This window comes from Pantoea sp. DY-17 (assembly GCF_019795975.1).
GTDB lineage: Bacteria > Pseudomonadota > Gammaproteobacteria > Enterobacterales > Enterobacteriaceae > Pantoea > Pantoea leporis.
This window is the reverse complement of sequence record NZ_JAIMIG010000004.1, coordinates 1-57,387: the sequence shown is the minus strand read 5'-3', so window position 1 is coordinate 57,387 and position 57,387 is coordinate 1. Positions and strand designations below refer to the sequence as shown.

General features: G+C 53.4%; 55 protein-coding genes, 5 tRNA genes and 1 other annotated feature (1 of these 61 only partly in view). Of the genes, 49 read left to right on the top strand and 11 right to left on the bottom strand.

The window, feature by feature from the left end; translation table 11 throughout:
- The 4 genes from mazG to queE form a co-directional block, all read left to right on the top strand.
- Positions 1-422, top strand: partial view of a nucleoside triphosphate pyrophosphohydrolase gene (gene mazG / locus K5Y33_RS17240; protein ID WP_222234651.1) — the 3' portion only. Its footprint begins 370 nt before the window's first position; the window shows 422 of its 792 coding nt (coding positions 371-792); its start codon lies off the left edge, out of view; it ends in the stop codon at positions 420-422.
- A 241-nt stretch (positions 423-663) separates the two neighbouring features.
- Positions 664-2,301, top strand: a complete 1,638-nt coding sequence (gene pyrG / locus K5Y33_RS17235) for a glutamine hydrolyzing CTP synthase (protein WP_007891723.1) — start codon at positions 664-666, stop codon at positions 2,299-2,301.
- Positions 2,302-2,376: 75 nt separating this feature from the next.
- Positions 2,377-3,675 carry a phosphopyruvate hydratase gene (gene eno, locus K5Y33_RS17230; protein ID WP_101762594.1) on the top strand — a complete coding sequence of 433 codons (1,299 nt, stop codon included), beginning with the start codon at positions 2,377-2,379 and terminating at the stop codon, positions 3,673-3,675.
- 149 nt (positions 3,676-3,824) lie between these two features.
- Positions 3,825-4,496 (top strand): 7-carboxy-7-deazaguanine synthase QueE, encoded by a 672-nt coding sequence (queE, locus tag K5Y33_RS17225; RefSeq protein ID WP_110868307.1) that lies wholly within the window; start codon positions 3,825-3,827, stop codon positions 4,494-4,496.
- A gap of 54 nt (positions 4,497-4,550) precedes the next feature.
- On the opposite strand, the gene queD is transcribed toward queE, so the two are convergent.
- Positions 4,551-4,910, bottom strand: coding sequence for a 6-carboxytetrahydropterin synthase QueD (gene queD / locus K5Y33_RS17220; RefSeq protein ID WP_167391191.1), 360 nt, complete (start codon positions 4,908-4,910; stop codon positions 4,551-4,553).
- A 297-nt stretch (positions 4,911-5,207) separates the two neighbouring features.
- Between queD and cysJ the strand changes: the two genes are divergently transcribed.
- The 3 genes from cysJ to K5Y33_RS17205 are packed head-to-tail and all read left to right on the top strand — an operon-like array spanning position 5,208 to position 9,465.
- Entirely contained in the window at positions 5,208-7,010 is a 1,803-nt protein-coding gene (cysJ, locus tag K5Y33_RS17215; RefSeq protein WP_222234649.1) for an NADPH-dependent assimilatory sulfite reductase flavoprotein subunit, read from the top strand.
- Positions 7,010-8,734: an assimilatory sulfite reductase (NADPH) hemoprotein subunit gene (gene cysI, locus K5Y33_RS17210; protein ID WP_101762597.1), complete on the top strand. Its 1,725-nt coding sequence runs from the start codon at positions 7,010-7,012 to the stop codon at positions 8,732-8,734. The genes cysJ and cysI overlap by 1 nt, the downstream gene beginning before the upstream one ends.
- A complete protein-coding gene (locus K5Y33_RS17205; protein WP_101762598.1) occupies positions 8,731-9,465 on the top strand; it encodes a phosphoadenylyl-sulfate reductase in 735 nt (244 codons plus the stop codon). The genes cysI and K5Y33_RS17205 overlap by 4 nt, the downstream gene beginning before the upstream one ends.
- 260 nt (positions 9,466-9,725) lie before the next feature.
- Here the strand turns inward: K5Y33_RS17205 and K5Y33_RS17200 are convergent, their stop codons facing one another.
- Both K5Y33_RS17200 and K5Y33_RS17195 read right to left on the bottom strand, forming a co-directional pair.
- On the bottom strand, positions 9,726-10,010 hold the full coding sequence (locus tag K5Y33_RS17200; RefSeq protein WP_222234647.1) for a YciI family protein: 285 nt from the start codon (positions 10,008-10,010) through the stop codon (positions 9,726-9,728).
- A 9-nt stretch (positions 10,011-10,019) separates the two neighbouring features.
- Positions 10,020-11,042 (bottom strand): aminopeptidase, encoded by a 1,023-nt coding sequence (locus K5Y33_RS17195; protein ID WP_222234646.1) that lies wholly within the window; start codon positions 11,040-11,042, stop codon positions 10,020-10,022.
- Between the two features lie 248 nt (positions 11,043-11,290).
- Between K5Y33_RS17195 and cysG the strand changes: the two genes are divergently transcribed.
- The 15 genes from cysG (at position 11,291) to K5Y33_RS17120 (ending at position 24,922) form a co-directional block, all read left to right on the top strand.
- The gene (gene cysG, locus K5Y33_RS17190) at positions 11,291-12,706 is read left to right on the top strand and encodes a siroheme synthase CysG (RefSeq protein ID WP_222234645.1); all 1,416 of its coding nucleotides are present in this window, start codon (positions 11,291-11,293) and stop codon (positions 12,704-12,706) included.
- 9 nt (positions 12,707-12,715) lie between these two features.
- Positions 12,716-13,624, top strand: a complete 909-nt coding sequence (gene cysD, locus K5Y33_RS17185; RefSeq protein WP_007893231.1) for a sulfate adenylyltransferase subunit CysD — start codon at positions 12,716-12,718, stop codon at positions 13,622-13,624.
- A gap of 10 nt (positions 13,625-13,634) precedes the next feature.
- On the top strand, positions 13,635-15,062 hold the full coding sequence (gene cysN, locus K5Y33_RS17180; RefSeq protein WP_222234643.1) for a sulfate adenylyltransferase subunit CysN: 1,428 nt from the start codon (positions 13,635-13,637) through the stop codon (positions 15,060-15,062).
- A complete protein-coding gene (gene cysC / locus K5Y33_RS17175; RefSeq protein ID WP_222234641.1) occupies positions 15,062-15,667 on the top strand; it encodes an adenylyl-sulfate kinase in 606 nt (201 codons plus the stop codon). The genes cysN and cysC overlap by 1 nt, the downstream gene beginning before the upstream one ends.
- Before the next feature lie 55 nt (positions 15,668-15,722).
- Positions 15,723-16,043: a DUF3561 family protein gene (locus tag K5Y33_RS17170; protein ID WP_101762603.1), complete on the top strand. Its 321-nt coding sequence runs from the start codon at positions 15,723-15,725 to the stop codon at positions 16,041-16,043.
- 171 nt (positions 16,044-16,214) lie between these two features.
- A complete protein-coding gene (gene ftsB, locus K5Y33_RS17165; protein ID WP_101762604.1) occupies positions 16,215-16,532 on the top strand; it encodes a cell division protein FtsB in 318 nt (105 codons plus the stop codon).
- Between the two features lie 3 nt (positions 16,533-16,535).
- A complete protein-coding gene (gene ispD, locus K5Y33_RS17160; RefSeq protein ID WP_222234640.1) occupies positions 16,536-17,252 on the top strand; it encodes a 2-C-methyl-D-erythritol 4-phosphate cytidylyltransferase in 717 nt (238 codons plus the stop codon).
- Positions 17,252-17,734 carry a 2-C-methyl-D-erythritol 2,4-cyclodiphosphate synthase gene (gene ispF / locus K5Y33_RS17155; RefSeq protein WP_061719965.1) on the top strand — a complete coding sequence of 161 codons (483 nt, stop codon included), beginning with the start codon at positions 17,252-17,254 and terminating at the stop codon, positions 17,732-17,734. Before ispD ends, ispF begins: the two co-directional genes overlap by 1 nt.
- Complete coding sequence (gene truD / locus K5Y33_RS17150) at positions 17,731-18,774, top strand: tRNA pseudouridine(13) synthase TruD (protein WP_222234638.1); 1,044 nt, start codon at positions 17,731-17,733, stop codon at positions 18,772-18,774. Before ispF ends, truD begins: the two co-directional genes overlap by 4 nt.
- Positions 18,755-19,516, top strand: coding sequence for a 5'/3'-nucleotidase SurE (gene surE / locus K5Y33_RS17145; RefSeq protein WP_222185583.1), 762 nt, complete (start codon positions 18,755-18,757; stop codon positions 19,514-19,516). Before truD ends, surE begins: the two co-directional genes overlap by 20 nt.
- Positions 19,510-20,136, top strand: a complete 627-nt coding sequence (locus K5Y33_RS17140) for a protein-L-isoaspartate(D-aspartate) O-methyltransferase (RefSeq protein WP_008104533.1) — start codon at positions 19,510-19,512, stop codon at positions 20,134-20,136. The genes surE and K5Y33_RS17140 overlap by 7 nt, the downstream gene beginning before the upstream one ends.
- A gap of 172 nt (positions 20,137-20,308) precedes the next feature.
- Positions 20,309-21,424, top strand: coding sequence for a murein hydrolase activator NlpD (gene nlpD / locus K5Y33_RS17135; RefSeq protein WP_222234936.1), 1,116 nt, complete (start codon positions 20,309-20,311; stop codon positions 21,422-21,424).
- A 48-nt stretch (positions 21,425-21,472) separates the two neighbouring features.
- Complete coding sequence (gene rpoS, locus K5Y33_RS17130; RefSeq protein ID WP_007893257.1) at positions 21,473-22,471, top strand: RNA polymerase sigma factor RpoS; 999 nt, start codon at positions 21,473-21,475, stop codon at positions 22,469-22,471.
- A 370-nt stretch (positions 22,472-22,841) separates the two neighbouring features.
- Positions 22,842-24,149, top strand: coding sequence for an MFS transporter (locus tag K5Y33_RS17125; protein ID WP_222234637.1), 1,308 nt, complete (start codon positions 22,842-22,844; stop codon positions 24,147-24,149).
- Between the two features lie 26 nt (positions 24,150-24,175).
- A complete protein-coding gene (locus K5Y33_RS17120) occupies positions 24,176-24,922 on the top strand; it encodes a GolD/DthD family dehydrogenase (RefSeq protein ID WP_222234636.1) in 747 nt (248 codons plus the stop codon).
- 108 nt (positions 24,923-25,030) lie between these two features.
- Here the strand turns inward: K5Y33_RS17120 and mutS are convergent, their stop codons facing one another.
- On the bottom strand, positions 25,031-27,574 hold the full coding sequence (gene mutS / locus K5Y33_RS17115) for a DNA mismatch repair protein MutS (protein ID WP_222234635.1): 2,544 nt from the start codon (positions 27,572-27,574) through the stop codon (positions 25,031-25,033).
- Between the two features lie 366 nt (positions 27,575-27,940).
- On the opposite strand from mutS, the gene mltB reads away from it, so the two are divergent.
- Together mltB and K5Y33_RS17105 are read left to right on the top strand one after the other, a co-directional pair.
- Positions 27,941-29,023: a lytic murein transglycosylase B gene (gene mltB, locus K5Y33_RS17110; protein ID WP_222234634.1), complete on the top strand. Its 1,083-nt coding sequence runs from the start codon at positions 27,941-27,943 to the stop codon at positions 29,021-29,023.
- 85 nt (positions 29,024-29,108) lie between these two features.
- The gene (locus K5Y33_RS17105; protein WP_192236517.1) at positions 29,109-29,444 is read left to right on the top strand and encodes a zinc ribbon domain-containing protein YjdM; all 336 of its coding nucleotides are present in this window, start codon (positions 29,109-29,111) and stop codon (positions 29,442-29,444) included.
- A gap of 32 nt (positions 29,445-29,476) precedes the next feature.
- Here the strand turns inward: K5Y33_RS17105 and K5Y33_RS17100 are convergent, their stop codons facing one another.
- On the bottom strand, positions 29,477-30,364 hold the full coding sequence (locus K5Y33_RS17100) for a dihydrodipicolinate synthase family protein (RefSeq protein WP_222234632.1): 888 nt from the start codon (positions 30,362-30,364) through the stop codon (positions 29,477-29,479).
- A gap of 166 nt (positions 30,365-30,530) precedes the next feature.
- Here K5Y33_RS17100 and tam point away from each other — a divergent pair, with 166 nt between their 5' ends.
- The 15 genes from tam (at position 30,531) to luxS (ending at position 41,315) form a co-directional block, all read left to right on the top strand.
- Complete coding sequence (gene tam / locus K5Y33_RS17095) at positions 30,531-31,307, top strand: trans-aconitate 2-methyltransferase (RefSeq protein WP_222234630.1); 777 nt, start codon at positions 30,531-30,533, stop codon at positions 31,305-31,307.
- Between the two features lie 102 nt (positions 31,308-31,409).
- A complete protein-coding gene (gene pncC, locus K5Y33_RS17090; protein WP_222234629.1) occupies positions 31,410-31,904 on the top strand; it encodes a nicotinamide-nucleotide amidase in 495 nt (164 codons plus the stop codon).
- 93 nt (positions 31,905-31,997) lie between these two features.
- Positions 31,998-33,068: a recombinase RecA gene (gene recA, locus K5Y33_RS17085; protein WP_101762617.1), complete on the top strand. Its 1,071-nt coding sequence runs from the start codon at positions 31,998-32,000 to the stop codon at positions 33,066-33,068.
- 115 nt (positions 33,069-33,183) lie between these two features.
- Positions 33,184-33,699 (top strand): regulatory protein RecX, encoded by a 516-nt coding sequence (locus tag K5Y33_RS17080; RefSeq protein WP_222234628.1) that lies wholly within the window; start codon positions 33,184-33,186, stop codon positions 33,697-33,699.
- A 135-nt stretch (positions 33,700-33,834) separates the two neighbouring features.
- Entirely contained in the window at positions 33,835-36,462 is a 2,628-nt protein-coding gene (gene alaS, locus K5Y33_RS17075) for an alanine--tRNA ligase (RefSeq protein WP_110868326.1), read from the top strand.
- Positions 36,463-36,711: 249 nt separating this feature from the next.
- Entirely contained in the window at positions 36,712-36,897 is a 186-nt protein-coding gene (csrA, locus tag K5Y33_RS17070) for a carbon storage regulator CsrA (RefSeq protein WP_008104508.1), read from the top strand.
- A gap of 304 nt (positions 36,898-37,201) precedes the next feature.
- Positions 37,202-37,294, top strand: a tRNA-Ser gene (locus tag K5Y33_RS17065).
- Between the two features lie 8 nt (positions 37,295-37,302).
- Positions 37,303-37,379 (top strand) — tRNA-Arg (locus tag K5Y33_RS17060).
- 85 nt (positions 37,380-37,464) lie between these two features.
- Positions 37,465-37,541, top strand: a tRNA-Arg gene (locus K5Y33_RS17055).
- 55 nt (positions 37,542-37,596) lie between these two features.
- A tRNA-Arg gene (locus tag K5Y33_RS17050) sits at positions 37,597-37,673 on the top strand.
- Between the two features lie 44 nt (positions 37,674-37,717).
- Positions 37,718-37,794: transfer RNA gene (locus tag K5Y33_RS17045), tRNA-Arg, on the top strand.
- Between the two features lie 227 nt (positions 37,795-38,021).
- Complete coding sequence (yqaB, locus tag K5Y33_RS17040) at positions 38,022-38,588, top strand: fructose-1-phosphate/6-phosphogluconate phosphatase (protein WP_008108985.1); 567 nt, start codon at positions 38,022-38,024, stop codon at positions 38,586-38,588.
- The gene (locus K5Y33_RS17035) at positions 38,585-39,013 is read left to right on the top strand and encodes a YqaA family protein (RefSeq protein ID WP_176973520.1); all 429 of its coding nucleotides are present in this window, start codon (positions 38,585-38,587) and stop codon (positions 39,011-39,013) included. The genes yqaB and K5Y33_RS17035 overlap by 4 nt, the downstream gene beginning before the upstream one ends.
- Before the next feature lie 31 nt (positions 39,014-39,044).
- Positions 39,045-40,649: a glutamate--cysteine ligase gene (gshA, locus tag K5Y33_RS17030; protein ID WP_176973519.1), complete on the top strand. Its 1,605-nt coding sequence runs from the start codon at positions 39,045-39,047 to the stop codon at positions 40,647-40,649.
- 150 nt (positions 40,650-40,799) lie between these two features.
- On the top strand, positions 40,800-41,315 hold the full coding sequence (luxS, locus tag K5Y33_RS17025) for an S-ribosylhomocysteine lyase (RefSeq protein ID WP_007893307.1): 516 nt from the start codon (positions 40,800-40,802) through the stop codon (positions 41,313-41,315).
- Positions 41,316-41,368: 53 nt separating this feature from the next.
- Here luxS and K5Y33_RS17020 read toward each other — a convergent pair whose 3' ends face one another.
- Both K5Y33_RS17020 and K5Y33_RS17015 read right to left on the bottom strand, forming a co-directional pair.
- Positions 41,369-42,655 (bottom strand): HlyC/CorC family transporter, encoded by a 1,287-nt coding sequence (locus tag K5Y33_RS17020; RefSeq protein WP_176973518.1) that lies wholly within the window; start codon positions 42,653-42,655, stop codon positions 41,369-41,371.
- Positions 42,656-42,665: 10 nt separating this feature from the next.
- Positions 42,666-43,460, bottom strand: a complete 795-nt coding sequence (locus tag K5Y33_RS17015) for an inner membrane protein YpjD (protein WP_008108993.1) — start codon at positions 43,458-43,460, stop codon at positions 42,666-42,668.
- A gap of 167 nt (positions 43,461-43,627) precedes the next feature.
- Between K5Y33_RS17015 and ffh the strand changes: the two genes are divergently transcribed.
- The 7 genes from ffh to tyrA all read left to right on the top strand — a co-directional run bounded on the left by ffh (position 43,628) and on the right by tyrA (position 49,735).
- Positions 43,628-44,989, top strand: coding sequence for a signal recognition particle protein (gene ffh, locus K5Y33_RS17010; protein WP_101762624.1), 1,362 nt, complete (start codon positions 43,628-43,630; stop codon positions 44,987-44,989).
- A gap of 142 nt (positions 44,990-45,131) precedes the next feature.
- Entirely contained in the window at positions 45,132-45,380 is a 249-nt protein-coding gene (gene rpsP, locus K5Y33_RS17005) for a 30S ribosomal protein S16 (protein WP_007893313.1), read from the top strand.
- 18 nt (positions 45,381-45,398) lie between these two features.
- Positions 45,399-45,947, top strand: coding sequence for a ribosome maturation factor RimM (gene rimM, locus K5Y33_RS17000; RefSeq protein ID WP_008108998.1), 549 nt, complete (start codon positions 45,399-45,401; stop codon positions 45,945-45,947).
- A gap of 35 nt (positions 45,948-45,982) precedes the next feature.
- Positions 45,983-46,747 (top strand): tRNA (guanosine(37)-N1)-methyltransferase TrmD, encoded by a 765-nt coding sequence (gene trmD, locus K5Y33_RS16995; RefSeq protein WP_192236546.1) that lies wholly within the window; start codon positions 45,983-45,985, stop codon positions 46,745-46,747.
- Positions 46,748-46,789: 42 nt separating this feature from the next.
- Positions 46,790-47,140, top strand: coding sequence for a 50S ribosomal protein L19 (rplS, locus tag K5Y33_RS16990; protein ID WP_007893316.1), 351 nt, complete (start codon positions 46,790-46,792; stop codon positions 47,138-47,140).
- A gap of 387 nt (positions 47,141-47,527) precedes the next feature.
- Positions 47,528-48,607, top strand: a complete 1,080-nt coding sequence (locus K5Y33_RS16985) for a 3-deoxy-7-phosphoheptulonate synthase (protein ID WP_192236524.1) — start codon at positions 47,528-47,530, stop codon at positions 48,605-48,607.
- Between the two features lie 6 nt (positions 48,608-48,613).
- Positions 48,614-49,735 (top strand): bifunctional chorismate mutase/prephenate dehydrogenase, encoded by a 1,122-nt coding sequence (gene tyrA / locus K5Y33_RS16980; RefSeq protein ID WP_061719956.1) that lies wholly within the window; start codon positions 48,614-48,616, stop codon positions 49,733-49,735.
- 34 nt (positions 49,736-49,769) lie between these two features.
- Here the strand turns inward: tyrA and pheA are convergent, their stop codons facing one another.
- The 4 genes from pheA to bamD all read right to left on the bottom strand — a co-directional run bounded on the left by pheA (position 49,770) and on the right by bamD (position 52,520).
- Positions 49,770-50,933 (bottom strand): bifunctional chorismate mutase/prephenate dehydratase, encoded by a 1,164-nt coding sequence (pheA, locus tag K5Y33_RS16975; protein ID WP_222234627.1) that lies wholly within the window; start codon positions 50,931-50,933, stop codon positions 49,770-49,772.
- Between the two features lie 23 nt (positions 50,934-50,956).
- Positions 50,957-51,081 (bottom strand) — a sequence feature (Phe leader region).
- Positions 51,033-51,080 (bottom strand): pheA operon leader peptide PheL, encoded by a 48-nt coding sequence (gene pheL / locus K5Y33_RS16970; RefSeq protein WP_100703679.1) that lies wholly within the window; start codon positions 51,078-51,080, stop codon positions 51,033-51,035. Its footprint overlaps the feature before it by 48 nt.
- Positions 51,082-51,177: 96 nt before the next feature.
- Complete coding sequence (gene raiA, locus K5Y33_RS16965) at positions 51,178-51,504, bottom strand: ribosome-associated translation inhibitor RaiA (RefSeq protein ID WP_008109009.1); 327 nt, start codon at positions 51,502-51,504, stop codon at positions 51,178-51,180.
- 275 nt (positions 51,505-51,779) lie between these two features.
- Positions 51,780-52,520, bottom strand: coding sequence for an outer membrane protein assembly factor BamD (bamD, locus tag K5Y33_RS16960; RefSeq protein WP_008109011.1), 741 nt, complete (start codon positions 52,518-52,520; stop codon positions 51,780-51,782).
- Positions 52,521-52,650: 130 nt separating this feature from the next.
- Here bamD and rluD point away from each other — a divergent pair, with 130 nt between their 5' ends.
- The 3 genes from rluD (at position 52,651) to clpB (ending at position 57,056) form a co-directional block, all read left to right on the top strand.
- Positions 52,651-53,631 carry a 23S rRNA pseudouridine(1911/1915/1917) synthase RluD gene (gene rluD / locus K5Y33_RS16955; RefSeq protein ID WP_110868333.1) on the top strand — a complete coding sequence of 327 codons (981 nt, stop codon included), beginning with the start codon at positions 52,651-52,653 and terminating at the stop codon, positions 53,629-53,631.
- The gene (yfiH, locus tag K5Y33_RS16950; protein WP_222234626.1) at positions 53,628-54,356 is read left to right on the top strand and encodes a purine nucleoside phosphorylase YfiH; all 729 of its coding nucleotides are present in this window, start codon (positions 53,628-53,630) and stop codon (positions 54,354-54,356) included. The genes rluD and yfiH overlap by 4 nt, the downstream gene beginning before the upstream one ends.
- A gap of 126 nt (positions 54,357-54,482) precedes the next feature.
- Positions 54,483-57,056 (top strand): ATP-dependent chaperone ClpB, encoded by a 2,574-nt coding sequence (clpB, locus tag K5Y33_RS16945; protein ID WP_222234625.1) that lies wholly within the window; start codon positions 54,483-54,485, stop codon positions 57,054-57,056.
- Positions 57,057-57,387: the final 331 nt, after the last annotated feature.

Below are 57,387 nucleotides of genomic sequence, written 5' to 3'. Positions count from 1 at the left end.
CAGAAAAATCGCAGCACTCGGCGCTGGACGACATTCCTAAAGCGCTGCCGGCATTGATGCGCGCGCACAAAATTCAGAAGCGTTGCAGCTCGGTGGGCTTCGACTGGAACAATCTCGGCCCGGTGCTGGATAAAGTGCATGAAGAGATCGATGAGGTGATGCACGAAGCGCAGCAAGCGGTGGTGGATAACGCGAAGCTGGAAGAGGAAATCGGTGATCTGCTGTTCGCGACCGTCAATTTGTCGCGCCATTTAGGCAGCAAAGCAGAAGTCGCGTTGCAAAAAGCCAACGATAAATTTGAGCGCCGCTTCCGCGAAGTTGAAGCCATCATCGCCTCACAAGGGTTAGCCATGAGCGATGCGACCCTGGATCAAATGGAAGCCGCCTGGCAGCAGGTGAAAGTGAGCGAGAACAAACAGTAAGCGAATCTGGCGATTATTCCAGCGCTGCGCATAAATTCGCCGCTTGAGCTTACTCGATTCAGCCTTGCGGCGACTTTGTGACGTACATCAACATTTCGCACCATGCTATCCGCTATGTTACCGGCTTACCTGTGGAGGACGATGGTGTGATTCATCAATTGTGGCTTAAGACGACTTCAAGTATACTATTTTCCCGTCTTGGTTATTCCACCGTCTTTAAACCTAAACTCTCAGGTTCAGCATGACAACGAATTATATTTTTGTGACCGGCGGGGTCGTTTCCTCTCTGGGCAAAGGCATTGCCGCAGCCTCCCTCGCAGCCATCCTTGAAGCACGTGGTCTTAATGTGACCATCATGAAACTCGATCCGTACATCAACGTCGATCCGGGTACCATGAGCCCAACGCAGCACGGTGAAGTATTTGTTACCGATGATGGGGCCGAAACCGATCTGGATTTAGGTCACTACGAGCGCTTCATCCGCACTAAAATGTCGCGCCGTAACAACTTTACTACCGGTCGTATCTACTCAGAAGTGCTGCGCAAAGAGCGTCGCGGTGACTATCTGGGCGCCACGATTCAGGTTATTCCACACATCACCAACGCCATCAAAGAACGCATTATTGAAGGCGGCGAAGGTCATGACGTGGTTCTGGTCGAGATCGGCGGTACCGTGGGTGATATCGAATCTCTGCCGTTCCTCGAAGCGATTCGCCAGATGGCGGTCGATGTCGGTCGTGAACACACCATGTATATGCACCTGACGCTGGTGCCATATATGGCGGCCGCAGGCGAAGTGAAAACCAAGCCAACCCAGCATTCAGTAAAAGAGCTGCTGTCGATCGGGATTCAGCCAGACGTGCTGATCTGCCGCTCTGACCGCGCGGTGCCGGCGAACGAACGCGCTAAAATCGCGCTGTTCTGTAACGTGCCAGAAAAAGCGGTTATTTCCCTGAAAGATGTGGATTCCATCTACAAGATTCCAGGCATGCTGAAATCGCAAGGTCTGGATGATTACATCTGCAAGCGTTTCAATCTGAACGCGCCGGAAGCGAACCTGGCCGAATGGGAACAGGTTATTTACGAAGAAGCCAATCCGGGCGGCGAAGTGACCATCGGTATGGTCGGCAAATATGTCGAACTGCCGGATGCGTACAAGTCAGTGATTGAGGCCTTGAAACACGGTGGCCTGAAAAATCGCGTTACCGTGAATATCAAATTGATCGACTCGCAGGATGTTGAAACGCGCGGTGTCGAATTACTGAAAGATCTGGATGCTATTCTGATCCCTGGCGGCTTCGGCTACCGCGGTGTGGAAGGCAAAATGATGACGGCGCAATACGCCCGTGAGAACAACGTGCCTTACCTGGGAATTTGCCTGGGCATGCAGGTTGCGCTGATGGAATTCGCCCGCAACGTTGCCGGTATGGAAGGCGCGAACTCTACGGAATTTGTGCCAGACTGTAAGTATCCGGTGGTTGCGCTTATCACCGAATGGCGTGACGAAGAGGGCAACGTTGAACAGCGTACTGAGCAGAGCGATCTGGGCGGCACCATGCGTCTGGGCAGCCAGCAGTGCCAGTTGACGCCGGAAAGCAAAGTGCGTCAGTTGTACGGTTCTGAAATCATTACCGAACGCCACCGTCATCGTTACGAAGTAAACAATATGTTGCTGAAGCCGATTGAAGCGGCGGGTCTGCATATTGCCGGTCGTTCTGGCGACGATCAGCTGGTTGAGATCATTGAGATCCCGAACCACCCGTGGTTTGTTGCCTGTCAGTTCCACCCGGAATTCACGTCGACCCCACGCGATGGTCATCCGCTGTTCGCTGGCTTTGTGAAAGCCGCGCAGGAACACCAGAAGCGTTTAGCGAAGTAAGTTTCACGAACAACGCGCGAACTTTTCGCGCGTTGTTTGTCTTAGGATTGACTAACTTGTACTGAGGAAAATCGAATGTCCAAAATCGTAAAAGTCATCGGTCGCGAAATCATCGACTCCCGTGGCAACCCAACTGTAGAAGCAGAAGTGCATCTGGAAGGCGGTTTCGTTGGTCTGGCTGCTGCGCCATCAGGTGCATCAACCGGTTCTCGCGAAGCTCTGGAGCTGCGTGACGGTGACAAATCTCGTTTCCTGGGCAAAGGCGTAACCAAAGCGGTTGCGGCTGTTAACGGTCCAATCGCTAACGCGGTAACCGGTAAAGATGCCAAAGACCAGGCGAACATCGATAAGATCATGATCGAGCTGGACGGTACTGAGAACAAATCAAACTTCGGTGCTAACGCCATTCTGGCGGTTTCACTGGCTGCTGCTAAAGCTGCTGCTGCCTCTAAAGGCCTGCCGCTGTACGCACACATCGCTGAACTGAACGGCACCCCAGGCAAATACTCTATGCCGCTGCCAATGATGAACATCATCAACGGTGGTGAGCACGCCGACAACAACGTCGACATCCAGGAATTCATGATTCAGCCGGTTGGCGCGCCAACCCTGAAAGAAGCGATTCGCATGGGTTCTGAAGTCTTCCATCACCTGGCAAAAGTGCTGAAGTCTAAAGGCATGAGCACTGCAGTTGGTGATGAAGGTGGCTACGCGCCAAACCTGGGTTCTAACGCCGAAGCGCTGGCTGTTATCGCTGAAGCGGTAAAAGCAGCAGGCTACGAACTGGGCAAAGACATCACCCTGGCGATGGACTGCGCAGCATCTGAATTCTACAAAGACGGCAAATATGTGCTGGCTGGCGAAGGCAACAAAGCCTTCTCTTCAGAAGAGTTCACCCACTTCCTGGAAGACCTGACCAAACAGTACCCAATCGTTTCTATCGAAGACGGTCTGGATGAATCTGACTGGACTGGTTTCGCCTACCAGACCAAAGTGCTGGGCGACAAAATCCAGCTGGTAGGTGACGATCTGTTCGTAACCAACACCAAGATCCTGAAAGAAGGTATCGATAAAGGCATCGCTAACTCCATCCTGATCAAATTCAACCAGATCGGTTCACTGACCGAAACTCTGGCTGCAATCAAGATGGCGAAAGATGCGGGTTATACCGCGGTGATTTCACACCGTTCAGGTGAAACCGAAGATGCAACCATCGCTGACCTGGCGGTAGGTACGGCGGCTGGCCAGATCAAAACCGGTTCTATGAGCCGTTCTGACCGTGTAGCTAAGTACAACCAGCTGATTCGTATCGAAGAAGCGCTGGGCAGCAAAGCACCGTTCAACGGTCTGAAAGAAGTTAAAGGCCAGGCGTAATCGCCTGAGTATGCTGCCTGCGCGCAGCATCGTCTGAATGAAGCCCCGCCTTGTGCGGGGCTTTTGCTTTTATTTGGCACGAAGCAGCTGTGACCTGGCGCATAAGATCTGCCATAATCTGCGCCTCAAATTTTAGACGTGAGTAAATAATGTTCTACCCGATTAACGAAATGTTCCAGACGCTGCAGGGCGAAGGTTTTTACACCGGTGTTCCGGCGCTGTTCATCCGCTTACAAGGATGTCCGGTGGGCTGTAGCTGGTGTGATACCAAACATACCTGGGAAAAGCGGGCGGATCGGGAGACCTCGCTGGGTGATATTCTGGTCAAAACCGTGGAAAGCGATGCGTGGGGCAGCGCCGATGCGGCCATGTTGATCGACACCATCCAACGTCAGGGCTGGACCGCACGTCATGTGGTGATCACCGGCGGCGAACCGGCGATTTTTGATCTGCGCCCTTTGACGGAACAATTAGAAGCGGCGGGTTTTGCCTGCCAGATCGAAACCAGCGGCACGCACGACGTGCAGTGTTCCGACGCAACATGGGTGACGGTTTCACCCAAGGTGAACATGCGCGGTGGCTATGATGTTTTGCCGCAGGCACTGCAGCGTGCCGATGAGATTAAACATCCGGTGGCGCGTGAGCGTGATGTGGAAGCGTTAGATGCGTTGCTGGCAGGTTTACACGACGATAAAAAGCGCATTGTGGCACTGCAACCGATCAGCCGTGGTGATGCGGCAACGAAACTCTGTATTGAAACCTGTATCGCCCGCAACTGGCGGCTTTCGATGCAGACGCACAAATACCTGAATATTGCCTGAGTTCTAAGGTCGCCATGCATGGCGACCTCACTCACGGTTACGGCTTCACTGACCTCAACCGCGATAAACGCAACCGGCGGTGCAGGTCTCTTTAATCATTACCGCACTCAATTCCGGCAGAATCGGCTTCATCTGATCCCAAATCCATTTCGCCAGCACTTCACTGGTAGGATTCTCCAGACCCGGAATGTCATTCAGATAGTGATGATCGAGGCGTTCATACAGCGGCTTAAACTTCGCCTTCAGTTCGGCAAAATCCATCACCCAACCGGTATGCGCATCCACTTCGCCGGTAATTTCTAATCGCACCAGGAATGAATGGCCGTGCAAACGCCCACATTTATGGCCTTCCGGCACGTGAGGTAAGCGGTGGGCAGATTCAAACTGGAACTCTTTAAATAACGTGGTAGACATAATGGCTCTCAGACTTAAAAACCGCTGAAGTCTACCTGAATTGCAGATTTTTCGCACCCGCTGGCAAAGAAAAGGGCATTTTGCGCCATGCCGACAGCAAAACGCCTAATTAACTCATTGAATCATATCGCCTTCATTTACCACTTTTGCTGGTTAACTTTACCCGAAAAACCACTTAGTCATTTTGGTTATTTAATATGTCGAAGGCGTATTTAATCGTTACTATACAGCCCGGTAACCTACGCACTCTTTCGCAACATATTGATCCGGACTTCTGACACTGGAATTTTTAACGCAATGACGACTCAGGCACCAGGTTCACTGCTTCCGTTATCACCGGAGCAACTCGCGCGCTTACAGGCGGCGACCACGGATTTCAACACCACTCAGATGGCCTGGCTCTCCGGCTATTTCTGGGGCATGGTCAATCAGACGCCGGGTGCGGCTGCCGCGCCAGCGCCTGTGCAGGCAGAAACCCCGACCATCACGCTGATCTCCGCCTCGCAGACCGGTAACGCGCGTCGCCTGGCTGAGCAACTGCGAGATGACCTGCTGGCTGCCAAGCTGAGCGTCAATCTGGTTAACGCCGGCGATTATAAATTCAAGCAGATCGGCCAGGAAAAGCTGCTGGTGGTGGTGACTTCCACGCAAGGCGAGGGCGAGCCGCCGGAAGAGGCCGTGGCGCTGCATAAATTCCTGCTGTCGAAGAAAGCGCCGAAGTTTGCAGGCACAGCGTTTGCGGTGTTCGGTCTCGGCGATACCTCTTATGAGTTTTTCAGCAAAGCCGGTAAAGACTTCGATGAACGTCTGGCTGAGCTGGGTGCAGAACGTCTGCTGGATCGTGTGGATGCCGATGTTGAATACAAAGAGCAGGCGAACGCCTGGCGTCAGCAGATCACCGAGATTCTGAAAGCGCGTGTGCCGAGCGAATCGCCAGCACAGGCCGCCATCACCGCGGCGGGCAGCGTTAACCTGGTCGACAGCAGCCCGTACACCAAAGAAGAGCCGCTGGTGGCCAGCCTGGCGGCCAACCAGAAGATTACCGGACGCGATTCGGATAAAGATGTGCGTCACATTGAGATCGACCTTGACGATTCTGGCCTGCGCTACCAGCCGGGCGACGCACTCGGCGTGTGGTTTGAAAACGATGACGAGCTGGTGCAGGAACTGCTGCAACTAGTGTGGCTGAAAGGTGACGAGCAGGTAGACGTGCAGGGCAAAACCCTGCCGCTGGCCGAAGCGCTGAAAACCCATTTCGAACTGACGGTCAACACGCCACAAATCGTCGAACAGTATGCGGCGCTGTCCCGCAATGACGCGCTGCTAGCGCTGGCCGGTGATAAGCCGAAGCTGCAGAGTTATGCGCAGAGCTTCCCGATTGTCGATATGGTGCGTCAGGCACCGACCGAACTGAATGCCGAACAATTAACCGGCCTGCTGCGTCCGCTGACGCCGCGCCTCTACTCCATCGCCTCATCGCAGGCGGAGAACGAAACCGAAGTGCACATCACCGTAGGTGCGGTGCGCTTTGAAATCGACGGTCGCCAGCGCGGCGGCGGCGCCTCAACCTGGTTAGCGGATCGTATCGAAGAGGATGGCGAAATTCGCGTCTTCATCGAGCACAACGATAACTTCCGTTTACCGGCTAATCCGGAAACGCCAGTGATCATGATTGGTCCGGGCACCGGCATCGCGCCGTTCCGCGCCTTTATGCAGCAGCGCGATAACGATGGCGCTGGCGGTAAAAACTGGCTGTTCTTCGGTAACCCGCATTTCACCGATGATTTCCTCTATCAGGTGGAGTGGCAGAAGTATGTCAAAGATGGCCTGCTGACCCATATTGATCTGGCATGGTCGCGCGATCAGGCCGAGAAGGTTTACGTACAAGATAAGATCCGCGCCAAAGGTGCGGAGGTGTGGAGCTGGTTACAGGAAGGCGCACACCTTTACGTCTGCGGCGACGCCAATCGTATGGCGAAAGACGTTGAGCAGGCATTACTGGATGTGGTGGTCGAACACGGCGGCATGGATCGTGAAACGGCTGACGAATTTTTAAGTGAGCTGCGCATTGAGCGCCGTTATCAGCGAGACGTTTACTAATGAGCGAAAAACATCCTGGACCGCTGGTCGTTGAAGGCAAGCTGGTCGACGCTGAGCGTCTGAAAAAACAGAGCAACTACCTGCGCGGCACCATCCTCGACGATCTCGACGATGGCCTGACCGGCGGCTTCACCGGCGACAACTTCCTGCTGATCCGTTTCCACGGTATGTACCAGCAGGATGACCGCGACATTCGTGCCGAGCGTGTAGCGCAGAAACTCGAACCGCGTCACGCCATGATGCTGCGTTGCCGTCTGCCGGGCGGCATCATCACGCCAACGCAGTGGCTGGCAATTGATAAATTCGCCACCGATAAAACCATTTATGGCAGCATCCGGTTGACCAACCGCCAGACCTTCCAGTTTCACGGCATTCTGAAGAAGAACGTCAAGCCGACGCACCAGATGCTGCACGAAGTTGGGCTGGATGCGCTGGCGACCGCCAACGACGTGAACCGTAACGTGCTTTGCACCTCGAATCCGGTGGAATCAGAGCTGCATCAGGAAGCGTACGAATGGGCGAAAAAGCTGTCAGAGCATCTGCTGCCGCAAACCCGCGCTTACGCGGAAATCTGGTGGGACAAAGAGAAGGTCGCCACCACCGATAAAGAGCCGATTCTTGGCGAAACCTATCTGCCGCGTAAATTCAAAACCACGGTGGTGGTGCCGCCGCATAACGATGTCGATCTGCACGCCAATGACCTGAACTTCATCGCCATCGCCGAGCAGGGCAAGCTGATTGGCTTTAACCTGCTGGTGGGCGGTGGCTTGTCGATTGATCACGGCAACAAAGCAACGTATGCGCGCACCGCAAGCGAATTCGGCTTTCTGCCGGTCGAGAAGATCCTCGACGTGGCGGCTGCGGTGGTCACCACGCAGCGCGATTGGGGGAATCGTACCGATCGTAAAAATGCCAAGACCAAATACACGCTGGAACGCGTCGGCGTTGAAACCTTCAAAGCGGAAGTGGAAAAGCGTGCCGGTCTGACCTTCGAACCGATTCGTCCGTATGCGTTCACCTCGCGCGGCGATCGCGTTGGCTGGGTGAAAGGCATCGATGAGAAATGGCACCTGACGCTGTTCATTGAGAACGGCCGTCTGCTGGATTATCCTGGCCGTCCGCTGAAGCGCGGCATCGCCGAAATTGCCAAAATCCATCAGGGCGATTTCCGTCTGACGGCTAACCAGAACCTGATTGTGGCTGGCGTGCCGGAGAAGCAAAAAGCGCAGATCGAAGCCATCGCCCGTGAACACGGTTTGATGGAAGCGGTCACGCCGCAGCGTGAGAACTCGATGGCGTGTGTGGCGTTCCCGACCTGTCCGCTGGCGATGGCAGAAGCCGAGCGCTTCCTGCCGTCGTTCGTGACCAAAGTGGAAGAGATCATGCATAAGCATGGTGTCGGCGAAGAGCACATAGTGTTACGCGTTACCGGTTGCCCAAATGGTTGTGGCCGTGCTTTGCTGGCGGAGTTAGGTCTGGTGGGCAAAGCGCCGGGCCGTTACAACTTACACATTGGCGGCAACCGCGAAGGTACGCGCATTCCACGCATGTACCGCGAGAACATCAACGAAGGCGAAATCCTCGCCAGCATTGATGAGCTGGTGGCGCGCTGGGCAACCGAGCGTCAGGCCAACGAAGGCTTCGGCGACTTCGTGATTCGCACCGGCATTATTAAAGCCGTGGTTGATCCCGCCCGTGATTTCTGGGACTCGGAGGCAGTATGACGGTACTCGATCTCGCAGCACTGAATGGTTCATCAAAAGTTGACCGCATCATGGCGCTGGCGGAAAGCAACGTGCAGCTGGAGAAACTCTCCGCTGAACAACGCGTGGGCTGGGCATTAGAACAGCTGCCAGGCGCATTTGTGTTGTCATCCAGCTTTGGTATTCAGGCGGCGGTTTTGCTGCATATGGTGACGCAGCAGAAGCCGGACATTCCGGTGATCCTGACCGATACCGGTTACCTGTTCCCGGAAACTTACCGCTTTATTGATGAGCTGACCGACAAGCTCAATCTCAACCTGCAAATCTTCCGTGCGGAAACTTCAGCGGCATGGCAGGAAGCGCGTTACGGCAAACTGTGGGAGCAGGGCGTCGAAGGGATTGAGCAGTATAACCAGATCAACAAAGTGGAACCGATGAACCGCGCGCTGGAAACGCTGGGCGCGCAAACCTGGTTTGCTGGCCTGCGCCGCGATCAGTCTGGCAGTCGCGCCAGTTTGCCGGTGCTGGCGGTGCAGCGCGGCGTGTTCAAGATTCTGCCGATCATTGATTGGGATAACCGTCAGGTGCATCAGTATCTGACCCAACACGGATTGAAATATCATCCGCTGTGGGATGAAGGTTATCTGTCAGTGGGCGATACGCATACCACCAAAAAGTGGGAACCGGGCATGGCAGAGGAAGAGACACGCTTCTTCGGCCTGAAGCGCGAGTGCGGGTTGCATGAAGGTTGATTGGTAGGTGCTGGCTGTACCCATCCTTGGTTTGTGCTCGCTTTCCCCCTCCTCGGTCCTCCCCCATGAATGGGGGAGGAAGATGCTGCCAGTTGGTGCTCGCTTTCCCCCTCCTCGGTCCTCCCCCATAAATGGGGGAGGAAGATGCTGCCATATGTGAGTTCTGAAGCTGCATGTGGCAGCGTCTCCTTCCCCCGCTAGCGGGGGAAGGCCGGGATGGGGGACAGCCAGCACAATCGAGTAGAGGACTGCCAGCACAATCAGACCCCCTGCAACCTCGCAAACTCTTCCGCCGCACGCGTCACATTCACTTTCGTCACTTCATAATGCGCCACCGCCACAAACGGATCTTCCGCCAGGATGGTATCTAATCGCGCACGATCAATATCCTTCACCAACAGCACGCCGCCGGTGCGTGGATCTTTGCGTCCCGCCGCGATAAACACGCCGTTAGCGAAATAGCGATCCAGCCAGCTAATGTGCGGTTCCAGTAACGCTTCGACTTCTTCTACCGGACGAAAATAGTTCAGATATACCACGTACATAGGGAATCCTCAGGTTGTCGGATTAGCAAGCTCGGTCAGCAGCGGCAGCAGAATCTTCACGCTGTCATGCGTGCGCTGGGTGATGCGGCCAGGCAGCCAGTGATCGAGGTAGTTGAGGTTATCGCGCTCGGTTTGATGGCGCACATTGCCTTCCGGGAAGTGGCTGGAACGCGCGCGCTGCTGCTGCCCATCTTTGTTGCCCAGCGTCCAGTTGGCGGCGGTGACATCCATCAGTGGCATGCCGGCTTTGTCGAACGGATTGACGCCGGGATAATCGCGTGCGGTCATCGCGTGGCTGGCGGCGGAGATACCGTAACGGTGCGCCAGCTGCACGGCACGCGCGCTGGTCTGTTTGCGCACTGCCGCTGGCGTATTGATGCCGCTGTTAAAGTAGAGATGATCGCCGACAATCAGGCTATTCAGATCGATCACCAGCAGCGTGTTCTTCTTCTCCTGCGCGCTCATGCGCGCCAGATAATCATCCATGCCGTGCAAACCCGCTTCACCGGCGCTCAGCGCCACAAAGCGCACGCCGTAGTGCAGCGGCGTTTTGCTTAGCGCCTGCGCCAGCTCCAGCATCACGCCAAGCCCGGAGGCATTGTCATCCACGCCCTGCAAACGCAGGCCGCCGAGATTGTTATCGGCTTCGTGGCGGCTGAGCGGCGTCCAGGTATCCAGATGCGTAACGATCAGGATCTCCTGCGGCACTTCACCGGCCCGCGCGGCAATCACCGACGTGGCCGTAACTTTGTGGGTGCGGCTCTCACCCTTTTTCTCCAGCCAGCTATAGCTGGTTTTAAACTGGCGGGTATTACTCTGATATCCCAGCTGGCTGAACTGCTGTTGCAGATAATCGGCAGTCAGCAACTCGGCGGGACTGCCGCTCATGCGGCCGGGGAAATAGGTGGCGATATGGCGAAGCTGCTGTTCGGCAAAATGTCCTGGCGTGCTGTTGCTCGCAGCCTGAACAAAGAAAGGCAAACCGCCCGCAAGCAGTGCAGCCAGCACAGTGCGGCGGAGAGTGGCAAACATAGTTAGCGTCCTTTTCTGACATCCGGTCATGCTAAAAAAATTCCGACTTAGTATGAAACTGTGACGACGCTTGCACAATTTGATTTGCTCCGAAACACCAGCAATATCATTTGTTAAGCACAAAATGTTATCAGCAATCCTGGGTCGTTATTCCATTCGGTAACTACTCATTCCAATTCGTAATTTCATCTGCTGGAAGGGCGGGACGTATAGTCGCGTTAACTTATTGTAAAACTAGCAAGGTTAACGTGGATTATCTGCCTCTCTTTGCCGATCTCAAAAGTCGTCCGGTGCTGGTTGTCGGCGGTGGCGACATCGCGGCGCGCAAAATAGAACTGCTGCGGCGTGCCGGTGCGCGCGTGCTGGTCGCCGCGCGCGAACTCGGTCATGAGCTGCAGGCGCTGCTGGAAATTGAGGCGATTGAATGGATCGCCCACCGCTTCGATCCGGCGCAGCTGGATGGCGTGTTCCTCGTGATTGCCGCTACCGATGACAACGCGCTTAACGCGCAGGTGTTCGATGCCGCCAATGCGCGCCACAAGCTGGTGAACGTGGTGGACGATCAGCCGAAGTGCAGCTTTATCTTCCCGTCGATTGTCGATCGTTCACCGCTGGTGGTGGCCATCTCCTCCAGCGGCACCGCGCCGGTGTTAGCGCGTCTGCTGCGTGAAAAAATTGAAGCGTTACTGCCGGCCAATCTCGGGCAGATGGCGGAAGTGGCCGGGCAGTGGCGCGACAAGGTGAAGCAGCGCTATCACCGCATGTCTGACCGCCGTCGCTTCTGGGAGCGCGCCTTTAACGGTCGGTTCGCCAGCCAGATGGCGGCGGGTAACGTCCATGAAGCGCGGCGCACGCTGGATCACGAACTGGAAAACGATAGCGACAATCAAGGCGAAATTACGCTGGTAGGCGCCGGTCCAGGCGACAGCGGTTTGCTGACGTTGCGTGGCTTGCAGGTGATGCAGCTGGCCGATGTGGTGCTGTATGACCATCTGGTCAGCGACGAAGTGCTTGAGCTGGTGCGGCGCGATGCCGACCGCATCTGCGTCGGTAAACGCGCTGGTGCGCATTCGGTGCCGCAGGAAGAGACCAATCAGATGCTGGTGACGCTGGCGCAACAGGGTAAACGCGTAGTGCGCCTGAAAGGCGGCGATCCGTTTATTTTTGGCCGCGGTGGCGAAGAGCTGCAGGCGGCGCAGGCCGCGGGCATTCCGTTCCAGGTGGTGCCGGGCATCACCGCTGCAGCAGGCGCAACCGCCTATGCCGGTATTCCACTGACCCATCGCGACCACGCGCAGAGCGTGCTGTTTATTACCGGTCACTGTCGCGCGGATGGCGACGGCATTGATTGGCCGTCGCTGGCGCGCGCACGTCAAACCTTAGCGATTTATATGGGCACGGTGAAAGCGGCGGAAATCGCTGCCGGGCTTATCGAACATGGCCGCGCCGCCTCCACGCCGGTGGCGGTGATTGGGCGCGGCACGCGTCAGGATCAGCAGGTGCTGACCGGCACATTGGATCAACTGGAGGCGCTGGCTGCGGCCGCGCCCACGCCAGCACTGTTAGTGATTGGCGAAGTCGTAAATTTGCACGGGCAATTGGCCTGGTTCCAACATTCGGCACAGCAGGGGGCTCGCGAGTCCGCCGTTGTCAATTTGGCTTGAGGAAAAATTATGGACCAAAATCGACTTACTCATCTGCGCCAGCTGGAGGCAGAGAGTATCCATATCATCCGCGAGGTGGCGGCCGAGTTCAGCAATCCGGTGATGATGTACTCCATCGGTAAAGACTCCTCGGTAATGCTGCATCTGGCGCGTAAAGCCTTCTATCCGGGCACGCTGCCGTTTCCGCTGCTGCATGTTGATACCGGCTGGAAATTCCGTGAAATGTACGAGTTCCGCGATCGCACCGTGAAAGCGATGGGCGCGGAGTTGCTGGTGCATCGCAACCCGGAAGGCGTGGCGATGGGCATCAACCCGTTTGTGCACGGCAGCGCCAAGCACACCGACATCATGAAAACCGAAGGCCTGAAGCAGGCGCTGAACAAATACGGTTTTGATGCGGCATTTGGCGGCGCACGTCGTGATGAAGAGAAGTCGCGCGCTAAAGAGCGTATCTACTCCTTCCGCGATCGCTTCCACCGCTGGGACCCGAAAAACCAGCGTCCTGAGCTGTGGCACAACTATAACGGCCAGATCAACAAAGGCGAAAGTATCCGCGTGTTCCCGCTCTCCAACTGGACCGAGCTGGATATCTGGCAGTACATCTTCCTCGAGAATATCGAGATCGTGCCGCTCTACCTCGCCGCGCCGCGTCCGGTGCTGGAGCGTGATGGCATGCTGATGATGATCGATGACGACCGTATCGATCTGCAGCCAGGTGAAGTGATCAAACAGCGCATGGTGCGTTTCCGCACGCTCGGCTGCTGGCCGTTGACCGGCGCGGTGGAATCAGAGGCGCAGACGCTGCCGGAAATTATTGAAGAGATGCTGGTCTCCACCACCAGTGAACGCCAGGGACGCGTGATTGACCGCGACCAGGCCGGTTCGATGGAAATGAAGAAACGTCAGGGTTATTTCTAAGGAGACGCAGATGAATACCGTTATTGCACAACAGATTGCCGATCAGGGCGGCGTGGAAGCCTGGCTGACCGCGCAACAACATAAAAGCCTGCTGCGTTTCCTGACCTGCGGTAGCGTCGACGACGGCAAAAGTACGCTGATTGGTCGCCTGCTGCACGACACGCGTCAAATTTATGAAGACCAGCTCTCCTCGCTGCACAACGACAGCAAACGTCACGGGACGCAGGGTGAGAAGCTGGATCTGGCGTTACTGGTTGATGGCTTGCAGGCCGAGCGCGAGCAGGGCATCACCATTGATGTGGCGTATCGCTATTTCTCCACTGAGAAGCGCAAATTTATTATTGCCGACACGCCGGGACACGAGCAGTACACCCGCAACATGGCGACCGGTGCATCGACCTGCGATTTGGCGATCCTGCTGATCGATGCGCGTAAAGGCGTGCTGGATCAGACGCGTCGTCACAGCTTTATCTCCACGCTGCTGGGCATCAAGCATCTGGTGGTCGCCATCAACAAGATGGATCTGGTGGAGTACAAGCAAGAGACCTTCGAGCAGATCAAACAGGATTACCTCGATTTCGCCGCGCAGCTGCCGGAAGACCTTGATATTCGCTTTGTGCCGATGTCGGCTCTGGAAGGCGATAACGTGGCAACGCCCAGCGTCACCATGCCGTGGTACAGCGGCCCAACGCTGCTCGACGTATTAGAAACCGTTGAATTGAACCGCGTGGTGGATCATCAGCCAATGCGTTTCCCGGTGCAGTATGTGAACCGTCCTAACCTCGATTTCCGTGGTTATGCCGGTACGCTGGCTTCGGGTGTGGTCAACGTCGGTCAGCGCGTGAAAGTGCTGCCATCGGGCGTGGAATCGACCATCTCGCGCATCGTCACCTTCGATGGCGATCTGCCTGAAGCGGGTGCCGGTGAAGCGATTACGCTGGTGCTGAAAGATGAGATCGACATCAGTCGTGGCGATCTGCTGGTGGATGCGGAAGCCGAGCTGCAAGCGGTGCAATCCGCCACCGTTGACGTGGTGTGGATGGCGGAACAGCCGCTGCAGCCCGGGCAAAGTTACGAAGTGAAGATCGCCGGTAAGAAAACTCGCGCGCGCGTTGAGAAAGTGATCCATCAGGTGGAGATCAACTCGCTGGAGAAGCGCACCGTGGACAGTCTGCCGCTTAACGGCATTGGCCTGGTCGAACTGACCTTTGACGAACCGATGGTGCTGGACGCGTATCGCCAGAATCCGGTGACTGGCGGCATGATCTTTATCGATCGTCTGAGCAACGTGACGGTGGGCGCGGGCATGATTAATCAGCCGCTGACCGATGTGCGTAAGCAAGCGGGTCAGTTCAGCGATTTCGAGCTGGAGCTGAACGCGCTGGTGCGTCGTCACTTCCCACACTGGAACGCGCGCGATCTGCTGGGTGGCAAGTAATGGCGCAACACGATGAAAACGTGGTGTGGCACGATCATCCGGTAACGCGCGAGGAGCGCGAACTGCAGCACGGCCATCAAGGCGTGGTGCTGTGGTTCACCGGGCTTTCCGGCTCGGGGAAATCCACCGTAGCCGGCGCGCTGGAGCAGGCGCTGTATCGGGCCGGTGTGAACACCTATCTGCTGGATGGCGACAACGTGCGTCACGGTTTGTGCCGTGACCTCGGCTTTAGCGATGACGATCGTAAAGAGAACATTCGTCGCGTCGGCGAAGTGGCGAAACTGATGGTCGATGCCGGTTTAGTAGTGCTGACCGCCTTTATCTCGCCGCATCGCGCAGAACGCAATATGGTGCGCGATCTGCTGGCTGAAGGGCAGTTTATCGAAGTGTTTGTCGATACGCCGTTGGCCGTGTGCGAAGCGCGCGATCCCAAAGGTTTGTACAAAAAAGCCCGTGCCGGTGAGCTGCGTAATTTCACCGGTATCGATAGCGTTTACGAGGCGCCAGACGCCCCGGAAATCCACCTTGATGGCGAACAATTGGTTACAAAACTCGCCGGCCAATTGTTAGACCTGCTGCGTCACCGCGATATCATCAGATCCTGAACCGACAGCGGCAAATCCCTTTGGGTTTGCCGCGCTTAGCGTCAACAGGATCTCTATGCAGAACGTAACGCCCATGCTAGCCCGTAAAGATGAACGCACCCCGGATGAGTCTCGCTCATCACTGCCGGGCGGCGTGTTTGGCTTTCTCTCGTACTGGTGCGCACTGGCGATTCCGTTCATGCTCTACGGCTCCAACACGCTGTTCTTCTTCCTCTACACCTGGCCATTCTTCCTCGCGCTGCTGCCGGTTTCGGTACTGATTGGTATCGTGCTCAGCCTGATGATCCGCACTCACTTATTCTGGAGCGGGATCGCCACGGCGATTGTGGTGGTGTGCTTGTTCTGGCTGCTGTTCTCATTTCTCTCCGGTTGGTAACGCCCAGCTGATGTGCAAACGCATCGGCAGGTTACAAAACTTTACCTGCCGTCTCGCCTCCCACTCTGGCATTATTTGCACGGCTAAACGCCCGTGCGCGGCATTTTCGCCGTCGCAGTGGAGTCCAGCGTCAAGTTATGGGATGATTGGGCCGTTTTTCAGGGGGCGGGGATGGGAAAACTGACGTTACTGCTACTCGTGCTGCTGGGATGGCTTCAATATTCCCTGTGGCTGGGTAAGAACGGTATTCATGACTATACGCGCGTCAACGAAGACGTCGCGACACAACAGGCGAATAACGCCAAGCTTAAAGCGCGTAACGATCAGCTATTCGCCGAAATTGACGATCTCAATGGCGGCTCTGAAGCGATCGAAGAACGCGCACGTAATGAACTGGGCATGATTAAGCCCGGTGAGACTTTCTATCGTCTGGTGCCAGACCAGAACAAACGTAACGCGCAACAAGCTGCGCAAAATCAACAACGATAAGCCATGAACAAGCGCCCGATCCTTGCGGATGTGATTGCTGTGGTGCCCGCCGCAGGTGTGGGCAGCCGAATGCAGGCTGCCTGCCCAAAACAGTATCTGACCATTGGTCAATTCACCCTTCTTGAACACAGCGTTGCACGTCTGCTGGCACATCCTGCGGTAAAACAGGTAATTGTGCCGGTCAGCAATGACGATGGCTGGTTCGATTCACTACCGCTGGCGCAGGATTCCCGTATTCTCCGCGTGACCGGTGGCGACACGCGCGCCGAATCAGTGCTGGCGGGCTTGAACGCCATTCACCACAGCGAATGGGTGCTGGTGCATGACGCCGCGCGTCCTTGCCTGCATCCGGACGATTTAGCACGTCTGCTGGCGGTACGTGAGTACAGCAAGGTTGGCGGAATTCTGGCGGCGCCGGTGCGCGACACCATGAAACGCGCCGAACCGGATAAAACCGCCATCGCCCACACCGTTGAACGCGAGGATTTATGGCACGCGTTAACGCCGCAATTTTTCCCGCATCAACTGCTCACCGCTTGCCTGACGCGCGCACTCCATGAAGGCGCTACCATTACCGATGAAGCGTCGGCGCTGGAGTATTGCGGTTATCACCCGGAATTGGTGAGTGGACGCAGCGACAATATTAAGGTGACGCGGCCAGAAGATCTGGCGCTGGCGGCCTTCTATCTTACCCAGATTCAGTTACAGGAGAGCGCATGATGCGTATCGGTCACGGTTTTGACGTTCACGCTTTTGGCGGCGAAGGTCCGTTAGTGATTGGCGGGGTGCGTATTCCCTTCGAACACGGTTTTATTGCCCATTCTGATGGTGATGTGGCGCTGCATGCGTTGACGGATGCCTTGCTCGGCGCGGTGGCGATGGGCGATATCGGCAAGTTGTTCCCGGATACCGATCCGGCGTTTAAAGGCGCTGACAGCCGCGGTTTGCTGCGCGAAGCCTGGCGTCGGATTCAGCTGAAAGGCTATCGCATCGGTAACGTCGATGTGACCATCATTGCGCAGGCACCGAAAATGTTGCCGCATGTGCCGCAGATGCGCGTCAATATCGCCGAAGATCTCGGTTGCCATATGGATGACGTCAACGTCAAAGCCACCACCACCGAAAAGCTGGGCTTTACCGGGCGTGGCGAAGGCATTGCCTGTGAAGCGGTTGCGCTGCTGATAAAGGCCGATCAGGCATGAGTGAACTGCATTACCTGCACGGCGTGCCGACTGCCACCGGCGTCATCAAAGCCAATCCCGAAGATTTCGTGGTGATTGAAGATCTTGGCTATCCCTATGATGGCGAAGGTGAACAGCTGTTGGTGCGCATCCGTAAAATTGGCTGCAATACGCGCTTTGTCGCTGAAGCCATCGCCAAATTTCTCGGCGTGCCGGTGCGTGACCTTAGCTATGCCGGCATGAAAGATCGTCATGCCGTCACCGAGCAAACACTCTGTTTCCGCGTACCGGGCAATGGCATGCCGAATCTGGCCGGATTCCAGCTGGAAGGCGTTGAAATCCTGCAGGTGATTCGCCATAAACGCAAACTGCGTACCGGCGCGCTGGCGGGCAATGCGTTCCGCTTAGTGGTGCGTCAGATCTCCGATCGCCGTGAAGTCGACGCACGTTTACAACAGATTCAACAGCGCGGCGTGCCGAACTACTTTGGTGAGCAGCGCTTTGGTCGTGGCGGCAACAACCTGACGCAGGCGAAACAGTGGGCGAAAGAGACATTCCGTCCGCGCGATCGCAATATGAAAGGTTTGCTGTTGTCAGCGACCCGCAGCCATCTGTTTAATCAGGTGATCAGCGCGCGTTTGCAGCGTGATGGCGCACTGGATGTGGTGCAGGTGGGCGATGCGGTACAGCTGGCCGGTCGCGGCAGCTGGTTCGTGGCGCAGGCGGAAGAGTTGCCTGACGTGCAGCAGCGCATCGATAATCATCAACTGCGCATCACTGCGCCGCTGCCGGGTCGCGGTGATGCGGGTCCGCAAGGCGACGCGCTGCTTTTTGAGCAGCAGAGCCTGGCAGGCGCAGAAGAATTGATTACACTGCTTGAGCGCGAGCGGGTTGATGCCGCGCGTCGAGCAATGCTGGTGGTGCCAAAGGATCTGCGCTGGGAATGGTGGGACGATGTGACGCTGGAGATGCAGTTCTGGCTGCCAGCGGGCAGTTTTGCCACCAGCGTGGTGCGTGAGCTTCTCCAACAAGAAGGTAACGATGCGGATATTGCTGAGTAACGATGATGGAATTCATGCGCCAGGTATTCAGACGCTGGCGCGTGCTTTACGTGAGTTTGCCGAGGTGCAGGTTGTCGCGCCCGATCGCAATCGTAGCGGCGCATCAAACTCGCTCACGCTGGAGACGCCGCTGCGTACCTTTACACATGAAAACGGCGATATCGCGGTGCAGATGGGCACGCCGACCGACTGCGTGTTCCTCGGCGTGAACAAGCTGATGCAGCCGCGTCCCGATATCGTAGTGTCCGGCATCAACGCCGGTCCAAACCTTGGCGACGATGTGATTTACTCCGGTACCGTCGCTGCGGCAATGGAAGGGCGCCATCTTGGCTTGCCTGCGCTCGCTGTTTCACTCAATGGACATCAGCATTACGACACCGCCGCATCCATCACCTGTACGCTGTTACGTGCGCTGTCGCGCGCTCCGCTGCGTACCGGCCGTATTCTTAATATCAACGTGCCTGATTTGCCGTTAGCGGAGATCAAAGGTTTCCGCGTGACCCGCTGCGGCAGCCGCCATCCCGCCGATCAGGTTATATGCACCGAAGACCCGCGCGGCCAGCCGCTTTACTGGATTGGCCCGCCGGGGCAAAAGCTGGATGCAGGCCCGGATACCGATTTCGCTGCGGTGGATGCGGGCTACGTTTCGTTGACCGCGCTGCATGTGGATTTGACCGCGCATGCGGCACAAGAAGTATTGAGTGACTGGCTGACCCAGGCAGAGGTAAAACTCGCATGGTGAATCGCCGCATCGAAACGCTTTTGGAGCAGCTGCGCGCGCAGGGCATTCATGATGAACACCTGCTGAAAGCCATTGCCGATGTGCCTCGTGAGCGTTTTATTGATGAGGCGTTTGAGCATAAAGCGTGGGAAAACGTTGCGCTGCCGATTGGCAACGGCCAGACCATCTCTCAGCCTTACATGGTGGCGCGCATGACCGCCTTGTTAGAGCTCACGCCGGAATCGCGCGTGCTGGAAATCGGCACCGGCTCTGGCTATCAGACCGCGATTCTGGCGCATCTGGTTAATCATGTTTATTCCGTCGAACGCATCAAGGGCTTGCAGTGGCAGGCTAAGCGTCGCCTCAAGCAACTTGATCTGCATAATATTTCTACCCGGCATGGCGATGGCTGGCAGGGCTGGGCGACGCGTGGTCCGTTTGATGCCATTATCGTGACCGCCGCACCGCCTGAAATTCCGACTTTGCTGATAGCGCAATTAGGTGACGGCGGCAAAATGGTGCTGCCGGTTGGCGAGGATCAGCAGGTGTTGAAGCGTTTGCGTCGTCAGGGCGATGAATTGATTGAAGAAATCATCGAACCCGTGCGCTTTGTGCCGTTGGTTCAGGGCGATCTGGCCTAGGACATCATTACGCAATTCTTCACAACTGTTACATGGCACGGCACAGTTGATATTGTTACTATCCTTGTTTATCAATGCTAAAAACCGTTTTTAACGTTACGCGCAGTGGATAATGCGGTTAACGCCGTTACACATTTATATTCAGGGTTGCCATCACGGGGGATCAGTGAGCATGGGAAGCACAGCATTTCAATTACGCCGTTTGGCGGCACTTTCTTTGGTAGGTTTTTGGCTGGCGGGCTGTAGTTCTGGCGATAATACACAGGCACCCATTAGCCAGATTGGTGGTAATAGCGGCGATAGCGGTATGGCTTCAGCCCCAGGCGGCGGCATGATCTCTTCGCAAAACAGCGCTGTGCCCGCGATGCCACGTGGCGGAATGTTAAGCGGCGGCACACCATCGGCACAACCGTCAGGTGGAATGGTAAGTGACAATAACAATGTGGCCACGGAAAATGGTCGCATTGTGTACAATCGCAATTATGGGAATATTCCTAAAGGTAGCTACGGTGGTGAAACCTATACCGTAAAACGTGGCGATACCCTGTTCTACATTGCCTGGATTACCGGCAACGATTTCCGCGATCTGGCACAGCGTAACAATATTGCAGCCCCGTATGGCTTGAACGCTGGGCAAACGCTGCAGGTTGGTAATGGTAACGGCCAGACCATTACCGGTGGAAACGCGATTACTGCCGCCGATGCAACGCAGGGCGGCGTGCCAGTTACACCGAGCCAGACGCAAATTAAATCCACCCCTGTTGCACAGCAACCTGTTATTACGTATTCTGATGATTCGGGTAATTCGTCGGGTAGCAAATTGCTGCCGTCGAAAGGAGCAAATAATGTGGCAACGACCACAGCTCCGGTTGTCGCACCACCTACAGTCAGCAGCACGACCAATAGCACAACTCCAGTGGGAAGCTGGCGTTGGCCGACTGATGGGAAGATCATCGATAACTTCTCCGCTGCGGAAGGCGGAAATAAAGGGGTCGATATCGCCGGTTCGCGTGGACAACCTGTTGTCGCCACAGCTTCGGGAAGAGTGGTGTACGCAGGCAACGCGCTCCGTGGGTACGGTAATTTAATCATCATCAAACACAATGATGACTACCTGAGCGCCTACGCCCATAACGACTCTATGCTGGTCCGGGAACAACAGGAAGTTAAGGCGGGGCAAAAAATCGCTACCATGGGTAGCACCGGTACCAGTTCAGTACGATTGCACTTTGAAATTCGTTACAAGGGGAAATCCGTAAACCCGTTGCGTTATTTACCGCAGCGATAATCCGGCAGAACCTTGGTTCTGCCCTTGGATCACGGGTAGGAGCCGCTAATGAACCAGAATACGCTGAAAGTTAACGATTTACATGAAGATGCGGAATTCGAGGAAAACAACGGAGCTGAGGTTTTTGATGAGAAGGCTCTCGTTGAGAACGAACCTGGTGATAACAACGACGTAGCGGAAGAAGAGCTGTTGTCACAGGGTGCGACGCAACGCGTTTTGGATGCGACGCAGCTTTACCTCGGAGAGATTGGTTATTCACCGCTGCTGACGGCAGAAGAAGAAGTCTTTTTTGCGCGCCGTGCACTGCGGGGTGACATTCCATCTCGCCGCCGCATGATTGAAAGTAACTTACGCTTGGTAGTAAAGATTGCCCGTCGTTATAGCAATCGTGGTCTGGCGCTGCTGGATCTGATTGAAGAGGGTAATCTCGGCTTGATTCGCGCCGTAGAGAAGTTTGACCCAGAACGTGGGTTCCGTTTCTCAACTTACGCCACGTGGTGGATTCGTCAGACAATTGAACGGGCGATTATGAATCAAACCCGCACCATCCGTCTGCCAATCCACATCGTTAAAGAGTTAAATGTTTACCTGCGTACCGCGCGTGAACTTTCGCACAAGCTTGATCATGAGCCAAGTGCTGAAGAGATTGCCGAGCAGCTAGACAAGCCTGTTGATGACGTGAGCCGTATGCTGCGTCTCAATGAGCGCATTACCTCGGTCGATACACCTTTGGGTGGCGATTCCGAAAAAGCGCTGCTGGATATCCTGGCCGATGAGAAAGACAACGGTCCGGAAGACACCACGCAAGACGATGATATGAAACAGAGCATCGTTAAGTGGTTGTTTGAACTGAATGCCAAGCAGCGTGAAGTGCTGGCGCGTCGTTTCGGCCTGTTAGGCTACGAAGCGGCAACGCTTGAAGATGTCGGTCGTGAAATCGGTTTGACCCGTGAACGCGTACGTCAGATTCAGGTGGAAGGACTGCGTCGTCTGCGTGAGATTCTGCAGACGCAAGGTTTGAACATCGAAGCACTGTTTCGTGAATAACAGAATACGTGGTTAATACAAGAAGCGGTGGTGAAAACCACCGCTTTTTTATTGGTTAAAATATACAGACAGCACTTGTTAATTCACCAAAGTAAAATCTTTTAACGCTATCACTTAAACCCTCACCTAAATAGATAAACGTAAATTAAATCCATTAGATGTTAATTAAACATCTAATAAATGCTCAATTTATCTTGCTCTCATTTAGCAATTTGTAATGTTGCGCACGACTTTCTTTGCGATTTTGCCTTATTTCCTTTCTCCGTGTCACTCTGATAAAAGTTTTTAACACGGTGCTATGCCATTTTCTTGCTCGCTGTATCACCAGGATATTCAAGCAATGAATAACTAAAAGGGAGTGAGAAGAACAATGTGTGTGCAAAGCAGCAGTACAAAGTCACAATACTCCAGAGTGGTTTTTGGGATGCCAATATCTCTGCTATGGGGATATATTGCGATGGCCATCTTCATGACCGGCGATGGCATCGAACTGGCTCATCTCTCCCGATATCTCTACGATCTCGGCTATGGAGAAAAACAAGTTTCATTAGTTTTCACCGTTTATGCGTTAACGGCAGCAGTTTCAAGTTGGCTTTCCGGTGCCGTCAGTGAAATTTATGGTCCGAAGAAAATTATGCTCACCGGCGCTATTTGGTGGATGGTGTTACATGCCGTATTTGTTTATTTTGGCGTAAGTGAAAATAACTTTACCTGGATGTTGGTGAGTTATACGTTGCGCGGCTTCGCTTATCCGCTGTTTTTTTATGGATTCTATGTATTAGTGGTGCAGCGCACGCCTGAGCATCGACTTGCCTCTGCAACCGGCTGGATATGGTCGATGTTTACCATTGGTTATGGCATTACAGCTTCCTTCCTCTCCGGCCTTCTGGTGCCTGAAATTGGGTTCATTAATACGCTTTGGCTTTCACTGCTGTTTGCTGCGGTGGGCGGTGTGATTATATTGTTTACGGTTAAAACTCAGAGTGAACACAATCTAAATAGTAACGGCGTCAGTCGCAAAGAAAAATTGCGGGAAATATCGCGCGGAATAACCTTGATCTTCGAAGACCGCAGTATGTTCTTTGCGCTGATAATACGCATTTTATGTAATGTGGCATTATTTGGCCTGCCGGTATTTATGCCGATCTATTTCACCCGTGAATTAGGATTTTCTACTAAAGAGTGGGCGACTATCTGGGGCGTATTTTTCCTGGTTCAACCAATAACCAATGTGCTTTGGGGAATTATTGGCGATCGTATTGGCTGGATTTTTCAAATGCGCTGGTTTGGTTTCTTCGGATGCACGATTACCACTGCCGCTTTCTATTATTTACCCTCATTTTTCCCAGGTAATCTGGCATTAGCCATTGTCTGCGCGCTGTTATTAGCCTTAACGCTCACCTCCTTTGTGCCAATGGGGGCGATTTTCCCGATGCTGGCGCCGCAGCATAAAGGCGCTGCGGTTTCGGTGCAAAATCTGGGTGGTGGTTTCGGTAATCTAATTGGTCCGGCGGTTGCCGCACTAATGTTCGGCCTGTCATTTGAAATCAAGCACGTGATTATTACTTTCTCCGTTCTCTATTTTGCTGGCGGCGTCATGACATTCTTTATTCGTGATCCCCAACCAAAAATAGAGCGTAACGCTCCTTCCAAAACCACGGCCAGCGAATCCGAATAAATCCCCTCAATGAAAAGGACCACAACATGACAACACCATTTTCACTGCAAAATAAGGTCGCCATCGTCACCGGCGCCGCATCGGGAATTGGTTACGCCATTGCCCGCTGTTTAAGTGCTGCGGGTGCCCAAGTGGCGATGATCGATCGCGCAGAAGAGGTAAAAACGGTTGCCAGCAAGATGGACAACCCTGCGCGAGGTTACGTTTTCGATCTGGCTAATGTCGAAGCGCTTGGCGAACTGGTTGAGCAGATTCACCATGATTTTGGCCGCATTGACATCCTAGTCAATAACGCCGGTATTGGCATGCTGGAATCCGTGGGCGAAGTGCAACTCGCCAGCTGGAATACCACGATGTTGATTAACTTGACCGCGCCATTCTTCCTCGCTCAGCATTGTGCTCGATATATGAAAGAACACGGTTTTGGCCGCCTGATTAACATCGCCTCACAGGCCAGCGTCATTGCACTCAATGAGCACGCGGCATATTGCACCAGCAAATCAGGTATGGTGTCTTTCACGCGGGTGTTGGCAGCGGAGTTGGGGCCGTTTGGTATTACCGCTAATGCCATTTCACCAACGGTGGTTGAGACGGAATTAGGTAAGCGTTACTGGCATGGGGAGCGAGCGGAGCAGATGAAATCAAAAATCCCATCACGACGTTTTGCCACACCTGACGAAGTCGCGAGTACGGTGCTGTATCTCAGCAGCAATGAAGCGGCAATGGTCAATGGCGAGAATTTAGTGATCGATGGGGGATATAGTGTGATTTAAAGCCGGGCGAGTTGATTAGTATGAGCCCGCTGAAATTGCTTAACACCAGGGAATTGTAAGAAAGAAAAAATGGCCCGCACAGAACGTTGCTTCTGGGCGGGCGAATAACTACACCAGCGTTTTCAAGCGATAGATCCATTCCAGCGCTTGCTTCGGCGTTAAGCTGTCTGGGTCCAGTGCCTCAAGCGCATCAACCGCCGGTGAGGTTTCTGCCACCAGCAACTGCATTTGCGAACCTTCCACTGTGGATGCGGCGGAGCTGCCAGATAACGCTTCCAGCTCCTTCAGCTTGTTACGCGCGCGCTTAATCACTTCCTTCGGCACGCCCGCCAGCGCCGCCACCGCGAGACCATAACTTTTGCTTGCAGCACCATCCTGCACACTGTGCATAAAGGCGATGGTGTCTCCGTGTTCGACCGCATCCAGATGCACATTCACGACACCTTCCATTTTTTCCGGCAGCGTGGTCAGCTCGAAATAGTGGGTGGCAAACAGCGTCATGGCCTTGATGCGATTCGCTAAACTTTCAGCGCAGGCCCATGCCAGCGACAAACCATCATAAGTTGAGGTGCCGCGCCCGATTTCATCCATCAGTACCAGACTGTTTTCGGTAGCGTTATGCAGAATGTTGGCGGTTTCCGTCATCTCCACCATAAAGGTTGAGCGTCCGGAAGCCAGATCATCAGCAGCCCCGACGCGCGTGAAGATGCGATCGATAGGGCCGATGACGGTCTCTTCTGCTGGCACATAGCTGCCTATCCACGCCATCAGCGCGATCAACGCTGTCTGGCGCATGTAGGTACTTTTACCGCCCATATTGGGGCCGGTAATGATCAGCATGCGACGCTGCGGTGAGAGTGACAGCGGATTCGCGATAAACGGCTCTTTCAATACCTGCTCGACTACCGGATGGCGGCCTGCAGTAATACGGATGCCGGCTTTTTCTTGCAGCACCGGGCGGCAATAATTCAGCGTCCAGGCACGTTCGGCCAGGTTTGCTAGCACGTCCAGCTCAGAGAGTGCAGCCGCACTGATTTGCAGGGCTTCAAGATGCGGTAGCAAGCGGTCAAACAGCTCATCGTAAAGACCTTTCTCCAGCGCCAGCGCTTTGCCCTTCGACGTCAGGACCTTATCTTCATACTCTTTTAGTTCAGGAATGATATAGCGTTCAGCATTCTTCAGCGTCTGGCGGCGAACGTAATGAATCGGCACCAGATGGCTTTGACCACGGCTGACTTGAATGTAGTAGCCGTGAATCGCGTTAAAGCCGACTTTCAGCGTATCCAGCCCGAGTTTCTCGCGCTCACGGATTTCCAGACGATCAAGATAATCGGTGGCACCATCGGCTAGCGCACGCCACTCGTCGAGTTCAGCATTGTATCCCGGAGCGATCACGCCACCGTCGCGCACCAGCACCGGTGGCGATTCAATGATCGCCTGTTCCAGCAACTCACGCAGTTCAGTAAATTCGCCTATCTGAGTGCGCAGATTAATTAACTGCGTGGCCTCAACGCCCTCGAGTTGTTGGTTTAACTCGGGCAACTGCTGGAAGGCATGGCGCATACGTGCCAAATCGCGTGGGCGCGCGGTGCGCAGTGCCAGTCGCGCCAGAATACGCTCCAGATCGCCCACCTGGCGCAGCACCGGCTGCAGCTCCTGACTAAGTGATTGCAGTTCTGCGATAGACTCCTGACGCCGGGCAATGGTAGTGACATCGCGCAGCGGCATATGCAGCCAGCGTTTCAGCATACGGCTGCCCATCGGCGTGACGGTTTTATCCAGTATCGCCGCCAGTGTGTTCTCGATGCCGCCGGCCAGGTTTTGCGTTATTTCCAGGTTGCGGCGCGTAGCAGCATCCATGATCACGCTATCCTGCTGACGCTCCATGCTCAGCGAGCGAATGTGCGGTAATGACGTGCGCTGCGTGTCTTTAACATATTGCAGCAGACATCCTGCAGCGCGTAGCGCCAGATGCGCCTGCTCAACGCCAAAACCACTTAAGTCGCGGGTGCCAAATTGCAGATTGAGCTGCTGGCGCGCCGTATCGATTTCATATTCCCACAGCGGGCGGCGACGCAGGCCACGGCGTTGATCGATCAACGTCATTGCCTGGAAATCTTCGGGATAGAGCAGTTCAGCCGGATTGGTGCGCTGCAGTTCTGCTGCCATCGTCTCCAGATCGCCGGGTTCACTCAGGCGGAAGCGACCAGAACTGATGTCCAGTGTTGCATAACCAAAACCGCGCTGGCTCTGGAAGATGGCGGCGAGCAGGTTATCCTGGCGCTCTTGCAGCAACGCTTCATCGCTGATGGTACCGGGTGTAACGATACGCACCACTTTTCGCTCAACCGGGCCTTTGCTCAAGGCTGGGTCGCCAATCTGCTCACAGATCGCCACCGATTCGCCGAGCTGGACCAGTTTCGCCAGATAGCCTTCAACCGCATGGTAAGGCACGCCCGCCATCGGAATCGGTTCCCCAGCAGAGGCGCCGCGTTTAGTCAGAGAGATTTCCAGCAGTTGCGAGGCGCGTTTCGCGTCATCGTAAAACAGCTCGTAAAAATCGCCCATGCGATAAAACAGCAGGATGTCAGGATGATCGGCCTTCAGGCGCAGGTATTGCTGCATCATCGGCGTATGGCCACTAAAGTCCATTTGCTCTGCTCCTTTCATCTCATTCTCACTCAACATTCATTCTTTTAATTACCTGAGGCTGGGTCAATGCAGCCCGGAAGTGTCGTTATCACTTGGGCGGATAACGAAAGCGGGATATTACCATTTTTGCCGCGTAACCTTCATCCGCCAGCAGGGCTTTATGGCTGCCGACCATAACAAATTGCCGCAAACGGTAAAAAGCAAAATTTAATGAAAAAGGTAAAGTGTGGAGCGGTTTCGCAAATTCGCGTTGCAACCGGCTGAAACGGGCGGGAAACGGCTAAATTTTAAGATATTGCTCTGTATGTCACCCCTATGAACGATTACCATGAGTGCTTCCGGTTTCACCTGGCTTATGGATATCCAATGCGTTTTAAGGTTGCTCTTCTTCCGCTTATTACTCTGCTTGCTGCCTGCAGCAGTAAGCCTGCATCCCATCAGCAGCCCGCCGTTGTGCCTGCACCGAAAGGCGGCTTTTTGCTGGAACCTTCGCACGCGGTTCAACCGATGTTTGGCGATTTTGCGGGTAACCCCGCCGCTGAACAGTTCATTGATCAAATGGTGGCAAAACACGGTTTTAACCGTGAGCAATTGCATGCGGTTATCGGCCAGGCGAAGCGTCTGGATTACGTGCTGCGTTTGATGGATCAGCAAGCCCCGAGCTATACGCCGCCAACCGGACCGAATGGCGCGTGGATTCGCTATCGCAACAAGTTTATTACGCCGGATAACGTGCAGAACGGCGTGGCATTCTGGAATCAGTATCAGGATGCGCTACAGCGTGCGCAGCAGGTTTACGGCGTGCCGCCGGAAATCATTGTTGGCATTATCGGCGTTGAGACGCGCTGGGGCAGGGTAATGGGCAAAACGCGCTTGCTGGATGCGCTGGCAACCTTGTCATTTAGCTATCCGCGTCGTGCAGCTTACTTCAGCGGTGAGTTGGAGACCTTCCTGCTGATGGCGCGAACAGAGCAAGACGATCCGCTGGATCTGCGCGGCTCCTTTGCCGGTGCGATGGGTTATGGACAGTTCATGCCATCCTCTTATAAGCAATACGCAGTCGATTTTAATGGCGATGGTCATATCAACCTTTGGGATCCGGTTGATGCGATTGGCAGCGTAGCCAACTACTTCAAAGAACATGGCTGGCGTGCGGGCGAGAACGTTGCGGTGCCAGCCAGCGGGCAGGCTCCGGCATTGGAGAATGGCTTTAAAACCAAGTACCCAATCAGCACCTTAGCCGCGAGTGGGTTAACGCCGCAGGGATCGCTGGGCGGCAATACTCAGGTCAGTTTGCTGCGTTTGGATCTCGGCACCAGCTATCAATATTGGTATGGTCTGCCCAACTTCTATGCCATTACGCGCTATAACCACAGCACCCACTATGCAATGGCGGTGTGGCAGTTGGGTGAAGCCGTGGCTAAAGCACGTCAGGGCAGCCTGTTTTAATGCTGTCCATATAAAGTGTGAGGGTATAAGATGGCGCCCCATTTGCGGTGCCATCTTCACCGCATCCGACTTCTGAGGAGCGCTTATGAGTACCTTACCTGCCTGTCCTGTCTGCCACGCCGATTACACCTGGCAAGATGGCGAGAATCTGAATTGCCCATCTTGCGGCCATATCTGGACGGCAAACGCCGATGATGCATCGGACGGTTTGGTGGTACGCGATGCCAACGGCAACCTGTTAGCCGATGGCGACAGCGTCACTGTCGTTAAAGATCTCAAGGTTAAAGGCAGCTCTTCGACGTTGAAAATTGGTACCAAAGTCAAAAGCATTCGCCTGGTCGAAGGCGATCACAACATTGATTGCAAGATTGATGGTTTTGGCCAGATGAAACTCAAATCTGAGTTCGTCAAAAAGAACTAATTATGGGACGGCTTTGCGCCGTCCTGTTTGTTTCAACTCAGTAAACGATCCACTTCCTCGCACTGTTCCACTGTTAGCTCGCCACCATAATTGCGCGAGTCGCTGCGCATTGAATCAAATCGACGTGCAACAGCCGTTTTTATGGTGGTAACAAAATCATCGCCGATAGTGTAAATCGCCATCAGTTTACCAATACGTTGTTGAATCTCACTGAGCTGCGCTACATCGCCCGCCCACCAGGCCTGCATCGCACGGGCAAATAGCTCCGGTACAATATTGTTCAAGCCGGAAATCACACCTGAACCGCCAGCCAGTAGATTGGGCAACAGATATTCGTCATAGCCGGAAAGCACGGTGAAATCGCTGCGCACCTGCTTCGTTTCTTCAATCATTGCGCGATTGTGCGACAAGCAATCCATGGTGTCTTTGATGCCAATAAAGTTGGGCAGCTCTGCCGCCAGTTCTGCGACCAACGCAGGCGTTAAATCACAGCCGGTGCGTGCGGGGAAATTGTAGGCGAACCACTTGCCGCCCAGCTGTTTATCCAGCGCTTTGAAATAGCTCAGCAGCTGTTTATTTGTCTGCCCGTAATAGTAAGGAGGCAGCACCATCACAGCATCAAATCCGTTCTGCCAGGCCGCATCTGCCAGTTGCAGCATGTCCGCAATACAGGTGCTGGAGACATTTGCCACCATGGTCAGTGGCGAGAGTTGACGCGCCTCGCCAATCAGTAACAGGCGCTCCTGCTGCGAGAGTGAGGCAAATTCGCCAATACTGCCCATCAGCAGCAAGGTATCAATACCTGATTGGCTCAGGCGCGAAAAATGGCGGCCAAGCGCATCAATATCCAGATTATTGTTGCTATCAAAGGGAGTTACTGACGGACACCATACGCCGGGCAATGCAGGTTGTGCAGACATATCAAGCTCCTTGGTTGGAAAATGAAACGTCGTTTTAACTTAATGCTATCTGCACAGGCTAACCAGCTAACGAGGGCAAAAAGGTGAGATATCGCACTTTTCTCTTTCTATAAACGCATGAAAAGCAGGTAGTGTTTAACCCCTCAGCCAAGACAGGAGCATTGCCATGCAAGACTGGAATCCACAGCTGTATCGCCAATTTGAATCAGAGCGAACCCGCCCGGCGCGCGAGCTATTGGAGCGCATTCCGCTCGATGATGTGCGCTTTGCCACCGATCTTGGTTGCGGACCCGGCAACAGCACCGAGCTACTGGCACAAGCCTGGCCGGAGGCGCAGATAACCGGCATTGACAGTTCTGCGGCAATGTTAGAACAGGCGCGCGAACGTCTCCCCAACTGCCATTTCCTGCAGGCCGATATTCGTCGCTGGCAGGCTGAACAGCCGCAGCAGGTTGTCTATGCCAACGCCTCGCTGCAGTGGCTGACCGAGCATTACACCTTGCTGCCGCATCTGGTTGATCAATTGGCCATCGGTGGCGCGCTAGCGATTCAGATGCCGGATAATCTTGAAGAACCATCGCACCGTCTGATGCGTGAAGTGGCGGCGAATGAAAAATGGCAGGCGCTGATTTCGCCACAAGCGGCGGATCGCAAACGTCTGCTAACCACCGATCGCTATTACGATCTGCTGACCGATGCGGGTTGTCAGGTTGATGTCTGGCGCACTACTTATTATCACCCGATGGCAGATGCGCAGGGCATCATTACCTGGTTGCGTGCCACCGGGCTGCGTCCTTTCCTCGCGGGGCTGGATGAAACGCAGCAGGCAGCATTTCTTCATGATTATCATCAGGCACTCATTCCGGCTTACCCCGTACGCAGTAATGGCCAGGTTTTGTTAGCCTTCCCGCGTCTGTTTATGGTTGCAGTGAAAACAGGTTGAGGTATCTGGAATCCACTACGCAGAAATGATGGCTGAAGGTTGAAAAGGGCTTTTCAGTGCACCATTTACTGCTAACGTGAAGCGCCACAACGGGAGAAGGCGATGAACGATGAACAGTTACAGCAGCTAAGTCACCGTATTGGCGAACAGCTGAAAAGACGTCAGGCCACGGTGACTGCTGCAGAATCTTGCACCGGCGGCTGGATTGCGAAAGTATTTACTGATATCAGCGGCAGCTCTACCTGGTTTGAGCGCGGTTTCGTCACTTACAGCAATGAAGCTAAGCAGCAGATGGTCGGCGTACAGGAGACAACGCTGCAGCAGCATGGCGCCGTAAGTGAACCGACGGTGCGTGAGATGGCTAACGGTGCGGCTAAAGCGGCAGCGGCAGAATACGCCATCGCCGTAAGCGGTATTGCCGGTCCTGAAGGTGGCACGCCCAATAAACCGGTGGGCACCGTGTGGTTTGCGATTGTGGGTCCAGAGGGGCGCGTACTAGCGCAGCGGCAGATCTTTGCTGGCGACCGTGATGCGGTACGCCGTCAGTCAGTGGCTTGGGCGCTGCAAACGCTGCTTGATGAATTTCTGATAAATTAAAACTTGATACTGTATGACCATACAGTATAATTAGCGGCAACAGAACGAGCGACATACTTGATGTCGACTCACCCAGCATGATTAGGAGTGGAAATGGCGATCGACGAGAACAAACAGAAGGCTTTAGCTGCCGCACTGGGCCAGATTGAGAAGCAATTTGGTAAAGGCTCCATCATGCGCTTGGGTGAAGACCGCTCAATGGATGTCGAAACCATCTCTACCGGCTCACTGTCACTGGATATCGCGCTGGGCGCGGGTGGCTTGCCGATGGGCCGTATCGTTGAGATTTACGGACCAGAATCTTCGGGTAAAACCACGCTGACGCTGCAGGTTATTGCTTCTGCACAGCGTAAAGGTAAAACCTGTGCCTTTATCGATGCTGAGCACGCACTGGATCCGGTGTACGCGAAAAAACTGGGCGTTGATATCGATAACCTGCTGTGTTCACAGCCGGATACCGGTGAGCAAGCGCTGGAGATTTGTGATGCGCTGGCGCGTTCAGGCGCAGTTGACGTCATCATCGTCGACTCCGTGGCGGCGCTGACGCCGAAAGCGGAAATCGAAGGCGAGATTGGCGATTCGCACATGGGTCTGGCCGCTCGTATGATGAGCCAGGCAATGCGTAAGCTGGCGGGTAACCTGAAGCAGTCCAACACGCTGCTGATCTTCATCAACCAGATTCGTATGAAGATTGGTGTGATGTTCGGTAACCCGGAAACCACAACAGGCGGTAACGCACTGAAATTCTACGCTTCTGTTCGTCTGGATATCCGCCGTATCGGTGCGATTAAAGAGGGCGACGAAGTGGTAGGTAGCGAAACCCGCGTGAAAGTCGTGAAGAACAAAGTTGCGGCACCGTTTAAGCAGGCTGAATTCCAAATCATGTACGGAGAAGGTATCAACACCTTTGGCGAGCTGGTGGATCTTGGCGTGAAGCACAAACTGGTTGAGAAAGCCGGCGCGTGGTACAGCTACAACGGTGAGAAGATTGGTCAGGGTAAAGCTAACTCCACCAACTTCCTTAAAGAGAACCCGGCGATTGCGAATGAAATCGACAAGAAGCTGCGTGACTTACTGCTAAGTGGTGATGTCGCCGCCGCAGACACCGCGAAAATCTCCGCGGATGATCGCGAAGAAGCCAGCGAAACCAACGAAGATTTCTAAAATATTAACGGGAGCAGAAATGCTCCCGTTTTGCTTTTCCCCGCCAGCGCTTTTCCTCTCTGCCTTCTTGCTTTACTCTGCGACCCTGCACGACTGTTAGAACAAGGTTGATCCTATGTCATCATCACCATCTGCGGCACCGGTGCCAACATATTCCCGTTTACTCGACCGCGCTATGCGCATCCTTTCGCAGCGCGACCATAGCCGTGAAGAGCTGAAGCGTAAATTGCAGCTCTCTTCCCAACGTGCGGCTTATCTGCAGCAGCAGGAAAATACGCCCATTCCCAACGAGTTACTGGAAAAAGTGCTCGACTGGTGTCAGGAAAGCGGTTGGCTCAACGATGAGCGCTTTACCGAACGCTTTATTCAAAGCCGTGCACGTAAAGGATATGGTCCACAGCGCGTGCGTATGGAATTGCAGCAAAAGGGGATTGGCCGTGAGGAGATCAATCAGGCGCTATTCGATACCGACGTAGACTGGAGCCAGTGCGCAGCCGATCTTGCCAAACGCAAATTTGGCGAACCCTTACCGCAAACCTGGACTGAGAAAAGCAAGGTACAGCGTTTTTTAATGTCGAAAGGCTTTATGATGGAAGATATTCAGGCTGTTTTCAGAAATAGTGACGACTGAAAGGCGATGTGATTTTACTTCCCACTGAAGAAAATTTATCTTATTCCCACTTTTTGTTCCTCAGTCAGCGGCAGGCCGGATGGATAGGGTTTGCCAGCGAAAGGGAACGTTCGTTAGCGTGATTCCAGGAATTTTATGAGCAAGAGCACTGCTGAGATCCGTCAAGCGTTTCTCGACTTTTTTCATAGCAAGGGACATCAGGTTGTAGCCAGCAGCTCCCTCGTACCGAACAACGACCCGACTTTGCTGTTTACCAATGCCGGGATGGTCCAGTTTAAAGACGTTTTCCTCGGGCAGGATAAGCGCGACTATGCGCGGGCAACGACGTCGCAGCGCTGTGTGCGTGCCGGCGGCAAGCATAACGACCTCGAAAACGTGGGCTACACGGCACGTCACCACACCTTCTTTGAAATGTTGGGCAACTTCAGCTTTGGTGATTACTTCAAGAAAGAAGCGATCGCTTATGCATGGGAACTGCTGACGGGTGAGCAGTGGTTCAAGCTGCCTAAAGAGCGCCTGTGGGTGACCGTCTATGAAACAGACGATGAAGCCTTCGAAATCTGGGCTAACGATATTGGTGTGCCGCGCGAGCGCATTATCCGTATCGGTGACAACAAAGGCAGCGCTTTCGCATCAGACAACTTCTGGCAGATGGGCGACACCGGACCTTGCGGTCCATGTACCGAAATTTTCTTCGATCACGGCGATCATATCTGGGGCGGCCCACCGGGCAGCCCGGAAGAAGATGGCGATCGTTACATCGAGATCTGGAACATCGTCTTCATGCAGTTCAACCGTCAGGCCGACGGCACCATGGAGCCGCTGCCTAAACCGTCAGTGGATACCGGCATGGGTCTGGAGCGTATTGCTGCCGTGTTGCAGCACGTTAACTCCAACTATGAAATCGATCTGTTTGCCAAACTGATCAAATCAGTTGCGCAGGTAACTGGCGCAACCGATCTGGATAACAAGTCGCTGCGCGTTATCGCTGACCATATTCGCTCTTGTGCCTTCCTGATCGCCGATGGCGTAATCCCATCGAATGAAAACCGCGGCTATGTGTTGCGTCGCATTATTCGTCGCGCGGTACGTCACGGCAATATGCTGGGTGCGAAAGAAGCCTTCTTCTACAAGCTGGTTGCGCCACTGATTGAAGTGATGGGAGCTGCAGGCGAAGACCTGAAACGTCAGCAGAAGCATGTTGAAAACGCGCTGAAGAACGAAGAAGAGCAATTTGCTAAAACGCTGGAGCGTGGACTTGCACTGCTGGATGAAGAACTGGCCAAACTGCAGGGCGATACGCTTGATGGCGAAACGGTGTTCCGTCTGTACGATACCTTCGGTTTCCCGGCGGATTTGACCGCTGACGTGTGCCGTGAGCGCAATCTGAAGATTGATGAAGCGGGTTTTGAAGCCGCGATGGAGCAGCAGCGTCAGCGTGCGCGTGAAGCCAGCGGTTTTGGTGCCGACTATAACAATGTCATTCGCATTGATGCCGCAACCGACTTTAAAGGCTATGACCATCTGGAACTGAACGCGACAGTCGAAGCACTGTTCGTCGACGGTCAGCAAGTTGAGCAGATCAGCGCGGGTCAGGACGCGGTGGTCGTACTGGACGAAACGCCGTTCTACGGCGAGTCAGGTGGACAGGTTGGCGATACCGGCGTGTTGGCTGGGCAGAATGCTGAATTTAGCGTTCAGGATACGCAGAAGTATGGTAAAGCGATTGGTCATATCGGTAAGCTGAGCAGCGGTCAGTTACGCGTTGGTGACCGTTTGCATGCACAGGTTGATGAAACGCGTCGCGCGCGCATCCGTTTAAATCACTCCGCCACGCACTTACTGCATGCAGCACTGCGTCAGGTGTTGGGTGATCACGTAGGACAGAAAGGCTCGCTGGTTAACGATAAATATCTGCGTTTCGATTTCTCTCATTTTGAAGCCATGAAACCGCAGGAAATCCGTCAGGTCGAGGATATTGTTAACGCGCAGATTCGCCGCAACCTTGTCGTTGAGACCGAAATCATGGATCTCGATGATGCAAAACAGAAGGGCGCAATGGCGCTGTTTGGTGAGAAATACGATCAGCGCGTACGTGTGCTGACCATGGGCGATTTCTCTACCGAACTCTGTGGTGGTATTCACGCGCTGCGTACCGGTGATATTGGCCTGTTCCGCATTCAGTCTGAATCGGGCACTGCTGCAGGTGTACGCCGCATTGAAGCCGTAACCGGCGAAGGTGCGTTGGCACAAGTGAATGCGCAAAGCCAACAGTTGCTGGATGTGGCGCAATTGGTGAAAGCCAATAGCAGTAACCTGAATGAGAAAGTGCGCGGCTTGGTTGATCACGTCCGCGCGCTGGAAAAAGAGTTGCAGCAACTGCGCGATCAGCAAGCTGCGCAGGAAAGCGCGTCACTGAGCAGTAAGGCGATTGACGTTAAAGGCACGAAGTTGCTGGTCAGTGAACTGAGCAACGTTGAACCGAAAATGTTGCGTACCATGGTTGACGATCTGAAGAACCAGTTAACGTCTGCCATTATCGTGCTGGCAACGGTTGATGATGGCAAAGTTTCATTGATTGCTGGCGTGACCAAAGATCTTACTGACCGTGTAAAAGCCGGCGAGCTGATTGGCGAACTGGCCTCTCAGGTTGGTGGTAAAGGCGGTGGTCGCCCAGATATGGCTCAGGCCGGCGGTACAAATCCGCAGGCGCTAGCGGGCGCGCTGGCAGGCGTGCAGGAATGGGTCAGTAACCGACTGTAACGTATAAAACTTCGCATTGTGATAAGCGCCAGAAGCCCGTTTTCTGGCGCTTTTTTAACGCGGTGCACACCAGGTAATGACAAAGTCCGGTTGATGTAGTGTATTTCGGCTAAACTAACTATCAGCAGAATGTATTGGCATGGCGAAGCACAATGGTGTATTTGTCATAGGCATTGTTCAGCGTTATATGATGGATACGGCCGGGAGACCGAACAAGCCCGACTCTTTTAATCTTTCAAGGAGCAAAGAATGCTTATTCTAACTCGTCGAGTTGGTGAAACCCTCATGATTGGCGATGAGGTGACTGTAACGGTGCTGGGTGTAAAAGGTAACCAGGTCCGCATTGGGGTTAACGCGCCTAAAGAAGTTTCGGTACATCGCGAAGAGATCTATCAGCGTATTCAAGCCGAAAAAACTCAAGCCTCGAGTTACTAACGGATTCAGCGCCTCGCTCATGAGCGAGGCGCTACCGGTTTTTCCTCTCCAGTCCCGCACATCTCACGCTTTTCGCTCTCAATTCCCAATTCTTTTAACGCCCATTTCTGTTCTCCAGCAGGCTTTCTTTGTTGATAAATCACTCTTTTTGTCGCTAAAGCATCCGAATTGAGTGTCATTTGTGCAATCAAACAAAAGGCTGGAAATAAATGTTTGACTTATAAGTCCGGGAAAGTAATATGTGCGCCACGCAGTGCCGATGAGCAGAAACAAGTTCAGAAGCACGGTTCGGAAGAACGCGTAAGGTGAGGTGGCCGAGAGGCTGAAGGCGCTCCCCTGCTAAGGGAGTATGCGGTCAAAAGCTGCATCCGGGGTTCGAATCCCCGCCTCACCGCCATTTCCGATGCATCCATAGCTCAGCTGGATAGAGTACTCGGCTACGAACCGAGCGGTCGGAGGTTCGAATCCTCCTGGATGCACCATTCGGAAAGGTGAAGTAAGAGTGAACGAGCAGTTCCTTTCATGGTGAGTTGTTAGCACCCTGCGTTGTACAAGAATTAACTCGATGCATCCATAGCTCAGCTGGATAGAGTACTCGGCTACGAACCGAGCGGTCGGAGGTTCGAATCCTCCTGGATGCACCATTCTTCGTATCATCCTCAGGTTGTTTCAGTTAGTCCATCGTAAGAAAACCTCAATGCATCCATAGCTCAGCTGGATAGAGTACTCGGCTACGAACCGAGCGGTCGGAGGTTCGAATCCTCCTGGATGCACCATTCCTCTTCAAACTTCTCAAAATTTTCTTCAGCAGTAACTCAATGCATCCATAGCTCAGCTGGATAGAGTACTCGGCTACGAACCGAGCGGTCGGAGGTTCGAATCCTCCTGGATGCACCATCTCTTCTTCGTTACCTCTCAGTTTCTGAATCCTGCAGCAATCAAATCAACTTGTAAAAAAATCGCTGAATTTACCGGCGTTTATCCACGGCATTGCACTCTGACCTTTTTCTGAAAACGAAAAAAACTAATGCTTTCAAAGCATTTGCGGTTAAGCGCGCCTGGCGACAACCTGAGCGCATTACGCTAAAGTAATGGCTCATTTTGTGGTGCTCGATGGAGTGACAATGTACGACCAATATGACGCCCTGATTTTCGATATGGACGGCACAATTCTGGATACTGAGCCGACACATCGAAAAGCCTGGCAGCAGGTGCTTGGCCGCTATGGTTTCACCATGGATGAAGAGAAAATGGTGGGCTTCAATGGCGCTCCAACCTGGCAACTGGCGCAGTTCATTCTTGAGCAGAACAATGCAACGCACGATCCGCATCTGCTGGCGGCGGAAAAAACCGCTGCACTGAAAGCGATGTTGCTGGATGACGTGCGTCCGCTGCCGTTAATGGACGTGGTAAAGGCTTATCATGGTCGCCGTCCGATGGCGGTGGGCACCGGCAGTGAACACAGCCTGGCAAAAGCCTTGCTCGAAGAGTTAGGTGTTTACCACCTGTTTGATGCGGTGGTCGGAGCGGATGACGTACAGCGTCATAAACCGCAGCCGGATACCTTTTTACGCTGCGCCGAATTGATGGGGATCGCGCCCGAGCGCTGTGTAGTGTTTGAGGATGCTGACTTCGGCGTACAAGCCGCCAAAGCAGCTGGCATGGACGTGGTTGATGTCCGTTTACTGTGAATGAATTTCTGACCTATGGATCGTTATTCGGCAGCAGCTTCCTGAGTGCGACTCTGTTACCGGGAAGCTCGGAAGCGGTGCTGGTTGCACTGCTGATCGCCAAAAAGGGTTCGGTTTATGGATTGTTATTGGCTGCATCAGTGGGAAACACGCTGGGTGGCCTAACCAACATTCTTCTTGGTCGCCTGATGCCGCCAAAAGGGCAAGGGCGATGGCACGACACAGCAATGACGTGGTTACACCGATTAGGACCTGCAGCACTGATTTTTAGCTGGCTGCCGGTAGTGGGCGACTTACTCTGCGTGCTCGCAGGTTGGTTGCGCTTTGCCTGGCTGCCTTCGGTGCTGTTCCTCGCCATTGGTAAAACGCTGCGTTATATCGTTATCGCGACTGCCACATTACAAACAATGCAATGGTGGCATTGATTCGCACAGATTCGAGGCTACGGCTAACATTATGCTGAACAAAAATAAATTATTAACACAGCGGGAGGTTAACGTGATCCCGGACGTATCTAAGGCACTTTCCTGGCTGGAGGCGCATCCTGACGCGTTAAAGGGTATCGGCCGTGGTATTGAGCGCGAATCATTACGCGTTAAACCCGATGGTCACCTGGCAACCACAGGACATCCTGAGTCACTCGGTTCGGCGCTTAAGCATGATTGGATCACCACCGATTTTGCCGAAACGCTGATGGAGTTCATCACGCCAGTTGATCAGAGCATCGATCGCTCACTGGCGTTTCTGCGCGATATTCACCGTCATGTGGCGCGTGAGTTAGGCGAGGAGCGCTTGTGGCCTTTCAGCATGCCGGGCTTCATTGATGACGTTGATAGCATCGAGTTGGCGCAGTATGGCAGCTCGAACATTGGCAAAATGAAAACGCTGTATCGTCAGGGGCTGAAGAATCGCTATAGCGCGCTGATGCAGATTATCTCTGGCGTGCACTACAATTTCTCGCTGCCGCTATCGTTCTGGCAGGAGTGGGCGGATGTGAAAGATGCCGAAAGCGGCAAAGAGACCATCTCTGCCGGCTATCTGCGTCTGATTCGCAACTACTACCGGTTCGGCTGGGTCATTCCGTATCTGTTCGGTGCATCGCCAGCGATCTGCTCCTCTTTCCTGCAAGGGCGCGAGAGCAATCTGCCGTTTGAAAGTGATGGCAAAGGCACGCTATGGCTGCCTCATGCCACCTCACTGCGCCTGAGCGACCTCGGTTATACCAACAAATCCCAGAGCGGGTTGGGTATTACTTTTAACTCGCTGGAAGGTTACGTTGCAGCGCTGAAAGCGGCGATCAAAACGCCATCGGAAGAGTATGCCGCCATGGGCACCAAAGATGCCGATGGCAACTGGCTGCAGCTGAACACCAACGTGCTGCAGATTGAAAACGAGCTGTATGCGCCAATTCGTCCGAAACGTGTTACGCGTTCAGGCGAAGCACCATCCGATGCGCTGCTGCGCGGCGGTATCGAATACATTGAAGTGCGTTCACTGGATATCAACCCATTCTCCGCGATTGGTGTGGATGCCGATCAGGCGCGCTTCCTCGATCTGTTCCTGATTTGGTGTACGCTGGCTGATGCGCCAGAAATGAGTGCGGATGAGCTGCTGTGTACGCGCAAAAACTGGAACCGCGTGGTGATGGAAGGGCGTAAGCCTGGCCAGGTCATTGCTGTAGGTTGCAGCGAAAAAGAACATACGCTGGTTGAAGTGGGTAAAGCGCTGTTTGCCGATCTGCGTCGCGTGGCGGAAGTGCTCGACAGCAATCACGGCAACACGCAATATCAACAGGTTTGCGATCAACTGGTGGCATCTTTCGACGATCCTGAGCTAACCTATTCGGCGCGCATCCTGCATGCGATCAAAGAAAATGGTTTGACCGGCGCGGGCGTGGCATTGGCAGAGCAATATCGTCACCTGCTGTGTGAAGAGTCGTTAGAGATTCTGACTGAAGAAGATTTTAGTCGTCAGGCGCTGGAGTCGGTGCAGGCACAAGAGAAGCTGGAACAGAGCGATACGCTGGATTTCGAAAGCTACCTTGCGGGTCGCGAAGGCTAGAAAAGAAAATGGCCACATCAATGTGGCCAAAATAAACATCTCTGTTGTCAGGGATGATGATAACAAATGCGCGTCTTTCATATATTCAGACGCTGGACGAACAGAAAAGTTTCATCGTTTTAAAAAAAATCTCAAAACAGGAGGTGACGTATGCCACTACTGGATAGTTTTACTGTTGATCACACCATCATGGGCGCACCTGCAGTACGCGTAGCAAAAACCATGAAAACTCCGCATGGCGATACCATCACCGTTTTCGACCTGCGTTTTTGCCGTCCGAATATTGAAATTCTGACTGAGCGTGGCATTCATACGCTGGAGCACCTGTTTGCTGGCTTCATGCGTAATCACCTGAATGGTGATGGCGTTGAAATCGTCGACATCTCTCCAATGGGTTGCCGCACCGGCTTCTACATGAGTTTGATTGGTACGCCTGACGAGCAGCGTGTAGCGAAAGCCTGGAAAGGCGCGATGGAAGATGTTCTGAAAGTCAAAGAGCAGGGCCAGATTCCAGAGCTGAACGAATATCAGTGCGGCAGCTACAAACTGCACTCACTGGATGAAGCGCAGCAGATCGCGCGCAATGTGCTGGCTCACGACATCGGCGTGAACCGCAACGAAGATTTGAAGCTGCCAGCGGAAAAGCTGAAAGAGCTGCACATCTAGTTGAGACACCATGAAAAACGCCGCGATTATCGCGGCGTTTTTGTTTGCAGGCTTCAGGAGCCGATGGAGGATTTCAGTGCGTGGTGCGGCGTAATGCGCACCTGCTTCACCATGTTGTCCTGCACATCGAGGATATCAATATCGTAGGCGCCAATCGTAACGCGGGTATCGACCAGCGGAATCTCTTCCAGTGCTTCCAGAAGCATGCCGTTAATGGTGCGCGCATCCTCTTCCGGCAGCGTCCAGTTAAAAGCTTTGTTGATTTCACGCACATTGGCGCTGCCTTCAATCAATACCGAACCATCATTTTGCGGCATGACTTCTTCGGCCAGCGACGGCGACATGGAGGTGGTGAAATCGCCGACGATTTCTTCCAGAATATCTTCGATCGTCACTAAGCCTTTAACATCGCCATATTCATCAACCACCATGCCGACTTTCTTTTTGTTGCGCTGAAATTTAACCAGCTGCACGTTAAGCGGCGTGCCTTCCGGTACATAGTAAATCTCATCAGCAGCACGCAGCAGGCGATCTTTGTTGAACTCTTTTTTCTCGGTCATCATGCGCCAGGCTTCACGCACGCGCAGCATACCAACACAGTCATCCAGCGAGTCACGGAACAGGACGATACGCCCATGCGGCGAATGACTCAGCTGGCGCTCAATCGATTTCCAGTCATCATTGACGTTGATGCCGACGATCTCATTGCGCGGCACCATGATGTCATCCACGCTGACTTTCTCCAGATCAAGCACTGACAGCAGCATGTCCTGATTACGCCGCGACATCAGCGAGCGCGACTCATGCACAATGGTGCGCAACTCTTCTTTGCTTAACGCCGAACTGATGGAACCGTCGGTTTTAATGCCCACCATGCGCATCAGAATGCGGGTTATGGTATTCAGCAGCCACACCAGCGGCAGCATCACATACTGCAGCGGAGCCAGTAACACGCTGCTGGGATAGGCCACTTTTTCTGGATAGAGCGCCGCGACCGTTTTCGGCAGCACCTCGGCAAATACCAGCACGACAAAAGTCAGAATGCCGGTAGCAATCGCTACGCCAGCATCACCATACAGGCGCATACCGACAATGGTGCCGAGTGCGGAGGCGAGAATATTAACGAGGTTGTTGCCAATTAAAACCAGGCTGATCAGGCGGTCGGGACGACGCAGAAGTTTTTCTACCCGACGCGCGCCGCGATTGCCGCTTTTGGCTTTATGGCGCAGTTTGTAGCGATTAAGCGTCATCATGCCGGTCTCTGAACCGGAGAAATAGGCAGAGACCAGCACCATGATGACCAGCGTAATGATCAGCGTGGTGGTTGAAACGTGTTCCAACACAAAATCCTTAGTGAGAGGTGAGCAGGTGCTGAAGCACGCGACTGCCGAAGTAGGCCATGGTTAGCAGCAATGCGCCGCCACAGTTAAACCACACGACGCGGCGTCCGCGCCAGCCTTCACGATAGTGTCCCCAAAGCAGAACGATGTAGACAAACCAGGCAATGATGGAGAGAACAGCTTTATCCACATTCTCAGCGCTAAACAGGTTATGCATGAAGAGCAAACCGGTGCACAGCACCAGCGTCAACAGCACAACGCCAATCTGCGTGATGTGGAACATTTTGCGCTCAATGCTGAGCAGCGGCGGCATATCCTGAGTGAAAGCCAGTTTCTTATTTTTCAACTGGTAATCAATCCACGCCAGCTGCAGCGCATACAGTGCCGCGATGATCAGCGTGGCATAGGCAAACAGCGACAGACCGATGTGAACCATCATGCCTGGCGTGGTTTCCAGATGCGTAATAAAGGCATTGGGCACAAAGGTGGCAAAGGCCAGATTAATCAATGCAAAGCTGTAAACAATCGGCAGCAGCAGCCAGCCACGATTGCGCGAGGCGACAATTGTCATGATGGCGCAGATCAGCAGGCTAACCAGCGAGCCGATATTAAGCAGGCTGAGGTTTTGCCCATTATCAACAGCAAAAATGCGCTGCTGCAGAGCAACGGCGTGCGCAATCAGCGCCACGCAGGCAGAAAGCACAGCAAAACGACGCCAGCCACCGTTGCGTTTAAGCAGGCTGGGAATGATCAATGCAAGGCTGAGGGAGTAGGCGAACAGCGCCACGATCGCGAAAACGAACATAGATCCTTTCAGGTATCGGTCAGATAAGGAAAAAAGCAGTATAGCGCCAGCGGCAGCAGGCTCCAAACGATCTGACGGTCAATTGCAGAGATCGCTTCGTCTTCGTGTTATAATCCGCCGCATTGTGTCGCCTATGGCGGCCTCGCTACGGTTCTAAGTGAGAGAGCATGTTTGATAATTTAACCGATCGTTTGTCGCAAACCCTGCGCAATATCAGCGGCCGCGGAAGGCTGACTGAAGACAACATCAAAGACACGCTGCGTGAAGTCCGCATGGCGCTGCTGGAAGCTGACGTTGCGCTGCCGGTAGTGCGTGAATTTATTAATCGCGTGAAAGAGGCCGCCGTTGGCCACGATGTGAACAAAAGCCTGACGCCAGGCCAGGAGTTCATCAAAATCGTGCGCAACGAACTGGTTGCGGCGATGGGCGCTGAAAATAATGCGCTCAATCTGAATGCTCAGCCGCCAGCCGTGGTGCTGATGGCAGGTTTGCAAGGTGCTGGTAAAACCACTAGCGTGGCGAAACTGGGTAAATTCTTGCGCGAGAAGCATAAGAAGAAAGTGCTGGTAGTTTCTGCTGACGTTTATCGCCCTGCGGCGATCAAACAGCTGGAAACCCTGGCTGGCCAGGTCGGCGTGGATTTCTGTCCGTCCGATCTGAGTCAAAAGCCGGTCGATATTGTTCAGAACGCGCTAAAACAAGCCAAAGTGCAATTCTACGATGTGCTGCTGGTGGATACCGCCGGTCGTTTACACGTCGATGAAGCGATGATGGACGAAATCAAACAGGTACACGCCGCGATAAATCCGGTGGAAACCCTGTTTGTGGTCGATGCCATGACCGGTCAGGATGCCGCCAACACTGCGAAAGCCTTCAACGAAGCGCTGCCGCTGACCGGTGTGATCCTGACTAAAGTCGATGGTGATGCGCGCGGTGGTGCGGCGCTGTCGATTCGTCACATTACCGGCAAGCCAATCAAATTTATGGGGATGGGCGAGAAGACCGAAGCGCTGGAAGCTTTCTATCCAGAGCGTATTGCGTCGCGCATTCTCGGCATGGGCGATGTTCTGTCGCTGATCGAAGATATCGAAAGCAAAGTTGACCGCGATCAGGCGGAGAAACTGGCGAAGAAACTGAAAACCGGCGACGGTTTTGATCTCAACGACTTCCTTGAGCAGTTGAAGCAGATGCGTAACATGGGCGGCATGGCGAGCCTGATGGGCAAACTGCCGGGCATGGGGCAACTGCCTGACAACGTGAAATCGCAGATGGATGATAAAGTGCTGGTCCGCATGGAAGCCATCATCAATTCGATGACGCGTAAAGAGCGTGAGAAGCCAGAAATTATCAAGGGGTCGCGCAAACGTCGTATTGCGTTGGGCTCAGGCATGCAGGTGCAAGATGTCAATCGACTGCTGAAACAGTTCGATGATATGCAGCGCATGATGAAGAAAATGAAGAAAGGCGGCATGGCCAAAATGATGCGTGGCATGAAAGGTATGATGCCGCCTGGATTCCCTGGTCGCTAAGGCGGCCGTCATAAAGCCGGAAATTTGGCACGCTTAGGTTGCTTTTTGCGCCAAAATGAGTAAAATTTTCGGGCTTTTTATATCGCGCTCGGGCCCCGTTCCTCGATGGGGCCCGAGCGCTTTATTAACTAATGAGGATGTTATGGTAACAATTCGTTTGGCACGTCACGGCGCTAAAAAGCGTCCGTTCTATCAGGTCGTCGTCACTGACAGCCGCAATGCTCGTAACGGTCGTTTCATCGAGCGCGTAGGTTTCTTCAACCCGATCGCTTCTGGTCAGGCTGAAGGTCTGCGTCTGGATCTGGACCGTATTGAGCACTGGGTTGGCCAGGGCGCAACGCTTTCTGATCGCGTTAACGCGCTGATCAAAGAAGCAAAGAAAGCAGCTTAATCTGTCACGGTGGTGAGCATGAGCATTAAACCTGCCGGGCAGCCTCCCGTTAACCCGATTGTATTGGGAAAAATGGGCGCGGCTTACGGAATTCGGGGTTGGCTCAAAGTGTTTTCCTCCACTGAAGACGCTGAAAGCATCTTCGACTACCAACCTTGGTTCATCCAGCGCGCCGGTAAATGGCAGCAGGTCGAACTCGAGGGCTGGAAGCACCACAATCAGGACCTGATCATCAAAGTCAAAGGCATTGACGATCGGGACGCTGCGGCACAGTTGACCAATTGCGAAATTACGGTCGACTCCACGCAGCTGCCAGCGCTGGAAGCAGGCGATTACTACTGGAAAGACCTTATGGGAATGAAAGTAGTGAACCTCGAAGGCTACGAGATGGGCAAAGTCATTGATTTGATGGAAACCGGATCGAACGACGTTCTCGTCGTTAAGGCAAACCTGAAGGATGCATTCGGTGCGCAAGAGCGGTTAATCCCGTTTCTTGATGAACAGGTTATCAAGAAAGTCGATCTCTCTACTGGCCTTATTGAAGTAGATTGGGATCCTGGTTTTTGATCTCCGGACAATCCGGTAACGTAACGGCGAACGCGATGTGGATTGGTGTTATTAGCCTGTTTCCAGAGATGTTTCGCGCTATTACCGAGTACGGGGTAACTGGCCGGGCAGTAAAAAATGGCCTGCTCGACATTCAAAGCTGGAGTCCTCGTGACTTCACGCATGACCGGCACCGTACCGTGGACGATCGTCCTTACGGCGGCGGACCGGGAATGTTGATGATGGTGCAACCCTTACGGGACGCCATCTCCGCAGCGAAAGCAGCGGCGGGAGAAGGTGCTAAGGTGATTTATCTTTCACCTCAGGGACGCAAACTGGACCAACAGGGCGTTTGCGAACTGGCGACCCATCAGAAGTTGATTCTGGTGTGTGGTCGCTACGAAGGGATAGATGAGCGCGTGATTCACACTGAGATTGATGAAGAATGGTCAATCGGTGATTACGTGCTCAGTGGCGGTGAGCTGCCAGCCATGACGTTGATAGACTCGGTCGCGCGGTTTATTCCCGGCGTACTGGGAAAACAGGCGTCAGCCGATGAGGATTCGTTCTCGGATGGTTTGCTGGATTGCCCGCACTACACCCGACCTGAAGTGTTAGAAGGGATGGAAGTTCCGCCAGTTTTACTGTCGGGCAACCATGCCGATATTCGCCGCTGGCGCCTGAAACAGTCGTTAGGCCGTACCTGGCTAAGAAGACCTGAACTTCTGGAAAACCTGGCTCTGACTGAAGAGCAAGCACGGTTGCTAAATGAGTTCCAGCGTGAACATCAGCAGCAACAAAACGATGAGGCGGGAGAGTAATCTTCCCTCACTATCAGTTTACCCAGGATAAGAGATTTAATTATGAGCAACATTATCAAGCAACTTGAACAAGAGCAGATGAAGCAGGACGTACCTTCATTCCGTCCGGGTGATTCCGTGGAAGTGAAAGTATGGGTCGTTGAAGGTTCTAAGAAGCGTCTGCAGGCATTCGAGGGCGTGGTTATCGCTATTCGTAACCGCGGTCTGCATTCTGCATTCACTGTTCGTAAGATTTCTAACGGCGAAGGTGTTGAGCGCGTCTTCCAGACTCACTCTCCAGTAATTGACAGCATTGCTGTTAAACGTCGTGGTGCTGTGCGTAAAGCCAAACTGTATTACCTGCGTGAGCGTACCGGTAAGTCAGCTCGTATCAAAGAGCGTCTTGGCGCGTAAGCGACTTCTCAAAGTTAATAGCAAACAAGGGGTTGGCCATTTGGCCAGCCCCTTTTTTTATGGGCGTATAAGGGCGCAGGATCATTCTTAAGGTGGACAGTATGTGTTTCCTGAAAACAATGAAAATCAAAATGTTATACCAAACTTTTAGTTGAGAGCATCATCAGAACATAATTGAATGTAACCTTTAGTTTACACTTTCACTCTACCGTCAATTCAATTATGTGTTTGATTTTAATGGTTATTTTAATATCACCTGTGTTTTTTATTTGATGTGGTAATAAATGTGTACATGGGTGGATTGCAACCTGTACAGGGTGTGATAAAGTAAGCGCCATCCTCAGTGAGGATCCCAAACCGCATAAACGAGTGAAAAGGATCGCAATCATGCAAAAAGACGCGCTGAACAATGTGCATATCGCCGACGAACAAATTTTGATTACCCCGCAAGAGCTGAAAGCCAAATTCCCGCTCACTGCGGCGCAGGAAACGCAAATTGCGTCTTCTCGCCAAACCATTGCTGATATTATTGCGGGCCGCGATCCGCGTCTGTTGGTGGTTTGTGGTCCTTGTTCGATTCACGATACTGAAGCCGCACTTGCCTATGCCCGTCAGTTGCAATCTCTCTCTGCACAGTTGAAGGATCAGCTGTACATCGTTATGCGCGTTTATTTTGAAAAACCTCGAACCACCGTCGGCTGGAAGGGGTTAATCAACGATCCTTACATGAACAACTCGTTTGATATGGAAGCTGGCCTGCATATCGCGCGTCAACTGCTGGTTAATCTCGTTGAGATGGGTTTACCGCTGGCGACCGAAGCGCTGGATCCGAATAGCCCGCAATATCTTGGCGATCTGTTTAGCTGGTCAGCGATTGGTGCGCGTACCACTGAATCACAAACCCACCGTGAAATGGCTTCAGGCCTTTCCATGCCGGTTGGTTTTAAAAATGGTACGGATGGCAGCCTGGGCACCGCGATTAACGCCATGCGCGCCGCCGCAATGCCGCACCGTTTTGTTGGCATCAATCAGGCCGGCCAGGTTTGCTTGCTGCAAACGCAGGGCAACCCAGATGGGCATGTGATTCTGCGCGGCGGTAAAGCACCAAACTACGGTCCAGAAGATGTCGCTCAGTGTGAAAAAGAGATGCTGAAAGCGGGACTGCGTCCGGCCTTAATGATAGATTGCAGCCATGGTAATTCTAACAAAGACTATCGTCGCCAGCCTGGCGTAGCCGAATCGGCTATTGCGCAGATTAAAGATGGAAACCGTTCCATCATTGGCCTGATGTTGGAAAGCAACATTCATGAAGGCAACCAGTCTTCTGAACAGCCACGTAGCGAAATGAAATACGGTGTGTCCGTCACTGATGCCTGCATCAACTGGGAAACCACTGAAACATTGCTGCGTGAAATCCATCAGGATCTGCAGGGAGTGCTGTCGGCGCGTCTGTCACACGAGGTGTAATGAGTCATGGTGGCTGAACTGACCGCGCTACGCGATCAAATCGATGAAGTAGATAAAGCACTGCTTGGGTTACTGGCAAAACGACTGGAGCTGGTAGCCGAAGTAGGGGAAGTTAAAAGCCGCTACGGTTTGCCGATCTATGTTCCTGAGCGTGAGGCCAGCATGCTGGCTTCACGCCGCCAGGAAGCTGAAGCGCTCGGCGTGTCGCCGGACTTGATTGAAGATGTATTGCGTCGTTTGATGCGTGAATCCTATGCGCATGAAAATGACAAAGGCTTCAAAACGCTCTGTCCGACATTGCGTCCGGTAGTGATTGTAGGTGGCCGCGGCCAGATGGGGCGTCTGTTTGAAAAGATGCTGACGCTTTCTGGCTATCAGGTCCGCATTCTGGATAAAGGCGATTGGGAACGCTCTGACGAGCTGCTGAAAGATGCGGGCATGGTGATCATCAGTGTGCCAATTCATCTGACCGAGCAAATCATCGGTGAGCTGCCGAAATTGCCAGAAGACTGCATTCTGGTCGATCTGGCTTCGGTGAAGAATCGCCCGCTGCAGGCGATGCTGGCCGCGCACACCGGACCGGTTCTGGGCTTGCATCCGATGTTTGGTCCGGACAGCGGCAGCCTGGCAAAGCAGGTTGTGGTTTGGTGTGATGGCCGTCAGCCGGAAGCTTATCAGTGGTTCCTTGAGCAGATTCAGGTTTGGGGCGCGCGGTTGCATCGTATCAGTGCCGTTGAGCACGACCAGAATATGGCGTTTATTCAGGCACTGCGTCACTTTGCGACTTTCGCTTACGGTCTACATCTGGCGGAAGAGAACGTTAATCTGGATCAGCTGCTGGCGCTATCTTCACCGATATACCGCCTTGAACTGGCAATGGTTGGACGTCTGTTTGCGCAGGATCCGCAGCTTTACGCGGACATCATCATGTCCTCGGAGAGTAATCTGGCGCTGATTAAACGTTATTACCAGCGATTTGGCGATGCGATCAAACTGCTCGAGCAGGGCGATAAGCAAGCTTTTATCGATAGCTTTGAGCGCGTCGAACACTGGTTTGGTGATTACGCGAAACGCTTCCTGGTCGAAAGCAGAAGCATGCTGCGATCGGCGAACGATAGCCGGCAGTAAAAAACAAAAGGCATCCGTGAGGATGCCTTTTTGCTTAGAGGCGCGGCTCAACCGGAACCACATTCTCGCCTGGATAGCAGCCAAGAACTTTTAATGAACGGGTTAAGCCGCTCAACTCGGTTAACGCCAACTGCATATTTTCTGACTGCAGATTGCCCTGCACATCAATATAAAACATCTCTTCCCACGGATTGCCGTTGATGGGACGGTTTTCCAGTTTGCTCATGATGAGGCCGTGGTTACGTAATACCATCAGCGCTTCCACCAATGCGCCTGCTTGTTGACCCGTTGCCATGATCAATGTTGTTTTCGCTGGAACCTGACCCGAAACTTCAATCGCTTTACGTGCCAGCACGATGAAGCGCGTGTGGTTCTGCTGTTGATTGGCCAGATTGCGCTCCAGCACCTGCAATCCATACAGCTCACCGCCCGCTTCGCTACCCAATGCGGCAACCTTTGGTGAATTCATCGCTGCCACTTTCTCCATCGCTGCAGCGGTGCTTTCGGTGTATTCGATTTTCCACTGCGGGAAACGATTAATGAACTGGCTGCACTGCTGGAATGGCTGTGGATGGCTATATACCGTTTCGATCTGCTGCAAATCGGTGCTGCCGTTGACCAGCACACAGTGCTCAATTGGAATGGTCAGCTCACCCACAATCGATAGCGTGGTTTGCTGAAGCAGATCGTAAACGTCGTTGATCGAACCAGAGCTGGTATTTTCAATCGGCATCACCGCGTAGTCCGCTTGTCCACTTTCCACCTGATGGATGATGTCATGAAATTTCAGGCAACCGATCTCAACCATTGAATCAAAATGTCGGGTGGCGTATTTGCGCGCCGCAAGATGTGAGTAGGAACCTTTCGGACCGAGGAAGGCAATGCGCGGCGCGTGAGCATGTGGATGGTTGAGATTCTTTTGCAACAAGGCTTGCTGGGTAAGAACTGAATCTTCAATCACCAACTGGAACAGGCGGGTAATGTAATGCGCATCAAGCTGATGCTTTTTACCCAGTGAAATCAGGTTTTCCAGCAGAGCGCGCTCACGCTCAACGTCGCGAATTGGGCGATGCGTTGCCAGTTTGGCCTGCGCAACTTCAACGGCCAGTGTGCGACGCTCCGACAAAAGCGCTAAGAGTTTTTCATCAACGACGCTGATTTTATCGCGTAATGCCAGCAGCGGATTTTCGGGATTCATAGGGCTCACCTGTAAAATGTCCAATAAAAAAAGCCTCCCATTTGGGAGGCTTTGTTGTTCGTCTTCGCATTCATTTTCACATGACGAATCGCCTCCCAATCAGGGGAAGGTAAAAAAGAATGCGAAGAAGAACGGCAGATGTTTCATGATTGTTTCCATAAATAAAGTGGCTTGAGAGTAACCGCAGTGATTTAAAGCTGTCAATAAAAAACGCGCCCGGAGGCGCGTTACTAAAGATGTTTGCTTATTCCGTAGGAAGAAAATCTTTCACACTGCTGTTGGCGCGACGGGCTTCGGGTTTGTGTTGCGCTTTATTGAGTTGTCGCTCCAGCTTGGCAATCAAGTCATTGATGGCCGTATACATATCATCATGTTTCGCGCTGGCAACCAGCGTTCCGTTAGGCGTATTAATGGTGGCATCAGCCACAAATTCCTTCGGCTCTTTCGATAACACAATGTGAGGGTTTATCAGATGTGTTTGCCATTTTTCCAGCTTGGCGAGACGCTCTTCAACGTGGTTACGGATGGCCTCGGTGATTTCCATTTGTTTGCTGGTAATGTTCAGAATCATAGTTAAACCTCTCTGTCATTTCCGTGTGGGTAGGTCCAGCATACCGCGGAAATTAAGAAAATGTGTGATCTAAATCACATTGAAATGTCACTTTTTGTCAATGCCGCTTAATTGTGAGAAAGGCCGGGAAAGTGGCGGGAAATACTTGAAGACGACTGGGGAAGGGCGCATGATTGACTGGATAACTGCAGCGATAAATCCGTAAAACTGCTGAATTATCCACAAAGTGACATAAAAAAGCAGCCTCATGGGCTGCTTTTTTGTGGGTGTAATAATCAGGACTGATTATTTGCCGCAATGATTTTTGCCACTTTGTCGGCTTCAGCCGTCAACTGCAGCTGGCGGTAAGCATTCTCCATCAACGGCAACGCTTCATGGGTCGCCTCAGTATCTGGATAATCCTTCATCATTGTTTCCACGCGGTTAACAACAGCGACATAGGCACCGCGCTTGGTATAGAATTGCGCCACCGAGAGTTCATACTTCGCCAGGCGCTCTTTCAGGAATGCCAAACGTTTCTGCGCATCCGCAGCATATTGGCTGTTTGGATAACCGCGCAGTAATTGCGAGAAGTCACGGAAAGCATCACGAGCGTGCGTCGGATCACGATCGGAACGATCGATACCGAAGAAGCCCTGCAGTGCAGAATCGTCCAGCGCCATATCCGTCAGACCTTTCATATAGATGACATAGTCGATATTCGGATGGGTTGGATTCAGACGCATAAAGCGAGAAATAGCGGCTTGCGCCAGTGGCAGATCGGCATTTTTGTAATACGCGTAGATCAAATCCAGCTGTACTTGCTGCGAGTAAGGACCAAACGGATAGCGGTTATCCAGTGCTTCCAGTTGCTTAATCGCCGCTTTAAAGTTACCGTCCTGCAGCTTTTGCTGGGCCGTGGCGTAAATTTCAGACGGCGGGCTGTCCGGGACTGGATCTGATGAGCCAGAACAACCCACAAGCGCCAGGCTCAGGCTCAGTGTGGCAGCAGCCACCAGATGTTTCATACGCGTCATGACGAAATGATTATCCTCAAAGTGTTGTAGCAGAAGCTGTCCGTATAGCTCCCAGTTATGACCAGGTACGATAGCACATTATATTAAACGGCATCGCCGTGAAAACCCAACGTTAACGAAGAAGCTGTATATGGCACAACAAGTTCAACTCACCGCAACGGTGTCCGAAGCACAGCTTGGACAACGCTTAGATCAGACTTTGGCAGAATTGTTCCCTGATTATTCACGTTCTCGCATAAAAGAATGGATTCTTGAGCGCCGAGTCAGCGTCAACGGCACTATCATCGATAAACCAAAAGAAAAAGTTTTTGGCGGTGAGCATGTCTCCATTGATGCTGAGATCGAAGAAGAGCAACGCTGGGAAGCGCAAAATATCCCACTGAATATCGTCTATGAAGATGACGACATTCTGGTCATCAACAAACCTCGCGGTTTGGTGGTACATCCCGGCGCCGGTAATCCTGATGGCACAGTGCTTAACGCACTGCTTTATCACTATCCACCGATCGTTGATGTACCTCGTGCAGGTATTGTTCATCGTCTGGATAAAGATACCACCGGTTTGATGGTGGTCGCGAAAACCGTTCCTGCGCAAACGCACCTGGTTGAAACGCTGCAGCTGCGCGAAATCACGCGTGAATATGAAGCGGTGGCTATTGGCACCATGACTGCGGGCGGTACGGTGGATCAGCCCATGGCGCGCCACTCAACCAAACGTACGCACATGGCGGTGCACCCGATGGGTAAACCGGCAACCACGCACTATCGCATCATGGAGCATTTTCGTGCCCATACGCGTTTACGTTTGCGTCTCGAAACCGGTCGTACCCATCAGATCCGTGTGCATATGGCGCATATTAACCATCCGCTGGTGGGCGATCCGCTGTACGGTGGCCGTCCACGCCCGCCAAAAGGGGCATCTGAAGCTTTCATCACTACGCTACGGGGTTTTGATCGCCAGGCGCTGCATGCCACGATGTTACGTCTCTATCACCCAATCACCGGTATTGAGATGGAATGGCATGCGCCGTTGCCGCAGGATATGGTCGATTTAATAGATGCGCTGAAAGCCGATACCCTTGAATTCCGCGATCAGATGGATTGGCTATGAGTGAATGGATCATCCCGGATTGGCCTGCGCCGCAGCATGTTCGGGCATGTTCCACCACGCGTTACGGCGGCGTCAGCGCTGCTCCATGGGATTCGTTGAATCTTGGTGGGCATGTTGGCGACGCTGAGGCGCATGTTGCTCAGAATCGTCAACGCTTAGTTGAACAACAGGCGCTACCTGCAATGCCGCAATGGCTGGATCAGATCCATGGCCAAGTGGTTGCGCGTTTACCCGCCAGCGATCCGCTGCCACGCGCTGATGCCGCAATCACGCGTGAAAGCGGGGTTGTTTGCGCAGTGATGACGGCGGATTGTTTACCGGTGCTGTTCTGCAGCAAGGATGGCAGTGAAGTCGCGGCAGCACATGCCGGTTGGCGTGGACTCTGTAATGGCGTGCTGGAACAGACGTTGTCGCAGTTTCACTGCGCGCCAAATGACATTCATGCATGGCTTGGTCCGGCAATTGGGCCGCAGGCATTTGAAGTTGGGCCGGAAGTCAGAACGGCATTCATGGCGCATGATTTACAAGCGGAAGCGGCTTTCCGTCCGGCGGGTAACAAATACTTCGCCGATATCTGGCTACTGGCGCGTCAGCGTCTGCAGGCCGCCGGCGTGCATTCCATCAGCGGTTCAACGCGATGTACCTTCCATGAGCGCGATGATTTTTTCTCCTACCGACGCGACGGAATCACCGGGCGTATGGCAACTTTGATTTGGCTGAGATAACCTTACGCCACAAGACGGTCCAGTTAGCGTATTTTTTGCTCACAACTCAGGTCATTAACCTTGAAAAATTTGAGGGATGACCTCATTTAATCTCCAGTAGCATTTTGACCTGTAATGGGAGGAATTATGCGTCTGGATCGTCTTACTAATAAATTTCAACTGGCACTTGCCGATGCACAGTCCCTTGCTCTGGGACATGACAATCAATTCATTGAACCCCTTCATTTGATGAGCGCATTGCTCAACCAGGAAGGCGGATCGGTGCGTCCGTTGCTCAGCGCAGCGGGTGCCGACGTGGCTGGCCTGCGTACCAGCATTGAACAAGCGATTAATCGACTACCTCAGGTTGAAGGTACCGATGGCGATGTGCAGCCATCTGCCGATCTGATTCGGGTACTTAACCTGTGCGACAAGCTGGCGCAAAAGCGCGGCGACAACTTTATATCATCTGAATTATTTGTATTGGCGGCCCTTGATTCACGTGGCTCGCTAGCTGATCTATTGAAATCAGCTGGCGCGACTCCGGAAAAACTCTCTGCGGCCATCGAGCAAATACGGGGAGGAGACAGCGTGAACGATCAAGGGGCTGAAGATCAGCGTCAGGCATTAAAAAAATACACCATCGACCTTACAGAGCGTGCCGAACTCGGCAAGCTTGATCCGGTTATCGGTCGTGATGAAGAAATTCGCCGCACCATTCAGGTGTTGCAGCGTCGTACCAAAAATAACCCGGTGCTGATTGGTGAACCCGGCGTCGGTAAAACGGCTATTGCCGAAGGTTTAGCGCAGCGCATCATCAATGGCGAAGTACCGGAAGGGCTGAAAGGCCGTCGCGTGCTGGCTCTGGATATGGGTTCGCTGGTGGCGGGCGCCAAATATCGCGGTGAATTTGAAGAGCGCCTCAAAGGCGTGCTTAGCGATTTGGCGAAGCAGGAAGGCAACGTCATTCTGTTTATCGACGAACTGCATACCATGGTGGGCGCAGGTAAAGCCGATGGCGCCATGGATGCCGGCAACATGCTGAAACCCGCATTGGCGCGTGGTGAGTTGCACTGTGTCGGCGCAACTACGTTGCATGAGTATCGTCAGTTCATAGAGAAAGATGCGGCGCTGGAACGTCGTTTCCAGAAAGTCTTCGTTGCTGAGCCGAGTGTCGAAGATACCATTGCCATTCTGCGCGGACTGAAAGAACGCTATGAGCTGCACCATCATGTGCAGATCACCGATCCGGCGATTGTGGCTGCGGCGACGTTGTCGCATCGTTACATCTCCGATCGTCAGCTGCCGGATAAGGCCATCGACCTGATAGACGAAGCGGCCTCAAGCATTCGTTTACAGATGGATTCGAAGCCTGAATCCCTTGATCGCCTTGAGCGCCGCATCATCCAGTTGAAACTTGAGCAGCAGGCGCTGAAGAAAGAGTCTGATGACGCCAGCGTGAAGCGTCTGGAAATGCTGGAAAGTGAACTTGACCAGAAAGAGCGTGAATATGCTGAGCTGGAAGAGGAGTGGAAAGCGGAAAAAGCCTCATTAACCGGCACGCAAAACATTAAAGCAGAGCTGGAGCAAGCGCGCCTGACGATGGAGCAAGCGCGTCGCGTTGGTGACCTGGGTCAGATGTCTGAGCTGCAGTACGGTAAAATTCCGGAGCTGGAGAAACAGTTAGCCATCGCTACGCAGTCTGAAGGTAAAACCATGAAGCTGTTACGTAATCGCGTAACGGATGTGGAGATCGCCGATGTACTGGCGCGTTGGACCGGAATTCCTGTCGCACGCATGATGGAAGGCGAGCGCGACAAGTTGCTGCGTATGGAGCAGGATTTGCATTCACGCGTCATTGGCCAGAACGAAGCGGTAGAAGCGGTTTCGAATGCGATTCGTCGTAGTCGTGCCGGCTTGTCCGATCCGAATCGTCCAATTGGTTCCTTCCTGTTCCTCGGACCAACGGGAGTAGGGAAAACCGAATTGTGTAAAGCGCTGGCCAGCTTCCTGTTCGATAGCGATGACGCGATGGTGCGTATTGATATGTCCGAGTTTATGGAAAAACACTCGGTGTCGCGGCTGGTGGGTGCACCTCCGGGATATGTCGGCTACGAAGAGGGTGGTTATCTGACCGAAGCGGTACGTCGTCGACCTTATTCGGTGATTCTGCTGGATGAAGTGGAGAAGGCGCATCCTGATGTGTTCAACATTCTGTTGCAGGTGCTGGATGATGGTCGCTTAACCGATGGACAGGGCCGTACGGTCGATTTTCGCAATACCGTGGTGATTATGACCTCGAACCTTGGCTCCGATCTTATTCAGGAACGTTTCGGTTCTCTGGATTATGCGGAGATGAAAGAGGTGGTGATGACGGTTGTGGGGCAGCATTTCCGCCCAGAATTTATCAACCGTATCGATGACATGGTGGTGTTCCACCCATTGGGCGAAAAACACATTGCTTCAATTGCGCAGATTCAGCTGCAACGTTTGTATAAACGTCTTGAGGAGCGTGGCTATCAGCTGCACATCTCCGATGAGGCGCTCAAACTGCTCGGCGAGAATGGCTACGACCCGGTGTATGGTGCGCGTCCATTGAAACGTGCTATTCAGCAGCAGATTGAAAACCCGCTGGCTCAGCAGATTCTTTCTGGTGCCCTGGTTCCGGGTAAAACCATTGAAATGGATGTAAAAGACGATGTGATTGTTGCTCATCAGTGATCCCTTCCGATTAAAACGGGCCTGCGGGCCCGTTTTTTTTGGCCTTTTTGCAAGAATTAGCTGCTTTTTGCAACGTATAGCCTGGAAAGTGAGCGGTCGCGCGAAAACTTCAAATTAGCACTTGTCAGCTGAAATGAACTCCCTATAATGCGCCACCACTGAGACGGCAAAGCGGCAACGCAGACGGCTCGGCAGGGAGTGAAAAAATTCATCCCGCCGGATGAAAACGCTGAAAAAAGTGTTTGACTCCGAAGGAGAGTAGCGTAGTATACGCCACCTCGCGACAGACGGTTCAGCCGCTGTTCGCAACGCTCTTTAACAATTTATCAGA

Bases quoted from the DNA above. Each gene is read 5' to 3' on its own strand.
- K5Y33_RS17170 (WP_101762603.1), top strand. From the start codon at position 15,723: ATGCAGAACGTAACGCCCATGCTAGCCCGTAAAGATGAACGCACCCCG.
- K5Y33_RS17200 (WP_222234647.1), bottom strand. From the start codon at position 10,010: ATGTACGTGGTATATCTGAACTATTTTCGTCCGGTAGAAGAAGTCGAA.
- rplS (WP_007893316.1), top strand. From the start codon at position 46,790: ATGAGCAACATTATCAAGCAACTTGAACAAGAGCAGATGAAGCAGGAC.
- surE (WP_222185583.1), top strand. From the start codon at position 18,755: ATGCGGATATTGCTGAGTAACGATGATGGAATTCATGCGCCAGGTATT.
- ffh (WP_101762624.1), top strand. From the start codon at position 43,628: ATGTTTGATAATTTAACCGATCGTTTGTCGCAAACCCTGCGCAATATC.
- recA (WP_101762617.1), top strand. From the start codon at position 31,998: ATGGCGATCGACGAGAACAAACAGAAGGCTTTAGCTGCCGCACTGGGC.
- K5Y33_RS16985 (WP_192236524.1), top strand. From the start codon at position 47,528: ATGCAAAAAGACGCGCTGAACAATGTGCATATCGCCGACGAACAAATT.
- K5Y33_RS17125 (WP_222234637.1), top strand. From the start codon at position 22,842: ATGTGTGTGCAAAGCAGCAGTACAAAGTCACAATACTCCAGAGTGGTT.
- tyrA (WP_061719956.1), top strand. From the start codon at position 48,614: ATGGTGGCTGAACTGACCGCGCTACGCGATCAAATCGATGAAGTAGAT.
- nlpD (WP_222234936.1), top strand. From the start codon at position 20,309: ATGGGAAGCACAGCATTTCAATTACGCCGTTTGGCGGCACTTTCTTTG.
- cysI (WP_101762597.1), top strand. From the start codon at position 7,010: ATGAGCGAAAAACATCCTGGACCGCTGGTCGTTGAAGGCAAGCTGGTC.
- pheA (WP_222234627.1), bottom strand. From the start codon at position 50,933: ATGAATCCCGAAAATCCGCTGCTGGCATTACGCGATAAAATCAGCGTC.
- rluD (WP_110868333.1), top strand. From the start codon at position 52,651: ATGGCACAACAAGTTCAACTCACCGCAACGGTGTCCGAAGCACAGCTT.
- luxS (WP_007893307.1), top strand. From the start codon at position 40,800: ATGCCACTACTGGATAGTTTTACTGTTGATCACACCATCATGGGCGCA.
- K5Y33_RS17100 (WP_222234632.1), bottom strand. From the start codon at position 30,364: ATGTCTGCACAACCTGCATTGCCCGGCGTATGGTGTCCGTCAGTAACT.
- eno (WP_101762594.1), top strand. From the start codon at position 2,377: ATGTCCAAAATCGTAAAAGTCATCGGTCGCGAAATCATCGACTCCCGT.
- ftsB (WP_101762604.1), top strand. From the start codon at position 16,215: ATGGGAAAACTGACGTTACTGCTACTCGTGCTGCTGGGATGGCTTCAA.
- trmD (WP_192236546.1), top strand. From the start codon at position 45,983: ATGTGGATTGGTGTTATTAGCCTGTTTCCAGAGATGTTTCGCGCTATT.
- mutS (WP_222234635.1), bottom strand. From the start codon at position 27,574: ATGGACTTTAGTGGCCATACGCCGATGATGCAGCAATACCTGCGCCTG.
- K5Y33_RS17080 (WP_222234628.1), top strand. From the start codon at position 33,184: ATGTCATCATCACCATCTGCGGCACCGGTGCCAACATATTCCCGTTTA.
- pncC (WP_222234629.1), top strand. From the start codon at position 31,410: ATGAACGATGAACAGTTACAGCAGCTAAGTCACCGTATTGGCGAACAG.
- yfiH (WP_222234626.1), top strand. From the start codon at position 53,628: ATGAGTGAATGGATCATCCCGGATTGGCCTGCGCCGCAGCATGTTCGG.
- rpoS (WP_007893257.1), top strand. From the start codon at position 21,473: ATGAACCAGAATACGCTGAAAGTTAACGATTTACATGAAGATGCGGAA.
- alaS (WP_110868326.1), top strand. From the start codon at position 33,835: ATGAGCAAGAGCACTGCTGAGATCCGTCAAGCGTTTCTCGACTTTTTT.
- rimM (WP_008108998.1), top strand. From the start codon at position 45,399: ATGAGCATTAAACCTGCCGGGCAGCCTCCCGTTAACCCGATTGTATTG.
- cysN (WP_222234643.1), top strand. From the start codon at position 13,635: ATGAATACCGTTATTGCACAACAGATTGCCGATCAGGGCGGCGTGGAA.
- csrA (WP_008104508.1), top strand. From the start codon at position 36,712: ATGCTTATTCTAACTCGTCGAGTTGGTGAAACCCTCATGATTGGCGAT.
- rpsP (WP_007893313.1), top strand. From the start codon at position 45,132: ATGGTAACAATTCGTTTGGCACGTCACGGCGCTAAAAAGCGTCCGTTC.
- K5Y33_RS17205 (WP_101762598.1), top strand. From the start codon at position 8,731: ATGACGGTACTCGATCTCGCAGCACTGAATGGTTCATCAAAAGTTGAC.
- queD (WP_167391191.1), bottom strand. From the start codon at position 4,910: ATGTCTACCACGTTATTTAAAGAGTTCCAGTTTGAATCTGCCCACCGC.
- ispD (WP_222234640.1), top strand. From the start codon at position 16,536: ATGAACAAGCGCCCGATCCTTGCGGATGTGATTGCTGTGGTGCCCGCC.
- cysC (WP_222234641.1), top strand. From the start codon at position 15,062: ATGGCGCAACACGATGAAAACGTGGTGTGGCACGATCATCCGGTAACG.
- yqaB (WP_008108985.1), top strand. From the start codon at position 38,022: ATGTACGACCAATATGACGCCCTGATTTTCGATATGGACGGCACAATT.
- K5Y33_RS17195 (WP_222234646.1), bottom strand. From the start codon at position 11,042: ATGTTTGCCACTCTCCGCCGCACTGTGCTGGCTGCACTGCTTGCGGGC.
- cysD (WP_007893231.1), top strand. From the start codon at position 12,716: ATGGACCAAAATCGACTTACTCATCTGCGCCAGCTGGAGGCAGAGAGT.
- K5Y33_RS17120 (WP_222234636.1), top strand. From the start codon at position 24,176: ATGACAACACCATTTTCACTGCAAAATAAGGTCGCCATCGTCACCGGC.
- K5Y33_RS17015 (WP_008108993.1), bottom strand. From the start codon at position 43,460: ATGTTCGTTTTCGCGATCGTGGCGCTGTTCGCCTACTCCCTCAGCCTT.
- ispF (WP_061719965.1), top strand. From the start codon at position 17,252: ATGCGTATCGGTCACGGTTTTGACGTTCACGCTTTTGGCGGCGAAGGT.
- mltB (WP_222234634.1), top strand. From the start codon at position 27,941: ATGCGTTTTAAGGTTGCTCTTCTTCCGCTTATTACTCTGCTTGCTGCC.
- bamD (WP_008109011.1), bottom strand. From the start codon at position 52,520: ATGACGCGTATGAAACATCTGGTGGCTGCTGCCACACTGAGCCTGAGC.
- cysJ (WP_222234649.1), top strand. From the start codon at position 5,208: ATGACGACTCAGGCACCAGGTTCACTGCTTCCGTTATCACCGGAGCAA.
- K5Y33_RS17140 (WP_008104533.1), top strand. From the start codon at position 19,510: ATGGTGAATCGCCGCATCGAAACGCTTTTGGAGCAGCTGCGCGCGCAG.
- gshA (WP_176973519.1), top strand. From the start codon at position 39,045: ATGCTGAACAAAAATAAATTATTAACACAGCGGGAGGTTAACGTGATC.
- truD (WP_222234638.1), top strand. From the start codon at position 17,731: ATGAGTGAACTGCATTACCTGCACGGCGTGCCGACTGCCACCGGCGTC.
- raiA (WP_008109009.1), bottom strand. From the start codon at position 51,504: ATGATTCTGAACATTACCAGCAAACAAATGGAAATCACCGAGGCCATC.
- K5Y33_RS17105 (WP_192236517.1), top strand. From the start codon at position 29,109: ATGAGTACCTTACCTGCCTGTCCTGTCTGCCACGCCGATTACACCTGG.
- pyrG (WP_007891723.1), top strand. From the start codon at position 664: ATGACAACGAATTATATTTTTGTGACCGGCGGGGTCGTTTCCTCTCTG.
- clpB (WP_222234625.1), top strand. From the start codon at position 54,483: ATGCGTCTGGATCGTCTTACTAATAAATTTCAACTGGCACTTGCCGAT.
- queE (WP_110868307.1), top strand. From the start codon at position 3,825: ATGTTCTACCCGATTAACGAAATGTTCCAGACGCTGCAGGGCGAAGGT.
- tam (WP_222234630.1), top strand. From the start codon at position 30,531: ATGCAAGACTGGAATCCACAGCTGTATCGCCAATTTGAATCAGAGCGA.